This is a genomic window from Gordonia sp. UBA7860 (assembly GCF_002500165.1).
Lineage (GTDB): Bacteria > Actinomycetota > Actinomycetes > Mycobacteriales > Mycobacteriaceae > Gordonia > Gordonia sputi.
Genome location: NZ_DLSO01000167.1, coordinates 1 through 41,675, shown reverse-complemented (window position 1 = coordinate 41,675; position 41,675 = coordinate 1). Strand labels below are relative to the sequence as shown.

The 41,675-nt window shown below is 66.3% G+C and carries 34 protein-coding genes and 1 pseudogene; 8 read left to right on the top strand and 27 right to left on the bottom strand.

The window, feature by feature from the left end; genetic code table 11:
- Positions 1-90 precede the first annotated feature (90 nt).
- The 19 genes from pyk to hisD form a co-directional block, all read right to left on the bottom strand.
- Positions 91-1,524, bottom strand: coding sequence for a pyruvate kinase (gene pyk / locus B3T59_RS20545; protein ID WP_039856938.1), 1,434 nt, complete (start codon positions 1,522-1,524; stop codon positions 91-93).
- A 100-nt stretch (positions 1,525-1,624) separates the two neighbouring features.
- A complete protein-coding gene (locus tag B3T59_RS20540; protein ID WP_287005006.1) occupies positions 1,625-3,130 on the bottom strand; it encodes a glutamate synthase subunit beta in 1,506 nt (501 codons plus the stop codon).
- Positions 3,123-7,694: a glutamate synthase large subunit gene (gene gltB / locus B3T59_RS20535; protein ID WP_287005005.1), complete on the bottom strand. Its 4,572-nt coding sequence runs from the start codon at positions 7,692-7,694 to the stop codon at positions 3,123-3,125. Before gltB ends, B3T59_RS20540 begins: the two co-directional genes overlap by 8 nt.
- A gap of 411 nt (positions 7,695-8,105) precedes the next feature.
- Positions 8,106-10,415 carry a prolipoprotein diacylglyceryl transferase gene (lgt, locus tag B3T59_RS20530; protein WP_287005008.1) on the bottom strand — a complete coding sequence of 770 codons (2,310 nt, stop codon included), beginning with the start codon at positions 10,413-10,415 and terminating at the stop codon, positions 8,106-8,108.
- Between the two features lie 73 nt (positions 10,416-10,488).
- Positions 10,489-11,313: a tryptophan synthase subunit alpha gene (gene trpA / locus B3T59_RS20525; protein WP_287005004.1), complete on the bottom strand. Its 825-nt coding sequence runs from the start codon at positions 11,311-11,313 to the stop codon at positions 10,489-10,491.
- On the bottom strand, positions 11,310-12,665 hold the full coding sequence (trpB, locus tag B3T59_RS20520) for a tryptophan synthase subunit beta (RefSeq protein WP_287005003.1): 1,356 nt from the start codon (positions 12,663-12,665) through the stop codon (positions 11,310-11,312). The genes trpA and trpB overlap by 4 nt, the downstream gene beginning before the upstream one ends.
- 63 nt (positions 12,666-12,728) lie before the next feature.
- Entirely contained in the window at positions 12,729-13,547 is an 819-nt protein-coding gene (gene trpC, locus B3T59_RS20515; protein WP_251722539.1) for an indole-3-glycerol phosphate synthase TrpC, read from the bottom strand.
- Positions 13,548-13,626: 79 nt separating this feature from the next.
- The gene (locus B3T59_RS20510) at positions 13,627-14,523 is read right to left on the bottom strand and encodes a TIGR02234 family membrane protein (RefSeq protein WP_287005002.1); all 897 of its coding nucleotides are present in this window, start codon (positions 14,521-14,523) and stop codon (positions 13,627-13,629) included.
- A complete protein-coding gene (locus B3T59_RS20505; RefSeq protein ID WP_287005001.1) occupies positions 14,520-16,190 on the bottom strand; it encodes an anthranilate synthase component I in 1,671 nt (556 codons plus the stop codon). Before B3T59_RS20505 ends, B3T59_RS20510 begins: the two co-directional genes overlap by 4 nt.
- Positions 16,187-16,366, bottom strand: coding sequence for a tautomerase family protein (locus B3T59_RS20500; protein WP_287005000.1), 180 nt, complete (start codon positions 16,364-16,366; stop codon positions 16,187-16,189). Before B3T59_RS20500 ends, B3T59_RS20505 begins: the two co-directional genes overlap by 4 nt.
- A gap of 124 nt (positions 16,367-16,490) precedes the next feature.
- Positions 16,491-16,916 carry a phosphoribosyl-AMP cyclohydrolase gene (gene hisI / locus B3T59_RS20495; protein ID WP_005208459.1) on the bottom strand — a complete coding sequence of 142 codons (426 nt, stop codon included), beginning with the start codon at positions 16,914-16,916 and terminating at the stop codon, positions 16,491-16,493.
- Positions 16,917-16,920: 4 nt separating this feature from the next.
- Complete coding sequence (gene hisF, locus B3T59_RS20490; RefSeq protein ID WP_005208458.1) at positions 16,921-17,721, bottom strand: imidazole glycerol phosphate synthase subunit HisF; 801 nt, start codon at positions 17,719-17,721, stop codon at positions 16,921-16,923.
- Positions 17,718-18,620 carry an inositol monophosphatase family protein gene (locus B3T59_RS20485; protein WP_005208457.1) on the bottom strand — a complete coding sequence of 301 codons (903 nt, stop codon included), beginning with the start codon at positions 18,618-18,620 and terminating at the stop codon, positions 17,718-17,720. Before B3T59_RS20485 ends, hisF begins: the two co-directional genes overlap by 4 nt.
- Positions 18,617-19,360, bottom strand: coding sequence for a bifunctional 1-(5-phosphoribosyl)-5-((5-phosphoribosylamino)methylideneamino)imidazole-4-carboxamide isomerase/phosphoribosylanthranilate isomerase PriA (priA, locus tag B3T59_RS20480; protein ID WP_064863646.1), 744 nt, complete (start codon positions 19,358-19,360; stop codon positions 18,617-18,619). The genes B3T59_RS20485 and priA overlap by 4 nt, the downstream gene beginning before the upstream one ends.
- A gap of 102 nt (positions 19,361-19,462) precedes the next feature.
- Positions 19,463-19,729 carry a hypothetical protein gene (locus tag B3T59_RS20475; protein WP_064863647.1) on the bottom strand — a complete coding sequence of 89 codons (267 nt, stop codon included), beginning with the start codon at positions 19,727-19,729 and terminating at the stop codon, positions 19,463-19,465.
- Positions 19,726-20,367, bottom strand: a complete 642-nt coding sequence (gene hisH, locus B3T59_RS20470) for an imidazole glycerol phosphate synthase subunit HisH (RefSeq protein WP_287004999.1) — start codon at positions 20,365-20,367, stop codon at positions 19,726-19,728. Before hisH ends, B3T59_RS20475 begins: the two co-directional genes overlap by 4 nt.
- Positions 20,364-20,987: an imidazoleglycerol-phosphate dehydratase HisB gene (gene hisB, locus B3T59_RS20465; protein ID WP_064863649.1), complete on the bottom strand. Its 624-nt coding sequence runs from the start codon at positions 20,985-20,987 to the stop codon at positions 20,364-20,366. The genes hisH and hisB overlap by 4 nt, the downstream gene beginning before the upstream one ends.
- A complete protein-coding gene (locus B3T59_RS20460; protein WP_287004998.1) occupies positions 20,984-22,144 on the bottom strand; it encodes a histidinol-phosphate transaminase in 1,161 nt (386 codons plus the stop codon). Before B3T59_RS20460 ends, hisB begins: the two co-directional genes overlap by 4 nt.
- Positions 22,141-23,478 (bottom strand): histidinol dehydrogenase, encoded by a 1,338-nt coding sequence (hisD, locus tag B3T59_RS20455; protein ID WP_005208451.1) that lies wholly within the window; start codon positions 23,476-23,478, stop codon positions 22,141-22,143. Before hisD ends, B3T59_RS20460 begins: the two co-directional genes overlap by 4 nt.
- Before the next feature lie 223 nt (positions 23,479-23,701).
- On the opposite strand from hisD, the gene B3T59_RS20450 reads away from it, so the two are divergent.
- From B3T59_RS20450 to B3T59_RS20440, 3 genes are all read left to right on the top strand, one after another.
- Entirely contained in the window at positions 23,702-25,645 is a 1,944-nt protein-coding gene (locus B3T59_RS20450; RefSeq protein ID WP_287004997.1) for an HNH endonuclease signature motif containing protein, read from the top strand.
- 316 nt (positions 25,646-25,961) lie between these two features.
- Complete coding sequence (locus B3T59_RS20445; protein WP_049698562.1) at positions 25,962-26,459, top strand: MarR family winged helix-turn-helix transcriptional regulator; 498 nt, start codon at positions 25,962-25,964, stop codon at positions 26,457-26,459.
- Positions 26,460-26,718: 259 nt separating this feature from the next.
- Entirely contained in the window at positions 26,719-28,506 is a 1,788-nt protein-coding gene (locus tag B3T59_RS20440; RefSeq protein ID WP_376782672.1) for an MDR family MFS transporter, read from the top strand.
- Between the two features lie 148 nt (positions 28,507-28,654).
- On the opposite strand, the gene nadC is transcribed toward B3T59_RS20440, so the two are convergent.
- On the bottom strand, positions 28,655-29,551 hold the full coding sequence (nadC, locus tag B3T59_RS20435) for a carboxylating nicotinate-nucleotide diphosphorylase (protein WP_049698563.1): 897 nt from the start codon (positions 29,549-29,551) through the stop codon (positions 28,655-28,657).
- 4 nt (positions 29,552-29,555) lie between these two features.
- Positions 29,556-30,614: a quinolinate synthase NadA gene (nadA, locus tag B3T59_RS20430; protein ID WP_287004996.1), complete on the bottom strand. Its 1,059-nt coding sequence runs from the start codon at positions 30,612-30,614 to the stop codon at positions 29,556-29,558.
- A gap of 225 nt (positions 30,615-30,839) precedes the next feature.
- On the opposite strand from nadA, the gene B3T59_RS20425 reads away from it, so the two are divergent.
- Together B3T59_RS20425 and B3T59_RS20420 are read left to right on the top strand one after the other, a co-directional pair.
- The gene (locus B3T59_RS20425; protein ID WP_287004995.1) at positions 30,840-31,364 is read left to right on the top strand and encodes a response regulator transcription factor; all 525 of its coding nucleotides are present in this window, start codon (positions 30,840-30,842) and stop codon (positions 31,362-31,364) included.
- A 73-nt stretch (positions 31,365-31,437) separates the two neighbouring features.
- Complete coding sequence (locus B3T59_RS20420) at positions 31,438-32,220, top strand: NUDIX hydrolase (RefSeq protein ID WP_287004994.1); 783 nt, start codon at positions 31,438-31,440, stop codon at positions 32,218-32,220.
- On the opposite strand, the gene B3T59_RS20415 is transcribed toward B3T59_RS20420, so the two are convergent.
- From B3T59_RS20415 to B3T59_RS20390, 6 genes are all read right to left on the bottom strand, one after another.
- Positions 32,204-32,824, bottom strand: coding sequence for a DUF2567 domain-containing protein (locus B3T59_RS20415; protein ID WP_287004993.1), 621 nt, complete (start codon positions 32,822-32,824; stop codon positions 32,204-32,206). The genes B3T59_RS20420 and B3T59_RS20415 overlap by 17 nt on opposite strands.
- Positions 32,821-33,096 (bottom strand): hypothetical protein, encoded by a 276-nt coding sequence (locus B3T59_RS20410; protein WP_287004992.1) that lies wholly within the window; start codon positions 33,094-33,096, stop codon positions 32,821-32,823. Before B3T59_RS20410 ends, B3T59_RS20415 begins: the two co-directional genes overlap by 4 nt.
- A gap of 120 nt (positions 33,097-33,216) precedes the next feature.
- A complete protein-coding gene (gene bioB / locus B3T59_RS20405; protein ID WP_287004991.1) occupies positions 33,217-34,275 on the bottom strand; it encodes a biotin synthase BioB in 1,059 nt (352 codons plus the stop codon).
- Positions 34,272-35,036, bottom strand: a complete 765-nt coding sequence (gene bioD / locus B3T59_RS20400; protein WP_287004990.1) for a dethiobiotin synthase — start codon at positions 35,034-35,036, stop codon at positions 34,272-34,274. The genes bioB and bioD overlap by 4 nt, the downstream gene beginning before the upstream one ends.
- Complete coding sequence (locus B3T59_RS20395) at positions 35,033-36,250, bottom strand: 8-amino-7-oxononanoate synthase (protein ID WP_287004989.1); 1,218 nt, start codon at positions 36,248-36,250, stop codon at positions 35,033-35,035. Before B3T59_RS20395 ends, bioD begins: the two co-directional genes overlap by 4 nt.
- The gene (locus B3T59_RS20390; RefSeq protein ID WP_287004988.1) at positions 36,247-37,548 is read right to left on the bottom strand and encodes an adenosylmethionine--8-amino-7-oxononanoate transaminase; all 1,302 of its coding nucleotides are present in this window, start codon (positions 37,546-37,548) and stop codon (positions 36,247-36,249) included. The genes B3T59_RS20395 and B3T59_RS20390 overlap by 4 nt, the downstream gene beginning before the upstream one ends.
- A 134-nt stretch (positions 37,549-37,682) precedes the next feature.
- On the opposite strand from B3T59_RS20390, the gene B3T59_RS20385 reads away from it, so the two are divergent.
- The 3 genes and pseudogenes from B3T59_RS20385 to B3T59_RS20375 all read left to right on the top strand — a co-directional run.
- The gene (locus tag B3T59_RS20385) at positions 37,683-38,246 is read left to right on the top strand and encodes a TetR family transcriptional regulator (protein WP_287004987.1); all 564 of its coding nucleotides are present in this window, start codon (positions 37,683-37,685) and stop codon (positions 38,244-38,246) included.
- Positions 38,247-38,446: 200 nt separating this feature from the next.
- Positions 38,447-40,648 carry an acyltransferase family protein gene (locus B3T59_RS20380; protein WP_287004986.1) on the top strand — a complete coding sequence of 734 codons (2,202 nt, stop codon included), beginning with the start codon at positions 38,447-38,449 and terminating at the stop codon, positions 40,646-40,648.
- 157 nt (positions 40,649-40,805) lie between these two features.
- Positions 40,806-41,675 (top strand): annotated as a pseudogene (locus B3T59_RS20375) (glycogen debranching enzyme GlgX); the annotation flags it as partial.

The window sequence follows — 41,675 nt, the reverse complement described above, 5'->3', positions numbered from 1 at the left end:
TCTGCACGACGAAGAGCGAGGAGCGAAGCGACGATGCGATGAGGAGGAAGAACGGGGCAAAAGGCGCAGCCACGAGACGCGCAAATAAACTCAGTGGTCCTGCTCGCCGATGCGGTGCACGTGAATCATGTTCGTCGAGCCGACGGTGCCGGGGGGCGCGCCGGCGACAATGACGACCACGTCGCCGTCGCGAAGCCTGCCGATGCGGAGGAGTTGCAAGTCGACCTGGTCGATCATGTTGTCGGTGGTGTCGACGCGGTCGACGATGAACGTCTCGGTGCCCCAGCTCAGGGCGAGTTGGCTGCGCACGGCCTGGGTGGGCGTGAACGCCAACAGCGGGAGCCGTGAGTGCAGGCGCGCGAGTCGTCGAACCGTGTCACCGGACTGGGTGAACGCGACGAGGGCTTTGACTTCGAGGCGTTCGCCGATGTCGCGCGCGGCGTAGGAGATGATGCCGCGCTTGGTGCGTGGGACGTGCGACAGCGGCGGGACGTCGCGGGAGCTTCCCTCGACGGCCTTGCAGATCCGGTTCATGGTGCGCACCGCCTCGATGGGCCATTTGCCGACCGATGTCTCGCCGGACAGCATCACGGCGTCGGCGCCGTCGAGCACGGCGTTCGCGACGTCGGATGCCTCGGCCCGTGTGGGGCGCGAGTTCTCGATCATGGAGTCGAGCATCTGCGTTGCCACGATCACCGGCTTGGCGTTCTCGCGGGCCATCTGGATGGCACGCTTCTGCACGAGCGGCACTTCCTCAAGCGGGAGTTCGACGCCGAGGTCGCCGCGGGCGACCATGATCGCGTCGAAGGCGAGGACAATGGCCTCGAGGTTGTCGATGGCCTCGGGCTTCTCGAGCTTGGCGATGACGGGTACGCGGCGGCCGACACGATCCATGACCTCGTGGACGAGCTCGATGTCGGCGGGGCTGCGCACGAAAGACAGTGCCACGAGGTCGACCCCGAGGCCGAGCGCGAATTCGAGGTCGGCGATGTCTTTCTCGCTCATCGCGGGCACCGAGACGTTCATGCCGGGCAGTGAGAGGCCCTTATTGTTCGAGACCGGGCCGCCTTCGGTGACGGTGCAGACCACGTCGTTGCCTTCGACGTCGGTGACCACAAGGCCGACCTTGCCGTCGTCGACGAGCAGCCGGTCGCCGGGGACGGCGTCGTCGGCGAGTCGCTTGTAGGTGGTCGACACTCGGTCGTGCGTTCCGACGATGTCGTCGGTGGTGATGCGCACGGTGTCGCCGGTGTTCCACATGACTTCGCCGTTGAGCGCGCCGTCGTCTTCGAATTTGCCCAGTCGAATCTTGGGACCCTGGAGATCGGCGAGGATGCCTACCGCCTTCTCGGCGTTGTCGCCGGCCTTTCGCACTCTTTCGTAGACCACCTTGTGGTCATCATGCGTGCCGTGGCTGAAATTGAGTCGCGCGACGTCCATTCCGGCGTCGACGAGTTCCTTCAGCCTCTCTTCGCTATTGGTAGCTGGACCCAGGGTGCAGACGATCTTGGTTCGGCGTTCCACTGTGCTCACCTTAGTCCGCTCGTTTCGGCATAGCCATCGTTACACCTGAGTTGTCATCGGACGTCTACGCGACGTTGCTTCGCGCAGTGGTGCGCGGTGGTCAGCGAACCGACAGCGGGAGTTGGGCTGGTTTTACCGGTGACGGCAAATCCGAGGCACCCATGAGGAATTCGTCGACGGCGCGTGCTGTCGAACGTCCCTCGGCGATCGCCCACACCACCAACGACGCTCCGCGATGGGCGTCGCCACACACGAACACGCCGGGCGCGTCGGTCTGCCAGTCGCTTCCGCACGAGATGTTGCCGCGGCGGTTGGGCTCGATCTCCAGATCGGTGAGAAGCGCCGTGTCGCGTACGCCTTCGAATCCGATCGCGAAAAGTGCCAATTCGCAAGGGATCTCGAACTCGTCGCTGACCGGGGTGATCACCCGTCGGCCGTCGGGCTCGCGTACGACCTTCACTTCGGCGAGCACCATCGTCGTCACGTTGCCGTCGGCGTCGCCGACGAATCGTTGCACCGCTACCTGGTATTTGCGTTCGCCGCCCTCCGCGTGCGCACTCGACGTCCGCATGACAAGCGGCCAGGTCGGCCATGGTGAACGGTTGTCGTCACGGTCGCTGGGTAGTTCGGCGTTGTAGTCGAGTTGGACCACCGACGCCGCGCCCTGGCGATGCGCGGTTCCGAGGCAGTCGGCTCCGGTGTCGCCGCCGCCGATGATGACGACGTGTTTCCCGGCCGCGCTGATCGGCGACGGCCCGTCGCCCTCGCACTCTTTGTTGGCTGGAACGAGGTGTTCCATCGCGAGGTGCACTCCGTTGAGCTCACGTCCCGGGACCGGGTTGTCGCGCGCCTTCATCGCACCGATCGCGAGCACGACGGCGTCGTGCCTGCTGCGCAGTTCGTCAACTGTGAGATCAATGCCGACATCGCAGTTGACGACGAATTGTGTTCCCTCAGCGCGCATCTGAGCAACACGCCGCTCAATGTCGGACTTCTGCAGCTTGTACTCGGGGATCCCGTAGCGCAGGAGACCACCGACGCGGTCGTCTTTCTCGTAGACCGTGACGTCGTGGCCTGCGCGGGTCAGCTGTTGCGCAGCCGCCAATCCGCCGGGACCGGAGCCCACAACGGCAACCGACTTGCCCGACTTCGCATCCGGCGCCTCGGGACCGATGATGCCCTCTGCCCACGACTCGTAGGCGATCGTCTTCTCGATACGTTTGATTGTCACGCTGCCGCCGGTCGTCGACTCGGAGATCGACAGCACACACGCCGCCTCGCACGGTGCGGGACAGACCATTCCGGTGAACTCGGGGAAGTTGTTGGTCGCGTGCAGACGTGCGCTTGCCGCATCCCACCGACCACGACGCACGAGGTCGTTCCACTCGGGAATCAGATTTCCCAACGGGCATCCGGCAGTTCCGGAGTGGCAGAACGGGATTCCGCAATCCATACACCGACGGGCCTGCTCGGAGACCTCGTTGAGCGACGCGACAGGGTCGAATCCGTGCGCGTATACGTCTTCCCAGTCCTGCACGCGCTCGGCGACCGGACGATACTTTGCTTCCTTCTTCCCGATTTCCAGGAATCCGCGTGGGTCAGCCACGTGCCGCCTCCATGATCGCTGAATCAACGTCTCGCCCTTCGGCTTCGGCCATCCTGGCCGCGTCGAGGACGCGCTTGTAATCGGTGGGCATCACCTTGGTGAAGGCCAGGCATCGCCGTGGCCAGTCGGCGAGCATCGACGCGCCGATCGCCGATCCGGTCAGCTCGGTGTGCTTGGTGATGTGTTCGTGTAGCCAGCGCAGGTCGTCGGGGTCGGGTCGGAGGAGCTCGACCATCGCGCCGTTGACCTTGGTCTCGTCGAGGTCGTAGACGTACGCGATACCGCCGGACATTCCCGCGGCCATGTTGCGGCCGGTGGGTCCGAGGATCACGACGCGACCGCCGGTCATGTACTCGCAGGCGTGGTCGCCGACGCCCTCGACCACCGCGGTGGCACCCGAGTTGCGCACGGAGAACCGCTCGCCGACCTTGCCGCGGAGGTAGACCTCGCCCGACGTCGCTCCGTAGAGGATGGTGTTACCTGCGATGACCTGGTCTTCTGCGATGAACCAGGCATCCTCGTGCGGAGCAACCACGATCTTGCCGCCACACAGACCCTTGCCGACGTAGTCGTTGGTGTCACCGGTGAGCTTGATGGTGATGCCTGGCGGCAGGAACGCGCCGAGCGACTGCCCTGCCGACCCGGTGAGTTCGACGGTGATGGTGTCCTCGGCGAGTCCTTCGGCGCCATAGCGTCGGGTCACTTCCGAACCGAGCAGCGTCCCGACGGTGCGGTTGACGTTGCGGACCGGAAGTTCAAGCGTCACCGGATGCGCATCTTCGAGCGCGCCTTCGGCGAGTTGGATGAGCGTCTGGTCGAGCGCCTTGTCGAGGCCGTGATCCTGACCGCGCACGCGGCGGGTCGGTCCCTTGTCCTCGATGCGACGGAAGATCGGACTGAGATCGAGTCCCTTGCTCTTCCAGTGGGCGACGGCGGTGTCGGTGTGCAACCGCTGCGACTGTCCGATCGCGTCGTCGAGCGTCCGGTATCCCAACTGCGCCAAGTACTTTCGCACATCCTCCGCGATAAATCGGAAGAAGTTGACGATGTGCTCGGCCTGGCCGGTGAACCGCGAACGCAACACCGGGTTCTGCGTCGCCACACCGACCGGGCAGGTGTCGAGGTGACAGACACGCATCATGATGCACCCGGACACGATGAGCGGTGCGGTCGAGAAGCCGTACTCCTCGGCACCGAGCAGCGCGGCCATGATGACATCGCGGCCCGTGCGGAGGGCACCGTCGCACTGCACGGTGATGCGATCGCGCAACCCGTTCAGCATCAACGTCTGTTGGGCGTCGGCGAGGCCGATCTCCCAGGGTGTGCCCGCGTGCTTGAGCGAGGTGAGCGGCGACGCTCCCGTTCCGCCGTCGTATCCGGAGATGAGCACGACGTCGGCGTGGGCCTTGGAGACGCCTGTCGCGACGGTGCCAACACCGACAGCGCTCACCAGCTTCACGTGGATCCGCGCCTGCGAGTTGGCGTTCTTCAGATCGTGGATCAGTTGCGCGAGATCTTCGATGGAGTAGATGTCGTGGTGCGGCGGCGGCGAGATGAGCGCGACGCCCGGCGTCGAATGTCGTGTCTTCGCGATCCACGGGTACACCTTGTACGCGGGGAGCTGACCGCCCTCACCGGGCTTGGCACCCTGCGCCATCTTGATCTGGATATCGGTGGCGTTGGTGAGGTAGTCGCTCGTCACACCGAACCGGCCCGACGCGACCTGTTTGACGGCGCTGCGTCGTTCCGGATCGTAGAGACGGTCGGTGTCCTCGCCGCCCTCGCCGGAGTTGGACCGACCACCGATGCGGTTCATGGCGATCGCGATGGTCTCGTGTGCCTCGGCGGAGATCGAGCCGTAGCTCATCGCGCCCGTGTTGAAGCGGGTCATGATCGACTCGATCGGCTCCACCTCGTCGAGCGGCACGGGGTCGCGACCCGAGAAGTCCAGTTCGAAGAGTCCACGCAGCGTGCCACCCTTGCGCGACTGATCGTCGACCTTGTCCGAGTACGCCTGAAACACGTCGTCGCGTCCGGTCTTGGTGGCGTGCTGGAGCAGAAACACCGTCTCCGGGGTGAACATGTGCAACTCGCCCTCGCGGCGATATTGGTACTCACCGCCGACCTCGAGTCGTCGATAGACCTGCTCGGTCGGGTTGTGCGGGAACGCCCGGTGATGCCGGATGCGGACTTCCTCGGCGAGTTCGTCAAGCCCGACGCCCTCGATCCGCGAGACCGTTCTGGTGAAGTACTCCTTGACGACCGCAGACGAGAGACCGACGGCCTCGAACGCCTGCGACGCCGTGTACGAGCTGATGGTCGATATACCCATCTTGCTCATCACCTTCAGGACGCCCTTGCCGAGCGCCTCGATGTAGTTGCGCTTGGCCTTCGACGGCCTGACACCGGTCAGCTCGCCCTCGGCGATCAGGTCCTCGATCGATTCGAGTGCCAGATACGGGTTGACCGCCGCAGCGCCGAACCCGATGAGCAGTGCGATGTGGTGCACTTCGCGGGCGTCGCCCGACTCGACGATGAGCGCGATCTTCGTGCGCTCTTTGGTGCGGACGAGATGGTGGTGCACCGCAGACGCGGCCAGGAGTGAGGGAATCGGCGCGTGCTCGCGGTCAGAGTGCCTGTCCGACACGACGAGCGTGCTGTGCCCCTCCGCGATCGCCTGGCTGGCGCGGCGTCGAAGATCTTCGAGCGCATCGGCGAGGCCTTCGCCGCCACGGGCCACCTCGTAGAGGCCGTGGAGAACTTTCGCGGAGAGTCCCGGGTTGTCGCCGTCGTCGTTGATGTGGACGAGCTTGGCGAGATCGTCGTTGTCGATGACCGGCCAGTGCAGCATGATCTGCCTGCACGACGCCGCGGTCGGTGCGAGCAGATTCTGCTCGGGTCCCATCACGCGTGCCATCGAGGTGACGATTTCCTCGCGGATCGCATCGAGCGGCGGGTTGGTGACCTGCGCGAACAGTTCGACGAAGTAGTCGTAGAGCAACCGCGACCGCTGCGACATCACGGCGACCGGCGTGTCGGTGCCCATCGAGCCGAGAGGTTCGTAACCCGACGCCGCCATCGGGGTCAGCAGGACCCGCAGGTCCTCTTCGGTGTAACCGAAGGACACCTGACGTCGGACGACCGTGTCGTGGTTGGGCTTGTAGACCGGGCGCGGCGGGAGTGTGGCGATGTCGAGAAGCCCTGCGTGCAGCCATTCGTCGTAGGGCTCCGAACGCATGAGTTCGCCCTTGATCTCTTCGTCGGGGATGATCCGTCCCTGCGCGGTGTCGACGAGGAACATCCGACCCGGTTCGAGGCGTCCCTTGGATACCACGTCATCGACCGGAACGTCGAGGACACCCGACTCCGAGGCGAGGATGACCCGTCCGTCACGCGTCTGCCACCAGCGTCCGGGGCGCAGCCCGTTGCGGTCGAGGACTGCGCCGACGACGGTTCCGTCCGTGAACGTGACACATGCGGGACCGTCCCACGCCTCCATCAGAGAGGCGTTGAACTGCAGGAAGGCGCGACGCTTGGGGTCCATCGACGGAACGTTCTCCCACGCCTCCGGCACCATCAGCATCACCGCGTGCGGCACACTGCGGCCACCGAGGTGGAGGAGTTCGAGGACCTCGTCGAGTGACGCCGAATCGGAGGCCTCTGGTGTGCAGATCGGGAACGCACGCTTGAGGTCGCCGGGAATGAGGTCGGTCTCGAGAAGAGCCTCGCGGGCCCGCATGCGGTTGCGGTTGCCGCGCACGGTGTTGATCTCACCGTTGTGCGCGACGAACCGGAACGGGTGCGCGAGCGGCCACGACGGGAAGGTGTTGGTGGAGAAGCGCGAGTGGACGATGGCGATGGCACTGAGACAACGGTCGTCGCGCAGGTCGGGGTAGTAGAGCGGCAACTGCATCGTCGTGAGCATGCCCTTGTAGACCATGGTGCGACTCGACAGCGACGCGACGTACAGCCCTGTGCCTGCGGCCTCGAACTCGGGCGTGATGCGCTCGGCCTGCTTGCGGAACGGATAGATGTAGCGGTCGAGGTCGACGCCGCCGAGTCGTGGTTGTCCGGGTTCCGGTTCGACCGTGACGAACAACTGCGCCATGAAGGGCATACAGCCGACTGCGGTCTCGCCGATGTCGGCGCCGTCGACGTCGACGGGGAGGTCACGCCACCCGAGGATGGTGATGCCCTCTGCCTCGGCGAGCGCTGAGACGCGGTCCATCGCATCGCGCCGGGCCGCCTGGTCCATCGGCAGGAAGCAGGTGCCGGCAGCGTAAGTGTTCGCGCCAGTCTCCGACTGCGCCGGGAGCGCGAAATCGACTGTCCCACGGAACAATTCGTCGGGCAGCTGGATGAGGATGCCTGCGCCGTCGCCGCTATTCGGCTCAGCGCCTGCCGCACCGCGGTGTTCGAGGTTCTCGAGCGCGAGCAGACCATCGGCGACAATCGAATGCGACCGTCGACCGTGGATGTCGGCAACCATCGCGACACCACACGAGTCCACTTCTGTCTCTGGGTCGTACAGGCCCTGTTTGGCCGGGAGCGCAGAAAACAACATCACGAGCCTCCACTCGATTCGCGTGAATCAAATGCTGAAGTCCTCAGGGACAGCGCTGGCCCGTGGAGCAGGTGTCAGGACACGACGCCGTTGGGGACGCGTGTTCCCGGGTGAGATCTCACTCTATCCGACCACCGCCCGCCGCGTGGTCTGCAACGCCGCGCGGGGGTTGGGGTTCGGGAGGTCGGGGCGTCGGGTGGGGGGGCGGCGGGTCGTCGGGTGAGGGGTCGTCGGGTGGCGCGGGTCGTCTGGCGGGGGGCGCGGTGTCGGGCTGGCGCCGAATCTAGGGGAAAGAATCCTTCCCCCACTCCCCGACCTCTCCCCCAGACACTTCGCGGGGACACGCACAAAAGCCGAGGAAAGAAAACTTCCGCCACTTCCTGCAGCCCACTGAGACCCGAGTGCGTCGAGCTACTGCGCGTCGCCAGGCTTCCACGGCTTGGCGTCGGCCGACTCTCCGGTGCCCGGGATGATCTTGGCGTCGATCTCTTCGTTCTCGTCGACGACGGCGTCGGGTCCGCCCGCGTTCGTCATCTGACCGTCGGCCAGAACCTCTTCGGCCTCGTCCACGCCTTCTGCAGTCGCGGCACCGTCGTCATCGGCGGAGGCCTCGGCGTCTTCGGCAATGCCCTCGGCGACCTCTTCGGCGTCGATGTCGGCCGTGTCGCCAGGGGTCGTATCTGACTCTGAATCGGACTCATCGAGAAGCTCCGACTCGGTGATCACGCCGTCTGGTCGAGCCGGATCGTTCTCGGGGTTCCACGGTTTCGCGTCAGCGGATTCGCCGGTCCCCGGGATGATCTTGGACACGATCTCCTCGTTCTCGTCGAGGACGGGATCGGGGCCACCTGCGTTGATCTCCTGCCCGTCGGCAAGTTCGGCCTCATCTTCGTCGACGCCCGACGGGCTGGTGTCGCCCTCGTCGTCGGCGTTGTCCTCGATGTCCTCGGACAGACCCTCCGCGATCTCGTCGGCTGTCACGGCTTCGTCTTCAGCGCTGCTCATCGGAATCCCTTCGTCGGTCGGATCATCCGCCGCATCGGACCCTGCAGGTTCGGCGGCACCGGACTCTGCGTCCCCGGCCTGTGTCACACCGGACTTTGTGGCATCAGTCTCGGTGGCATCAGACTCGGTGGCGGCGGACTCGGTGGGGGCGGAGTCACCTCCATCTTCCACGGCTTCGTCGCGCGCGGGGGTGTGCTCATCAGGATCAGCGTCCGAGTCGGGCTCAGTGTCCGAGTCGCCTTCCGTCTCCGGGTCGCCTTCTGCGTCCGGGTCGGGTGCGGCGTCCGAGTCAGTCGCGGCGCGCGAGTCGGTCTCGGTGTCGCCGGCGTCGGACTCGACGTCATCGCCGACATCAGTGGCTTCGGCCTCCCCATCAGCGTCGACCGGTTCTGAGTCGACGCCATCCTGCTCGACGTCGGCGTCGGCGCCGGCCTTCTCGGCATCGGCATCAGCCTCATCGACGTCAGCATCGTCGACTTCTTCGACGTCAGCCTCCCCGACCCCCACGCTGGCCTCGTCTGCGTCCGGCTCTGTCACCGAGCCGTCCGACGGCTCGTCGTCTGCAGTCGCGGCAGCGACACCGCCGACGGCAACCGCGCCCGCCGCGACGCCAGCGGCCGCGATCGCCTTCGACGACGAGTCATCCGACTCCTCGCGATCCGCTACGCCGTTGTCGACCCTGTCCTTCTCGGTCTGGTTCTTCTCGGTTTCGTCGTTCTCGGACTCTTCGTCGTCGGACTCATCGTCGTCGTCGTCGAAGAAGTGCTCGCCGTCGTCCTCGTCGTCGATGTCGTCGTCGATGTCGTCGTCGAAGTAGGCGCCCGTGTGGCCGAGTTCTTCGAGTTCGGCGGCCCGTTCAGGCCAGTAGACCTCGAGCCCTTGCTCCCGTCCCCGTGGCGCGACGATGAAGTAGATCGCACCGCAGACGATGCCGAGTGCAGCGGTGAATACGTTGATGCGAACACCGGCGATGTGGGTGAAGGCGGGGTCCGAGCGCATGAGCTCGACCCCAAATCGTCCGATGCAGTAGCCGACGACGTACAGCGCGAACAGTCGGCCGTGGCCGATGCGGAAGTAGCGGTCGACAAGCACGAGAATCACGACGACCAACAGGTTCCACAGGAGCTCATACAGGAACGTCGGATGCACAACCGCGACGACGTGCCCGTTCGACACTCCCGTGATCAAGCCCGGGTCGGCCTGTCCCGACGAGTCGACGCGCTCGTAGATCTCCAGACCCCAGGGAACGTCGGTCGGTCGGCCGTAGAGCTCCTGGTTGAAGTAGTTGCCGAGGCGCCCGATGGCCTGGGCCAGCAGAATCGCGGGCGCGATGGCGTCGGCGAACGGCGGCAACTTGATGCCCATGCGCCTGGTGCCGATCCACGCACCGAGGCCGCCGAACAACACGGCACCCCAGATACCGAGACCACCGTCCCAGATCTTGAAGGCGTCGATCGGAGTCTTTCCGCCGTCGCCGAAGTAGATCTGCCAGTCGGTGAGCACGTGGTAGACGCGACCACCGATCAAACCGAACGGGACCGCCCAGATCGCGACGTCGAGAACTTCGCCCGAACGCCCACCGCGGGCAATCCACCGGCGGTTTCCCCACCAGACGGCGACGATGATGCCGACGATGATGCACAACGCGTAGGCCCGGAGCGGAAACGAACCGATGTACCACACGCCCTGCGGCGGGCTGGGGATATAGGCGAGCATCGTCGTCGTCGGCGCTGTCACGCTGCCACCCTAACGGACGCTGCCACCCCGACGAACGAAGCCACCGCGGCGGTCAGAGGTCTGCTCGCGGTTCCCGCACACCTGCGGCCAGTTCCGTGACCAGGTCGGCCAGATGGTCTTGACCTGCCTTGGCCGCCGTGACCAGTGCCGAACCGACGATCACGCCATCGGCGTAGCTCGCGATCTGCGACGCCTGCTCCCGATTTCGGACACCGAGCCCGACGCCGAGCGGGATGTCGGAGTACTCGTGGACTCGTTCACACAGTTCGGGCGCGGCGTCGGAGACCGCGTCACGCGCCCCCGTGACACCCATCGTCGAGGCCACGTAGACGAACCCGCGCGACGCGTCGACGGTCAGCGCAATGCGCTCGGTCGTCGACGACGGTGCGACGAGGTAGATGCGGTCGAGGTCGAACTCGTCGGACGCCGCGTGCCAGGCGGCACCCTCTTCTGGGATCAGGTTGGGCGTGATCATGCCCGCGCCGCCCGCAGCCGCCAGGTCACGCGCGAACTTGTCGACGCCGTACTGCAGCACCGGGTTCCAGTAGCTCATGACGACCGCGTTCCCGCCCGCAGCGGTGATCGCCTCGACAGCACGGAACACGTCGCGGACCCGCACGCCGTTCGTCAGTGCGAGGTCGGCAGCCTCCTGGATCGTCGGTCCGTCCATGACCGGATCCGAATACGGCACACCGACTTCGATGATGTCGCAGCCCGCGCGGACCATCGTCTCGAACGACTCGATCGACTTCTCGACGGTCGGGTAGCCAACGGGGAGATATCCGATCAGCGCGGCACGCCCCTCGGCGCGGCACTTCTCGAAGACCGGACCCAATTTCGACGCTCCCGCGTGCACGGGCGCTTTGGCATGTGTCATTGCGCGTCCCCCGCTGTGCTCGTTGCCGTGGTGCCAGCAGCCGCGGTACCGGTCGTCACGCCGACCTCGTTCTCCGACGGCGGCGGGTCGAAGAGGTGGAACCAGCGCGCAGCGGTGTCGACGTCCTTGTCGCCGCGACCGGAAAGGCTGACCAGAACAATCGCGCCCTCCCCCAATTCCTCACCGAGCTTCAATGCTCCGGCGAGTGCGTGTGCCGACTCGATGGCGGGGATGATGCCCTCTCGACGACTGAGCAGAGCGAGCGCGTCCATCGCCTCGGTGTCGGTGATGGGGCGGTACTCGGCTCGGCCGGTGTCTTTGAGCTGTGCGTGCTCGGGCCCGACGCCCGGGTAGTCCAGGCCCGCCGAGATCGAGTGCGACTCGATGGTCTGGCCGTCTTCGTCTTGAAGCAGGTACGAGTAAGCGCCCTGGAATGCGCCGGGCGTGCCGCCGGTGAACGTCGCGGCATGTCGACCGGTCTCGACGCCGTCACCCGCGGCCTCGAAGCCGACGAGGCGCACCTCGGAGTCGTCGAGGAAGGGGTGGAAGATGCCGATGGCGTTGGACCCGCCACCAACGCAGGCGGTGACGGCGTCGGGAAGGCGACCCGCCTGGTCCAGGATCTGCGCGCGGGCTTCGAGTCCGACGATGCGCTGCAGGTCGCGCACCATCATCGGGAACGGATGCGGACCGGCCGCGGTGCCGAAGCAGTAGTAGGTGTTGTGCGCGTTGGTCACCCAGTCGCGCAGCGCCTCGTTGATCGCGTCCTTCAGGGTCGCCGAACCGTTGTCGACGGCGACGACCTCGGCGCCGAGCAGTCGCATCCGCGCGACGTTGAGTGCCTGTCGGTCGGTGTCGACGCGGCCCATGTAGACGATGCACTCCATACCGAACAGTGCGCAGCCGGTGGCGGTGGCGACACCGTGCTGACCGGCACCAGTCTCGGCGATGATGCGGGTCTTACCCATGCGCTTGGCGAGCAACAACTGCCCGAGCACGTTGTTGATCTTGTGCGACCCGGTGTGGTTGAGGTCTTCGCGTTTCAGGAAAATCCGTGCGCCACCGGCGAATTCGCTCAGGCGCGTGGCTTCGTAGAGCGGCGAGGGACGTCCGACGTAGTCGCGCTGCAGCCGATCGAGCTCGCCGAGGAACTCGTCGTCTGTGCGCATCTTCTCGTAGGCAGCGGTCACGTCGTCGATGACCGCCATCAGCGCCTCGGGAACGTGACGTCCGCCGTACACGCCGAAGTGTCCGCCCGCGTCGGGTTCCGACGACGTACGCGTGCTGACTCCGACACTCGCAGTGGGGAACTCGGCCTGGAGTTGATCGTCGGATCGGGATTCGGTGGTCACGGAACTCTCACAGACATCTCGTCGTCCGTGACACGCAAGTCGACGCTAGATCGAAAGCGAGTGTCAGCGAACGGGTTTCGGACAGGAAGGATGGGTACCGGCGGTCACGAGTTCGGAGACCGCTGTGCGCGGGTCTCCGCTGGTGACCAGGCCCTCGCCGACGAGCACCGCGTCGGCACCCGCACCGGCGAATGCCAGCAGATCTGCAGTGCCACGCACGCCCGACTCGGCGACCCGAATGGTCTCGGTGGGCAGCCCCGGAGCGATCCGCGCGAACGTATCGCGGTCGACCTCAAGGGTTTTCAGGTTGCGATTGTTGACACCGATGACCGACGCACCGGCTTCGAGTGCACGGCTGGCCTCGTCCTCGGTGTGTACCTCGACGAGCGCGGTCATGCCGAGACTCTCGGTGCGGTCGAGCAGCGAGGCGAGCACATTCTGCTCGAGTGCCGCGACGATCAGCAGGATGACGTCCGCACCGTGGGCGCGGGCCTCGTGGATCTGATACGGCCCGACGATGAAATCCTTGCGCAGCACGGGGATGTCGACACGGGCGCGGACAGCGTCGAGATCGGCGAGCGACCCACGGAACCGACGCTCCTCGGTGAGGACACTGATGATGCGTGCACCGCCCGCTTCGTACGCAGCGGCGAGGTCTGCTGGATCAGGGATGTCGGCGAGCTCGCCCTTGGAGGGACTCGCTCGCTTCACCTCGGCAATGACGCCGATTCCGGTCTTGCGCAACGCAGCCATCGCATCGCGAGGAGCCGGCGCGGCAACGGACGCCTTTTTGACGGCCGCATAGTCGACGATCGCCTCACGTGCGGCGACATCGGCTTTCACTCCCTCGAGAATCGAATCGAGGACGGTGGGCGTGCTCACGACAGCTGGCTCCCTTTCTGTTCGTGCTCTCAGGGTAGACGGCCGCCTTCGAAGCGCCGGGAGCGGGTTGTGGTTTTCGTCATCGTTGATCTGTCGGGTCGATCCCGGTGTCGAGAGCGTCCCAGAGCATGCGCTCGTTGGGGGCATCGGGCGCGTCGGTTTGATCGCCCGTCGAGCCGCCTGACTCCGCCGAATCGTCTGCCGCAGCGCCCTTCTGCACTGGGGACGACCCCTCCGACGAGGCAGCGTTCGCGGACCGGGCATCCTTGCCTGCCTGGGCATTCTTGTCGGACTGGGCTGATTCGGCTGCCCGGCGACGCTTGTGTTCTGCGAAGATCTCGCGCTCGATGTCTTCGCGTCGCGCGGCGGGGGTCTTGTACTTCGACGACATGCCCGCACCGGACGCGACACGCATGAGCAGAACCCCGGCTGCGACGGCACACAGCGACCCGATGAGGACAACCACGGCGACCCAGTTGTGAGTGGTCACCAACTGCACGACGTATCGATCGTTGAGACCTGCGGCAGTGGCGGCATACGTGTCGTTCGTTCCGCCCATGACGAGCGAGATCGCCGGGAAGGCGGCGAGCACACCCGCCGCCGCAACCAAGAGCGCCAGGATGCGCAAACCCCACCCACGCAGCGACATCGCCGCGAGGATCGCCGCAAGCAACACCAGCGCGAGTGGCGTGAGCCACGGGCTCCAGTCGCTGCCCTTGACGTCGAAGGTCCGCGCCGGAGACAAGCCGTCGGCCGCGAGCACCGTTGCCCACGTCAGGCGCGATGCGATCCAAAATGCGAGCCCCGCCGCGGCCAGAAGAATCGATCCGAGGAGCTTTGTTCGACGCTGCGCCCGCGCCGCCTGCTTCTCGCGGTCGGCGGCACTTACCGCACGGCCGTCGACGTCAGCGGCGTCGTTCGCAGGGCCGTCGACACCAGCGGTGCCGGGATTTCGTTCGGGTTCAGCTGCGGTCATCGGTCACTCTCCACGCCGGCACTCTCCCGGTCGACACTCGCCGCGCCGTCACCTTCCACGCCGTCACCTTCCACGCCGACGCGACGCATCGTCGTGGCCGCCGCGATCGCGTTGAGAACAGCGGTGGCCTTGTTGCGGGCCTCGTTGTACTCGTAGTCGGCTTCACTGTCGGCCACCACGCCGCCGCCCGACTGCACGTACGCGATGCCCGTGCGCATCAGTGCGGTGCGGATCGCGATGGCGGTGTCGGCGTTGCCCGCGAAATCGAGGTAGCCGACGATTCCGCCATACAGGCCACGTCGTGTCTTCTCGTTGGCCTCGATCAGTTCCATTGCCCGCACCTTGGGTGCACCGGTCAGCGTTCCCGCGGGGAAGCACGCGGTGACAGCGTCGAGCGCATGCTTGTCGTCGCGCAGCGTCCCCGACACCGTCGACACGAGGTGCATCACGTGGCTGTACCGCTCGATGTGGCGGTAGTCGCTGACCTTGACGGTGCCCGGGGCGCACACGCGGCCGAGGTCGTTGCGGCCGAGGTCGACGAGCATCAGGTGCTCGGCGTTCTCCTTCTCGTCCTCGCTGAGTTCCTTGCTGAGGAGTTGATCTTCCTCCTCGGTGGCCCCGCGCCAGCGTGTGCCGGCGATCGGGTGCGTCGTGGCAACCCGGTCGGTCACCGCCACCAGCGCCTCTGGGCTCGATCCGACGATCGTGAAGGGCTTTCGGGGTGCACCGCTGTCGTCGGTGCCCACGCCCGGCATACGCAGCAGGTACATGTACGGACTCGGGTTGGAGGCCCGCAGGATGCGGTAGACGTCGAGCGGGTCGGCGTCCGTGTCGATCTCGAAGCGCATCGACGGCACCACCTGGAACGCCTCGCCCGCCTCGATCTCGCGGACCAGGCCGGTGACGATCTCGCCGTACTCCTCGCGGGTGCGCTGCACGCGGAAATCGGGTGCAGGCCTGTCGAAGCGCGACACGGTCGACGGTGCGGGTGCGGCCAACGCCTGCGTCATCGCATCGAGTCGGGCAACGGCGTCGGCGTACGCCTCCTCGGCACGTTCGGCACTGCCGTCCCAATTCACCGCATTCGCGATGAGGGTGATGCTCCCCTCGTGATGGTCGACGGCGGCAAGATCGGTCGCCAACAGCATCATCAGATCGGGAAGGCCGAGGTCGTCGACGGTTGTCTCCGGTAGACGCTCGAGTCTGCGCACCATGTCGTACGCCATGAAGCCGACGAATCCGCCGGTCAGCGGCGGCATGTCGGGGACAGGATCCGTGGCGAGCAAGCGCAGCGACTCGGCGAGCACGGTGAGTGGATCGCCGTCGACGGGAGCGCCTGCGGGAACAGTCCCCCACCACGCGGCCTTGCCGTCGACAACGGTCAGTGCCGACGGCGCGCCGACGCCGACGAACGACCACCGCGACCACGATCGGCCGTTCTCCGCGGATTCGAGCAGGAAGGTGCCCTCCCGCTCACCCGCCAGTTTTCGGTACGCCGACAGCGGCGTCTCCGAATCGGCGAGCACCTTACGCGTCACGGGCACGACGCGATGGTCGGACGCGAGATCGAGGAACTGCTCGAGCGTCGTCGTATCAGCGTTCGTATTCGACGCCGAGCTGCTCCGCGACTCGTCGGTCGCGGCCGCGAGTGTGTGTTCGCCGCTCATCCGAGGGGCTCGCCGCCGACGCCCCACTGTGAGCGGGGCACCTCGGTGATGGTGACCCATACCGAATCCGGGTTCTTGCCGGTGGCCTTCGCGTACGCCTCGGTTACCGCCGCGATGGTCTCGCGCTTGACCCGGTCGGATAGACCTTGGGTCTGCGAGATCTGGATCAGTGGCATGACTGCGTCACCGCCTTCCGTCGGCTGGTCCGCGTCGGGTTCGAGGCCGCAGCGTCGTGCGACCTTCGAGCTCGTGGAGTGCGGAGCTGTGGGGAGAGCTTCTCCCCGACGATTGTCCCAGGCATCAACTCGACGCCGCGCCCGCCCCGTCGATTTTCTGGTCCTCGCTGCGCTCGTCGACGTGCTGGTCGTCGGTCTGGTCATCGTCGACGTCGAAGGCCAGCGACGGGGTGTCGAAACAGCTGTGGTTACCGGTGTGGCAGGCGGCCCCGACCTGGTCGACGATCAGCAGGATCGTGTCGCCGTCGCAATCGAGACGAGCGTCGTGCACGTACTGTGTGTGTCCGCTGGTATCGCCCTTGACCCAGTACTCCTGGCGTGAGCGTGAGTAGTAGGTGGCACGACGAGTCGCGAGTGTCCGCTCGAGCGCCGTGTCGTCCATCCACGCGACCATCAACACCTGCCCGGTGGAGCGTTCCTGGGCAACGGCGGCGAAGAGTCCGTCTGCGTTGCGTTTGAGCTGTGCGGTCAGTTCCGGCGCGAGTGCCATGCGATCAGACCTGCCCTTCCGTGTCGCGTTCGGTACGTACGACGATGCCTTCTGCTGCCATCGCACCCTTGACCTCCGGGATCGTGAGCTCACCGAAGTGGAACACCGATGCGGCGAGCACGGCGTCGGCGCCCGCCAGCACCGCTGGCGCGAAGTCGACAGCCTTGCCTGCTCCACCACTGGCGATTACGGGGACGTCGACCACCGCGCGGACCGCGGCCAGCATCCGCAGATCGAAGCCCTGCTTGGTGCCGTCGGCGTCCATCGAGTTCAACAGGATCTCGCCGACGCCGAGCTCCTGACCGCGCTGCGCCCACTCGACGGCGTCGATTCCGGTGCCTTTGCGTCCGCCGTGTGTGGTGACCTCCCACCCCGACGGCGTCGGCTCTGCGTCGTCGGGAACCGTTCGGGCGTCGACCGAGAGCACGATGCACTGCGATCCGTACCGTCGACTCATCTCGGCGAGCACCTCGGGGCGCGAGATCGCCGCGGTGTTGACGCTCACCTTGTCGGCGCCTGCACGCAGCATCGCGTCGACGTCGTCGACCGTGCGGATGCCACCTCCGACGGTCAGCGGGATGAAGATCGCGTCGGCGGTGCGGTGCACCACGTCGATCATCGTGGCGCGTCCCGAACTCGACGCGGTGACGTCGAGGAAGGTCAACTCGTCGGCGCCCTCGGCGTCGTATCGCGCGGCGAGTTCGACGGGGTCGCCCGCGTCGCGGAGATTCTGGAAGTTGACGCCCTTGACGACCCGACCGTCGTCCACATCGAGGCACGGGATCACGCGGGTTGCGAGGGTCATCGAGAAGTCCTGTCGTCTGCGCCGGGGCGCTCGGGGCTGCCGTGCTGCGCTGTGCGGGGGTCGGTAGTGGTGCTGGTGATGTCGCTGCCGGACCACACGCCGACGTCGTCGATCACGGCCATCAGCTCGCGGTGCACGTCGGGCATCGCGGTCACCAGCGACGGTGACGACGCCGTCCACGGGTTGCCCGCGAGGTCTGTGGCGAGCCCGCCTGCGGCACGCACCAGGGCCGCGCCGGCGGCGTTGTCCCAGGCATGTGCACCGAAAGCTATTGCGGCACCGAAGATTCCGGAGGCTACGTACGCCATGTCGACGCCGGTGCTGCCCGTCATGCGCAGTCGGGCCGCTCGCACGCTCAGCGCTTCGAGTAGTTGCGCTCGACGAGCCCCGGGGTAGCGACCGCCGTGACTGACGTTGAACGGTCCGAACGCGACGGCCGTCTGGGCGAGCGTCGTCGGAAGATGCGCGGCCATCGGGACGCCGTTGCGGTACAGCGGACCTCCGACGTGACCGGCGTAGCGCAGTCCGGTCAGCGGCAGCCATGTGAGACCGAGTACCGCCTCACCGTCGACGAGCAGTCCGAGCAGGATGCCTGTGAGCGGCATGCCCGTCGAATAGTTGTACGTTCCGTCGACCGGGTCGAGGACCCACACGGCACCGTCGGTCACCGGTGGTCCACCGAATTCTTCGCCGTGCACGTTGATTCCGGTCCGGTCGGTGAGTTCTCGTCGGATGCGTTGTTCGAGGTCGAGGTCGACCTGGGTCGCAAAGTCGGTCAGACCCTTCACAACGGCACTGGGCGCGCCGAGCCCGGCGACGAACTCGCCGGACACACCGTCGAGAATGCTGCCCGCCACCTCGAGGAGTGCGGGCAGATCCAGGCCGGAACCGGTGGTCACAGGTTACCGACCGCCGCCAGAGCGTCAGGCAGGGTGAATCGCCCCGCGTACAGAGCCTTGCCGACGATCGCGCCCTCGACACCCTGGTCGGCCAGGCCTGCGATGGCGATGAGGTCGCCGAGCGCCGACACACCACCCGACGCGACGACGGGCGCGTCGGTTGCCTTGGTGACTTCGGAGAGCAGATCGAGGTTCGGCCCGCCGAGCGTGCCGTCCTTGCTGACATCGGTGACGACGTAGCGCGCGCAGCCGTCGCCGTCGAGTCGCGCGAGTACCTCCCACAGATCACCGCCGTCGGTGACCCATCCCCGACCACGCAGTCGATACGAATCACCGTCTGCGACGACGTCGAGTCCCACGGCGATACGGTCGCCGTAGGTGGCGATCGCGCGCCTGCACCACTCGGGGTTCTCGAGCGCAGCGGTACCGAGGTTCACGCGGGTACAGCCCGTCGCCAGTGCGGCTTCGAGGGACTCGTCGTCGCGGATGCCACCGGACAACTCGACCTTCACGTCGAGTTCGCCCACCACACCGGCGAGTAGTTCGCGGTTGTTGCCCCGACCGAACGCGGCGTCGAGGTCGACGAGGTGAATCCACTCGGCACCGTCGCGTTGCCATGCCAGCGCGGCATCGCGGGGCGAGCCGTAAGCGGTTTCGGTGCCCGCCGCACCGCGGACGAGCCGAACGGCCTGTCCATCGGCAACGTCGACGGCTGGTAGGAGTTCGAGGGTCTTCCCCATGACGTGAAGTCTTTCCTGTCTGTTGTTCTCGTACGGGTCTGTTCGTCTCGTACGGGCTGGTGATCTCGGAGTGTTCGGTGGGTGATCGCGGTCGCGCGCCGGTCAGGGGCCGGGGTTTTCCTCGTCGAGGGCGCGAACCCTGCGCTCGTAGTTGCCGATGATCCGTCGCGACATCCAGCCGATCGTCCCGATCATCGCGAGCACCACGAGCAGGGCTGCGAACAAACCTGCCACCGGTGACCAGTGTGCCAGCGCAAGGATGATCGGAATGCCGATCACCAGCACGAGCACTCCGGAACCCAAGACGAATGTCACGAACCGCCCGTAGGAGAAGTGTGGGCGCTCGGGCGCACCGTCGGACGCGCTCATGCGATGCTCCCGACCCAGTTACGCAGCAATTCTGCTCCCGCGTCGCCCGACTTCTCGGGGTGGAACTGTGTGGCGCTCAACGCGCCGTTCTCGACCGCCGCGAGAAAACGGCTGCCGTGTTCGGCCCACGTCAGGGCCGGTGCGGCCAGTGGCGATCCGACGTTGTCCATTTCCCATGTCTGCGCCGCGTACGAGTGCACGAAGTAGAAGCGGGTGCCCGGGTCGATTCCGTTGAACAGCGTCGAGTCCGTCGGAGCCTCGACGGTGTTCCAGCCCATGTGCGGCAGCACGGGAGCGTCGAGCCGCGAGACCGTTCCCGGCCACTCTCCGCAGCCGTCGGCTTCCACACCGAATTCGACGCCGCGCTCGAACAGGATCTGCATGCCGACACAGATGCCGAGCACCGGGCGTCCACCCGCGAGGCGTCGTCCGATGATCCGGTCGCCGTGGACCGCGCGCAACCCGTCCATGCAGGCCGCGAACGCACCGACACCTGGCACGACCAATCCGTCGGCTTCCAGCGCTGCGGTGAAGTCGCTGGTCACGGTGACGTCGGCGCCCGTGCGCTCCAGTGCGCGCTGGGCCGAGCGCAGATTGCCCGAGCCGTAGTCGAGGACGACGATGTTCGTCGTACTCATAGAGCGCCCTTGGTGGATGGCACTCCACTGACTCTCGGGTCGGCCTCGGTCGCCGCACGAAGCGCGCGTGCGACCGCCTTGAACTCGGCCTCGGTGATGTGATGCTGGTCGCGGCCGTAGAGCACACGCACATGCAGCGCGATACGTGCGTTCAGCGCGATGGACTCGAAGACGTGCCGGTTGATCACCGTCGAGTAGGCCACGCCGGGGTATCCGCCGATGACCGCGGTCAACATGTGCTCGGGTTCGCCCGTGTGGACGCAGTACGGTCGGCCCGACACGTCGACGACGGCGTGCGCGAGCGTCTCGTCCATCGGGATGTACGAGTCGCCGAAGCGGCGAATGCCCTTCTTGTCGCCAAGTGCCTGACCAAGTGCCTGACCGAGCACGATCGCGGTGTCTTCGATGGTGTGGTGCCCCTCGACCTCGACGTCGCCCTTCGCCTCAACGGTGAGGTCAAAGCTGCCGTGAGCGCCGAAAGCGGTCAACATGTGGTCGAAGAACGGGATGCCCGTCGAGATCGCCGTCACGCCGGTGCCGTCGAGGTTGAGTTCGACGACGATCGACGACTCCTTGGTCGTCCGCTCGACGCGTGCGATACGCGGTGCCGGGGTGGTCACTGTGACTTCTCCAGATCTGTGGTGGCGAGCTTTCTGCTGACGTCGAGGAACGCATCGTTCTCGTCAGCCAATCCGATCGTGACACGCAAATGCGCGGGAATTCCGACGTCGCGGATCAACACGCCGTTGTCGAGGTATCGCTGCCACGATGCCGGAGCGTCGGCGAAGCGGCCGAACAGCACGAAGTTGGCGTCGGAGTCGACGACGTCGAATCCGGCCTTCTCGAGGTCGGCGACGACGCGTTTGCGCTCGGCGATGATCTTCGCGACTCCGCCAAGCGTCTCGTCGGCATGGCGCAACGCCGCTCGCGCAGCGGCCTGCGTGAGCACCGACAGGTGATACGGCAGCCGTACCAGCTGCAGGGCGTCGACGATTGCCGGCGACGACGCGAGGTACCCGAGCCGACCGCCCGCGAAGGCGAACGCCTTGCTCATCGTGCGGCTGACGACGACCTTCGTCGGGAACTCGTCGATCAACTCGACAGCGCTGCGCTGCTCGGAGAACTCCGCGTACGCCTCGTCGACGATCACGATCCCGGGCGCGACGTCGACGATGGCCCGGAGCCCGTCGTTCGAGATCGACGCTCCCGTCGGGTTGTTGGGAGAGGTCACGAAGACAATGTCGGGGCGTCGTGCGGAGATCTCGCCGACCGCGTAGTCGATGTCGAGAGAGAAGTCGGAGCTGCGCTTGGCCTCGAGCCAGGTGGTGTCGGTGCCGTCCGAGATGATCGGATGCATCGAGTAGCTGGGCACGAAGCCCAACGCCGCACGACCAGGGCCACCGAAAGCCTGCAGGAGCTGCTGCAGGATTTCGTTGGAACCGTTTGCCGCCCAGACATTTTCGACGCCGAGGTGGGTTCCGGTGGCTGCGCTCAGGTAGGCGGCGAGGTCGCTACGCAGCGCGACGGCGTCACGGTCTGGGTAACGGTGCAGTTCTGCCGCTGCGGCGCCGGCCGATTCGGCGACGTCGGCGATCAGTTCCGGCGATGGCGGGTGCGGGTTCTCGTTGGTGTTGAGAACGACAGGCACCTTCAATTGCGGTGCGCCATAAGCGCTTTTACCGCGCAGATTGTCGCGGAGCGGGAGATCGTCGACGGTGATCTGGGCTCCGGGTACTTGAGCGCCGGGAATCTGGGCTCCGGTGGCGGCGGGCGTCACTTGGCGGCCCCGGCAACAGCCCCCGAGAACCTGCGTGTGATCGCATCGCCATGTGCCGGAAGGTCTTCGGCCTGCGCCAAGGTGACCACCTGGTCGGAGACGTCGCGCAGCGCCGCCTCGTCGTAGTCGATGACATGCACGCCACGCAGGAAGGTCTGCACCGACAGTCCCGACGCGAACCGGGCCGAACCCGATGTCGGCAGAACGTGATTCGATCCTGCGCAGTAGTCCCCGAGACTGACCGGCGCGAAGTCGCCGACGAAGATCGCGCCGGCGTTATGCACGCGATCGGCGACCTGCGCGGCGTCGCGCGTCTGGATCTCGAGGTGCTCGGCCGCGTAGGCGTCGACCACGGCAAGACCGGCCTCGACATCGTCGACGAGCACGACGCCCGACTGCTTGCCGCTCAGCGCCGTGGTGACTCGCTCACGGTGTTTGGTCTCGGCGACCTGGCGGTCGAGTTCTGCGTCGACGGCGTCGGCTAGGGCAACGCTGTCGGTCACGAGCACCGACGCCGCGAGAACGTCGTGCTCGGCCTGGCTGATGAGGTCGGCGGCGACGAAGGACGGATTAGCCGAATCGTCGGCGAGGATGGCGATCTCAGTGGGTCCGGCCTCGGCATCGATGCCGACGAGTCCGCGACACAGTCGCTTGGCTGCCGTGACGTAGATGTTGCCGGGACCGGTGATGAGGTCGACCGGATCGAGGACCGCACCGTCGGTATCCGTACCGCCGTAAGTAAGGAGCGCGACGCCCTGCGCACCACCGACGGCCCAGACCTCGTCGACGCCGAGAAGTGCGCATGCCGCGAGGATGGTCGGGTGCGGCCAACCACCGAAGTCCTTCTGCGGAGGTGACGCAACCACGAGCGATCCGACGCCCGCCTCCTGCGCGGGGACGACATTCATGATGACCGACGACGGATAGACGGCATTACCACCGGGAACGTACAGGCCGACACGCCTGACGGGAATCCACTTTTCGCTGACGGCTCCCCCGTCGACGACCTGTGTACGCGACGTCGTACGACGCTGATCGGCGTGAACGAGCCGGGCGCGGGTGATCGACTCACGCAGTGCATCGGCGACAGTCGGATCGAGTTTCGCCAGCGCATCGGCGATTACATCGGCAGGAACCCGAACACTCGACGGACGCACGCCATCGAACTTCTCGCCATACTCGAGTGCTGCCTCGACGCCGCGGTCGGCGATCGCATGCACCACCGGCGTCACCGTATCCAGCACGGCATTGACGTCGGTGCCCCCACGGGGCAACGCGCGACGCAGCTCAGCGAGCGTCGGCGAGCTACCGCGCAGGTCGGTTCGGGCGAGCATGGGTGTCTCCTGATCGGTCGGGTTGATGTGTCCAGGATATGTGGCGGCACCACTGGTTTCCGAATGCGGTCCGTCGGCAGTACGGCAGGAGCGAAGCAGTGCGACCGGGAAGACCCGATCAAGAGGTGTCGAAACTTCTTTCGAGTTTTCCTCGACGGTGCCCGTATTGTCGGGTAGTGTAGAACACATATTCGACACGACGTTGGGGCGGGGGTGGCGGCACGTGAACAGCAAACGCAACAGCAGCGACGGCGGAAACGGCCGTGCGCCTTCGGCTTTGGCCACGGCGGCGGTGGGGTCTGCGGATGCGGTGGTGGCGGATAAACTGTCACGCCTGGCTGCGGTGTTGGATGAGTTGGCGACGGTGGATGTGTCGTTGGTATCCGACGACGTGCTCGTGGAAGCCACTGTTGAGGCCGAACGGCTGGCGTTGCGCACGGCCGGTGCGGTCACGGACCGTTTGATCGTGGAGGCTTCTGACCGGGATCTGCCGCACTCGTTGGGTTTCCGCGACATTCGCAACTTCATGGGGCAGCGTCTGCATATTGGTGATCCGGCCGCCCGGTATCGAGTGATCGCGGCGACCGGATCGTTCGCCACCATCTGCGGTGACCGCCTCCCACCCTCCTGTCCCACCCTGGCCGGCTACGTCGTGGAAGGACGCGTCGCCGGCGCACACGTCCGCGCGGTACTCGAAGTGTTGGAGGCCATCCCTGGTGAGGTGTCGGCGGAGACGAAAGCTGCCGCCGAAGCGCAGATGGCCGGGTATGCGGTTCAGTTCACCCCCGCCGAAATCACCAACCTCGGTTCACGGCTACTCGCCCACCTCGATCCGGATGGAACACTCACCAACCCGAAGGACCGCAAACGACGACGACGGTTATGGGTGAACCGGCAAAACGCACAACTCATGTCGCGGTTGACCGCCGATCTCGATCCGATCGCCCGCGCCCGGCTCGACACCGTGCTGGACTCGTGGGCAAAACCCGGCATGAACAACCCCGACGACCCGGACTCACCCGTGGGTCCGATCACCACCGCCAACGCGGAGCAGGTCGCGGCGGCTGCGCTGCGGGATCAACGCTCACCCGCCCAACGCAATCACGACGCGTTCTCCGCCCTCCTCGGGCAAGTACTCGAATCAGGGATGTTGGGCAACACCCACCGGGGATTACCGATCCAGGTGATCGTCACCACCAGCCTGCACGAGTTGGAAGCACAAGCAGGGATCGCACAAACCACATCCGGAACACTCCTCCCAATCCACGACGTGATCGAGATGGCCGCCACCGCCGGTGCCAGCCAGTATTTGGCGGTGTTCGGTGACCACACCAGCATCCCGTTGTATTTGGGTCGGTCGAAGCGGATCGCGTCGTTGGGACAACGACTCGCCTCCTTCGCTTCGGCGGGTGGGAAGATGTGCTCGGCACCGGGCTGCAACCAGCCCGCCTCACGGGTGCAGATGCATCACGCCGCCAAAGACTGGGCCGACGGTGGACTCACCGACATCGACCAACTCGTCCCGGCGTGCGATGTGCACAACCGCAGAGTCGGCACAAAACCCGGGCAGTTCACCACACGCATGATCACCGAAGGACCTGATACCGGCCGTGTTGCGTGGCGACTCAACGCCAAGCCGGGTATGCCGGAGAATCCCGAACGCATCAACCGCATCGCCGACGTCACAGCCGACTTCCGCGACTACCTCACCGCCGAACACACCAGCAACCAAGCCGCAGCCGCGGCACGCGCCACCGGGTCAGGCACAGACGCGACGGTTACCGAGATCGGTGCGCGAGCATCGGGCAGGGCGGGCGCCGACAACGCCACAGACACGGCCAGCGACCAGATGGTGGTCGCGGACGCAGTGGGTGCCTGGATGGTGGCGCCGTCCTCGGTGCCGGACCCGCCGAGCAGGCAGGTGGCACGTCAGACGCTCACCGGCGTCGAGCTCGCGCTGGCGGATGGGATGCCTTCCACTGATACTCCTCGCCTCAGCAGGCGGGTCGACATCCGATGGAACCTCACCAGGCCGCTCGAGCTCGACCCCGAGCCGCCCACAGACCCGGAAGCGCCAACAGGTCCAGCCCCACCAGACGGCCCCAACCGGCTCGGCGGCGTCGACCCGCCAGACAGCCTCGGCCCACCGCTGGCCGACGCCGCCTGACCGTCGCGCCACCCAGTACAACGCGCCGACCCGGCGAACCGTCGAATCCGGTTGTGCCGCAACCCGTCTACACCCCGCCACCGCACCCGGTGGCGGGGCAGACGTGGTTGCTCGAGGGACAGGCGCGAACCGGAGTGCGCAGACATGCGGCCCCGGCAGACCACGGCGCCAGATCGTGCACGGCTGCCCTCTCCAAGATCCTCCGCACCCTCGCCGGCGCCCCCGATACGCCAAGTCGAATCATGAATCATGTTCAACTGCGCGGTAACCTGTGGCGCATCATCCGACGAACCGCGACGGACAGGATTCACCGCAGATGGGCGACGCTCGCTCCGACCACCCAGTGGACGCCGACGACGTATCCGATGACCCGATTACCGACCTGGAGACAGGTTTTGCTGACCTGATGCGGCAGGGACGGATTCGACTGCGCACCCGTGCTCGTGCGGTTGACCCCCACCTCGACCCGTCGAACTATCCCCTGATCGCGATGCTTGCCAGCGCCGACGGATCTCTGCCGGTATCAACACTCGTCGCGCAGCTCGGACTCGAGAAGTCGACTGTGAGCAGACAGATCGATGCCCTCGTGCGCCTCGGTCTGGCCGAGCGACACGCCGACCCGCATGATGCCCGCGCTCGACTGGTCTCCTTGACTCCTACCGGCCGCGCACGCGTAGATCACGTAGCCGATGCGGCGGTCGCAGACTGGCGGGCACGGTTGTCCGAATGGGACCCCGAGGACATCCGGACACTCACCCGGCTGCTCAATCGCCTCCTTGTCGACGACGCGGAGTTCGAACCCGACCTGACCTGATCGGCGGCGTGCCCCGGCGCCGACATCGCGGCGCTGACTCAACAGCGAGACGCCCCGTCGAGAAACTCCGCCCGAGCCGGGAATACTCAAGATAGTTGCGCGTTACAACTATCAATGGTTATAGTTGCTTCACTCAACTAGTTGGTTGCGTGACGTGTCTGCAGCCAGCAATCGGCCGGCCATTGTCGCCGCGCCCCCGACATCCCTCTCCCGCTCGGCAGACCGTGCGGGATCAGCCACTACCTCAGGAGGTTCTCCCATGTCTCTAACCGCCACGCGGGAGGTTGCTTCCGCAGCGGGCGCACCGATGACCCATCGACAGAAGCTCGAAGCACTCGTCGGTTTGCTCCTCGGGATGTTCGTCGCGTTTCTCTCGTCGACGATCGTGTCCAACGCGCTCCCCGTCATCATCACTGACCTGCATGGAACGCAGGGCCAGTACACCTGGGTCGTCACGGCGACGCTCCTCGCATCCACGGCGACTACACCCATCTGGGGCAAGCTTTCCGACCTGGTGAGCAAGAAGATCCTGGTCCAGGCGTCGTTGGCGTTGTTCACCCTCGGCTCGGTGCTCGCCGGACTCTCACAGTCGGTCGGCATGCTGATCGGTTTCCGTGTCATCCAAGGCCTCGGACTCGGTGGCCTGCAGGCGCTGGTCGTCATCGTGATCGCATCCATGTTCAGCCCCCGCGAACGCGGCCGCTATCAGGGTCCGATCGCAGCCGTGATGTCGCTCGCGACGGTCGCCGGCCCGCTGATCGGTGGCGTGATCGTCGACACCAGCTGGCTCGGTTGGCGCTGGACGTTCTACGTCTGTGTTCCGCTAGCGGTGATCGCTTTGCTGGTCATCCAGCGCACGCTGAATCTCCCGACGGTCCGCAAGGACGTTCGCATCGACTACCTTGGCGCGTTCCTTATCGCGGCAGGCGTGAGCACACTGCTCATCTGGGTCACCCTCGCCGGTGACAGCTTCGCCTGGCTCTCGGGAATGACGTTCGGTCTCGTCGCACTCGGAATCGTCCTCATCGCAGGTGCATTGTTCGTCGAATCACGCGCCAAGGACCCGATCATCCCGCTGCGGTTGTTCCGTGACCGCACGACGACTCTCGCCACACTGGCGAGCGTTGCAGTCGGTGTCGCACTGTTCGGTGGTGCCGTGTTCCTCGGTCAGTACTTCCAGATCGCCCGCGGCTACTCCCCCACGGCGGCAGGTCTGCTCACCCTTCCGATGATCATCGGCTCGATGCTCGCCGCAACGGTCTCGGGCGCCCTGATCACACGGTTCGGTCGGTGGAAGCGCTTCCTCGTCGCAGGTGCTGCCCTGATGACAGCAGGCTTCTTCCTCCTGTCGACCATCGACGCCCATACCGACATGGTCGTCATCGGAGCGTTCCTGTTCATCCTCGGACTCGGCATGGGAATGACCATGCAGAACCTCGTGATGGCTGTGCAGAACAACGTCGGACCCGATGACCTCGGTTCAGCGACGTCGACGGTGACGTTCTTCCGCTCGCTCGGAGGCGCGGCAGGCGTGTCGGTTCTCGGTGCGGTGCTGGCCACCCACGTCACCGACCTGATCACCAAGGGTCTGGTTGCAGCGGGTGTCAATCCGGCACAGACCGGCGGGTCGGGTGCAGGGCTCTCGAACCTCAAGGATCTGCCGGGACCGATCGCCGAGATCGTCCGCGGTTCCTACGGTGACGCAATCGCGCGCGTCTTCTTCATCGCCGGTGTGATGGCTGCGATCAGCTTCGTCGCGATCGTGTTCATCAAGGAGGTCGCACTCAAGACGCAGAGCTTCGACGAACAGCGGATGGCCGCTGTTCGTGAGGAAGTCATCGACGTCACCCCCGCCGCGTCGTTCGACGTCGCTCCGGTCACCGTGGACAGCGGACGGACCAGCGACAGCCACGCTCGCGGCGTGGACGTGGACGACATCGACGAGGAGTTCGCGAAACTCGTCGACGGTCCGGAAGCCACTGCGCGCTCAACGGCCGCCGCCGGAGAAGCCGACGCTCAGCCCGGACGTCACGCGCGCACGGAGTAACCGTCGAAACGATGTACGCGCACAAGCGCGCACTGATTCCAGACACACTGTGGCCCACAGCCTTTTCGCTGTGGGCCACAGTGCATCTCAAAACCGTTGCATCTCAGGACTGGTGCATCTCAGGACTGTTGTCTGCACGCCGCAGCGCTCAGAGAGGAATGTCGAGTCCGAGGTCGAGCGCGGTTACCGAATGCGTCAGCGCGCCGACGGCGAGGTAGTCGACGCCCGTGCGGGCGTAGTCGGCAGCCTGGTCCAGACTCAACCCGCCGGAGGACTCGAGCTTTGTCTCCGGCGACCTGTTGTTGCGGCGGGAGACGGCCATCTGGGTTGCCCAGAGTTCGAAGTTGTCGAGCAACACGAGTTGGGGTGCGAGGTCGAGCACCTCGTCGAGTTGGTCGAGCGAGTCGACCTCGACCTCGACCGGCAGGTCGGGTGCCGCCGCACGCACAGCGCGGAGCGCCGCGCTCACCGATCCCGCGGCGGCAACGTGATTGTCTTTGATCAGCGCGGCGTCACCGAGCCCCATGCGGTGATTGACGCCGCCACCTGCGCGCACCGCATACTTCTGCAGATAGCGCATGCCCGGCAACGTCTTTCGTGAGTCGCGAATCTTCGCCGACGTTCCGTCGACGGCGTCGACCCACTGAGCTGTCGCGGTGGCGATCCCGGAGAGATGGCACGCGAGGTTGAGTGCCGTGCGCTCCGCGGTCAGCAAAGCGGCGGTCGGCGCATGCACCGCCAACACCACGTCTCCCGGTGCGACTCTCGTTCCGTCGGCAACCGCAGCGGTCACCTCGTACGCACCGGCACCGACGACCTCGTCGAGGACGGCAAGTACGACGGGAAGCCCGGCGACCACGCCGAGCGCACGGCTGACGATCTGCGCGTCGACTGTCGCGCCGGCAGGCACCGTCGACGCGGTCGTGATGTCGGGGCCGTAGCGGAGATCCTCGTCGAGCGCCGTCCGAATCAACGCCCGCACCTCGTCGGTGATCGCCAGGTCGAGTTCTCCGGCTGCCTCGCGCTGGCCGATGAACGCGCTCATCGACTCATTCACCCGAACCCGGATTGCCGATCGCGATCATCCGCTCGACGCTCTTGCGTGCGCGCTCGGCGACATCGTCAGCGACGAACACCTCGTCCTTACCCTCACGCAACGCACGCAACAGCGCGGCCGGCGTGATCATCTTCATGTACGGGCACGACGCGCGATCGTTGACCGCCTGGAAGTCGATACCCGGCGCAGCCTTACGTAGCTGGTGCAGCATGCCGATCTCCGTGGCGACGAGAACCTGCTTGGCACCTGTCTGCCGAGCAGCGTCGATCATTCCGCCGGTGGAAAGGATCTTCACGCGGTCGTCGGGCACTGCTCCCTCGCCCGCCAGATAGAGCGCCGACGTCGCGCACCCGCACTCGGGGTGGATGAAGAGGTCGGCATCGGGGTGCGAGTTGGCCTTGGCGGTCAGCTCGTCACCGTTGATACCGGCGTGGACATGGCATTCGCCTGCCCAGATGTGGATGTTGTCGCGGCCGGTCTCCCGCTTGACGTGCGCGCCGAGGAACTGGTCGGGCAGGAAGAGGACGTCGCGATCGGGATCGATCGACGCGACCACATCCACCGCGTTCGACGACGTACAGCAGATGTCGGTGAGGCCCTTCACCTCGGCGGTCGTGTTGACGTAGGAGACCACGACAGCATCGGGGTACTCGGCCTTCCACGCGCGCAGATCGTCGGCGGTGATCGAGTCGGCGAGCGAACATCCCGCCCTGGCGTCGGGGATCAGGACGCGCTTGTCGGGGCTGAGGATCTTCGCGGTCTCGGCCATGAAGTGGACGCCGCAGAACACGATTTCGTCGGAGTCGACCTCCGCCGCGATCCGGGAGAGCGCGAGCGAGTCGCCGACGTGATCTGCAACATCTTGAATCGCCGGTAACTCATAGTTGTGCGCGAGTATGGTCGCATTGCGCGCACGTGCTAGTCGCCGAACCTCTTCTGCCCACGCCGCGGTCGGTTCCACTCCGGTGAATCCTGTGGGACCGTCTGTCCACACCGCGTCAATCAGACCAGGTTCGGTGACTGCTACCGAACGGTCGCTGGTGATACTCATGGGTCGCTCCTTCAGCCTGCGACCGGAGAACGCGGTTCGTGCTCCGAGACAGGTTTTCGACTGTCGGTCGAAAACACCTAGATCGTAGCACCATGCCCGGTGGGTACCGTCGGTCTCCGATTCGAGTAGCGCACTACGCGTTTCTGTGGTCGCCTGCGGCAATAGCGTCGAAGAGGTCAGCGACAACACCGCCACTGCTCGACAAGAATCACAGGAGATACCCCGATGACCTCCACGATTGGCCCCCGCGCCGGCCAAGGCACCCCTTCGACAACCCCCAACCCGATGGCCATCGCGCCCTCGATCCCCACGCGCAGATCATCGTTCTCCACTCCACTCGAAGCGGTCCGACGTCGCCAGGAAGCACTCGAAAGGCTGGCCGCGCGTCGAATCGTGACTCCGCCGCCCATGGCGCCTTCGACCGCTGGACGCTCAGCCGACGTCGCCCATCTACGCCCTGTGGTGTCGGCCTCGGTGAGCCCCGGCGGGCAGTCCATCCCCCACGACGCCGAATTGAGCCACCCGCGCGTACCCCTGACCACTCGGGAAATCGAGGTGCTTCGGACGTGGCTCCTCACCGACTCCAAGTCAGTGGCGGCGTCGCGGTTGATGATCTCGGTGGGCACCGTCAACACGCACCTGGCACGCATTCGTACGAAGTACGCAGACGCCGGCCGTCCGGCACGCACCAAGGCGTCGCTGGTTGCTCGCGCGATCCAGGATGGCCTGATCAGCCTCGACGAACTCTGAGCGGAGCGCCTCGCGGGTTCGTGCGCGGAGCGCCTCGCGGTTGCCTCACGGAGCGAGCCCTAGAATCGACCGCATGCCTGCGCCGATTCCCGCCAGTTCCGATGGCGCCGCCTCCCCGGAATCGGTCGCACAGGAAGCCGTCACACACGACGCGGGGCGCCCGACGTCCGAGTCGGCGGGAACTGCGGGCGTCGAGGTCCTGAGTGCGGTTTTCCAGGTACGACGCCCGACGCCGGACGTCGAGCCGCAACTGTGCGTACTTCTGTGGCGGCAGCACGACGATGAGCCGTTCGCGCTTCCGGGCGGCGAGGTCGCGGGAGACGAGAGCCTCTCGGAAACCGCCCGCCGTCAGCTCGCCGACACAATGGATATCCGCAAGGTCGCCCATCTCGAACAGCTTTCGGTGTTCTCGGCACCTCATCGCACACCGGGTCGGCGGACGATCGCCTCGACGTACCTTGGCCTGGTTCCCACGGATGCGCCTGCACGCCTGCCCGACACCGCGGCATGGGAGCCGGTGGATTCCCTTGGCGTACTGGCTCACGACCACGCCGACATCATCGCCGCGGCGCGTCGACGTCTCGCAGGGAAACTCTCGTATACGAATATCGCGTTCGCGTTGGCGCCGTCCCGGTTCCCGATGTCGGAGCTGTCCGAAATCTATTGTGCCGCACTGGGTTACCCCGTCGACACAACCAACCTGCTGCGGATCCTCAGCCGGCGCGGCGTTGTCGTGGCCACCGGGACCGTCGGAAAAACGGGCCGCTCAGGTGGGCGGCCGCCCGCGCTCTACGCCTTCGCCGACAACGAGTTACGCGTCACCGACGAGTTCGCGACGCTCAAACCCCCACCGTGAGCGACTGATCTGCGTCGTCGACGACGCCGTCGCCCACACCGAGGTCGGCGTCGCTGGTGGCGAGCGCACACACCAGATAGACGAGACTCACGGTCAACGGCGCACAGATCAGGAGAATCCACGGCGCCGAGAACCCGTTGCGCGTGGCGCCGTCGAGCACGAGGTCGGGAACCACACGGAAGGTCTGCCCCATCCCGACGTCGTGCGGGTCCGGGAAGTGCAGATGCGCGACCCAGGTGCCGATAGATCCCGCGATCACAGTGCCGATCACTGCGGTCACGAACGTCACGCCATAACCGACGAGGCCTCGCCAATACCGCGCGGCGAACCATGCGAGCGCCGCCGCGACCGCACCGTAGGCGAGCATCCAGAACGCGAAAACCGCGACACCGGCGAATTCCTCACCAAGCTGTTCCGACGGCACAGCTGCGCCCTGTGCAGTCACAGTCCCGGTCATCGCCGGGGTCGTGACCGCCCACGCCACACCAAATACGGCGCCGAGTAGCAGCACGACAGCGCCGACGACGACCAGCGGTGCAGGCGAGTGCTTGCGCCGAACCGACACCGGGTTGACGGGCGTGCCCGGATAGACCTGCGCCATCATCGTCGACCGAGTTGCGACGAATCGACGACACCGTGGCGCGAACAACGCGCATCCCACCCGTCGGGACGCACCTGCACCACCATCCGCCTGCCGCACTGACCACAGAACCGAGGCGGCTCCAAGCCGAGACGTGCCGCCTGCGGCACGGCGTCGGCCGACTGCAGGTCGAGTTCGATGCCGGTGTACACGCCGTACCGGCACGGCTCGTCGAGCGGACCGGGGATGTCGATGGGGCTTTTGGCACCCGGATCGACGGTGGGCGTCGGAGTCATCGGCGTCCTCTCAGCTCGTAGGTCATCGAATTCGAGTATGCACGCCGAGCTGAAACGGCCCGCTCGCACGCTCCCGGCGCCGAGTTGAAGCGGCCCGCTCGCACGCTCCCGGCGCCGGCCTCAGATGCTGTCGTTAAGAGCCTTGATCGGCATCGAGAGGTCGTCGAGGAGGTCGAGGTCGTCCTCGGCGGGCCTGCCCAGCGTGGTCAGGTAGTTACCGACGATGACCGCGTTGATGCCACCCAGGATGCCCTGCTTGGCGCCGAGGTCGCCCAGCGTGATCTCGCGGCCACCCGCGAAGCGCAGGATCGTGCGCGGAAGAGCGAGGCGGAACGCCGCCACAGCCTTGAGCGCCTCAGCCGCAGGCAGCACGTCGAGATCACCGAACGGCGTCCCCGGGCGCGGATTGAGGAAGTTGAGCGGAACCTCGTCGGGCTCGAGCGAGGCCAGATCAGCCGCGAACTCGGCCCGCTGTTCGAGACTCTCCCCCATTCCGAGAATGCCGCCACAGCACACCTCCATGCCCGCGTCGCGAACCATGCGCAGCGTGTCCCAGCGCTCCTCCCACGTGTGGGTGGTGACCACGTTGGGGAAGTGGCTGCGGGCCGTCTCGAGGTTGTGGTTGTAGCGGTGAACACCCATGTCCCGCAACTGATCCACCTGCTCCTGCGTCAGCATGCCGAGGCTGCAGGCGATCTGGATGTCGACCTCATTGCGAATGGCTTCGATTCCCGCGGCCACCTGCGACAGCAGTCGCTTGTCCGGACCGCGTACGGCCGCGACGATGCAGAACTCCGTCGCGCCGGTCTTCGCCGTCTGCTTGGCGGCCTCCACCAGCGACGGGATGTCTATCCACGCACTGCGCACCGGCGATGCGAAAAGCCCTGACTGCGAACAGAAATGGCAGTCCTCCGGGCAGCCGCCGGTCTTGAGCGAAATGATGCCCTCGACCTCGACCTTCGGTCCGCACCACCGCATCCGGACGTCGTGGGCGACCTGCAGCAGTTCGGTGAGGCGCTCGTCGGGAAGCCGCAGTACCTCGAGCACCTGGTCGCGGTCGAGCGGCTCGCCGCGTTCGAGCACCTGAGCGCGCGCGACGTCGAGGATGTCGGTCGACGACGCGCCCGACGCCTGCACGGTCGCGGCGTCGAGCGTCGGATCTACGGGTGCCTGTGTCATGCGTGAACTCCTTCGATGGGCTGAACGGCCGCGATGTTGTAGGGCGCGGAACGGGAACTGAGGTCTGCGACGAAGTCGGGATCGAACCAGGTGGGCGCCGCGGCCCGGAACTGATCGGGTTCGAGCTCCCCGACTCCTGCGGGTATGACGCCGACGACGGGGACCCCCGTCAGCCGGGGCAGGTCGACGCGATTGCATCGCATGGCGAGGTCTGGATCGCGCGGCCACGAGCCGATGACAAGGCCTGCGGGACGAATTCCCCTCGCCCGCAACGCTTCGACGGTCAGTTCGGCGTGATTGAGCGCACCGAGGCCCGCTTGGACGACGACGACGGCTTCGGCTCCTACCGCGTGCGCGACGTCGAGCGCGGTGAGGTCGGGCGCGAGGCGCACCAGTACCCCGCCGGCTCCCTCGACGAGGGTCAATCGATGAGTCGAAACGAGCTCGGTGACGGCCTCGACGATGGTCGAGAGGTCCAGTGGGGCAAGTCCCGCGCGCATCGCCGCGGTCTCCGGCGCCAGCGGCTCGGGGTAGCGCGCACACTCGACCACATCGACGACACCTGCGAGGTGGGCAACGGTCGCGAGATCGCCGGGTTCACCTGGCTCGACTCCGGTCTGCGCGGGTTTGCACACCGCCACGCCGACGCCGACGCCACTCGCCGACCCTCCCGCAGCGCACGCGAGCGCAGCGGTGACGATCGTCTTACCGACGTCGGTCGAGGTGCCGGTGACCAGGAGGGCACGTCCCGGGCGGGTCACCGTGCACCCCCGCCTTCGGCCAGTGCCTCGCCGATGACCTCGGCGGCGCGGTCGACGGTCGTGTCGTCGAGATCGGCTCTGACGGTCAGTCGCAGTCTCGACGTCCCCGGCGGGACCGATGGCGGCCGGAAACACCCGACCAACACTCCGCTGTCCCGACACCGCGCTGCGGCGTCGACTGCGGGCTGCGGGTCGCCGACGATGCGCGAGATCACCGCGGCGGCCGGGACCGGCGCACCGAGGCTGCGCGCCATGCGTGTCGCGTTGTGCCGCAATCGGTCTGGTAGCTCGGGCTGAGCACGCAGGACACCGAGCGCCGCACGCGCCGCACCGACCGCTGCCGGGTTGAGTCCGGTGTCGAAGATGAAGGTGCGCGCGACGTCGATGAGGTGCTCACGGACAGCAGAAGTCGCGAGCACCACGCCCCCCTGGGCGCCGAGCGACTTGGAGCACACGGTCGTGACGACGAGGTCACGCGCACCGGAGAGTCCTACTTCTGCGATCAGTCCCCGACCCCCTGGCCCGCGCACTCCGAGTGCATGCGCTTCGTCGACGAGCAGCGCCGCAGAGTGCTCACGCGCAACGTGATAGAGCTGCGCGACCGGCGCAGGCTCGCCGTCGACCGAGTAGACGGAATCGGTGACGACCAGTGCCCGCTCCTCTGTGCGCTCACGAAGTGCCGCTGCGACGGCAGCGACATCGCCGCGGTCGACGACGACGACTCGCGCACGCGACAGTCGGCATCCGTCGATGAGTGACGCGTGGGTTCCGGTGTCGGACACGATGAGGTCGCCGCGGCCGACGAGCGCGGTGATGGTTCCGACGTTGGCGAGGTAGCCGGACGAAAAGCACAGTGCCGCATCGAAACCCATGAAGTCGGCGATGTCGTCCTCGAAGTCGACGTGCAACCGCGTGGTACCCGCGACGAGGCGCGACGCCGTAGCCCCCGCCCCGAATTCATCGAGCGCCGCATGCGCACCTGCGAGCACTGCGGGGTGCGTCGAGAGTCCGAGGTAGTCGTTGGACGCCAGGTTGAGCATCGACGCTCCGGCCTCGCGAACGAACGGAACACGGTGCAGCCCAGCCGAATCGCGCGCCGCGGCGGCGTCGGTGAGCCAGTCGAGAGCCGACGCGTCGTCGACCGTCGTGCCGGCCGCCCGCAGCGTGTCGACCTCGCCGAACTCAGAGCCCAGTGTGGCGTGATCCGGTGTCATCGGGCACCTCCCGCGCCGATCAACTGTGCACACGACGCCGTTGTGGCCGCGGCGATTCCGGAGCAGATCGCCTCGACGTCGGAGTCGGTGCAGACGAACGGCGGCATCGTGTAGATCAGGTTGCGGAAGGGCCGCAACCAGACTCCGGCGTCGACGGCGGCATCCGTGGCCGCGGCGATGTCGACCTCGTCGTCGAGTTCGACGACGCCGATGGCCCCGAACGTGCGGACATCACGAACCCCGGCCACGTCGCTCAGTGGCGCGAGTCCTCGCGCGAGCAGGTCGGAGATGTCGGCGACGCGGCGTCGCCACGGGCCGTCGAGCAGCAGTTCGGTGGACGCGACCGCGATCGCACAGGCGAGCGGATTGGCCATGAACGTGGGACCGTGCGCCAATCCACCGGCCTCACCCGCACTGATCGTCTCGGCGATCGCTGTGGTGCACAGCGTCGCGGCCAACGTCAGGTAGCCGCCGGTCAGCGCCTTGCCGACGCACATGATGTCGGGCGAGACGCGCGCGTGGTCGGCGGCGAACAGCTCGCCGGTGCGGCCGAATCCGGTGGCGATCTCGTCGAAGATCAGCAGCACATCGTGCTCGTCGCAGATTCGACGCAGTTCCCCGAGATAGGCAGGGTCGTGGAAGCGCATACCTCCGGCGCCCTGGACGACAGGTTCGACGATGATCGCGGCGAGTTCGTCGCGGTGTGCAACGACAGCGGCCTCTAGGGCGTCGACATAGTCGGCATCGAACTCCGCGGGCGGGGCGGGCACGAACACCTGGTCGGCCAGAACCCGGCGCCACATCGCGTGCATCCCACCCTCGGGATCGCAGACGCTCATCGGGGTGAAGGTGTCGCCGTGGTACCCACCGCGCCAGGTCAGCAGTCGCGTGCGGCCAGGCATGCCACGACTGCGCCAATACTGCAGCGCCATCTTCACCGCGACCTCGACCGACACCGAACCCGAATCGCAGAAGAACACCTTCTGCAGGGGTCCTGGTGTGATGTCGACGAGCAACTGCGCGAGCCGCGCGGCGGGCTCGTGGGTCAATCCGCCGAACATCACGTGACTCATCGACTCCAGTTGATCGCGCGCCGCGGCGTCGAGGACCGGGTGGCGATAACCGTGGATGGCGGCCCACCAGGAGCTCATTCCGTCGATGACCGCACCGCCGTCGGCGAGTGTGAGTCGCACGCCGTCGGCGCCGCGGACGACGCGCGGCTGCGTCGGCGACGGCATGGCGCCGTAGGGATGCCAGATGTGTGCTGCGTCGACGCGGCTGATGTCGGCTGCATCCATGTGGTGCGTCCCTCCTCGCCGGCTTAGAGTGGTCCTGGACACTGTTCAGGACCGAACTCCTGGACACTGTACAGGCTCCTCCTGAACGCTGTACAGGTTGCGTTACGGCCAGACCGCCTGGATACCCTGACGCGGTGAGCAACAACCGCGCCGACGTCCTGCGCGCCGCGCGCGGCATCCTGACCGACTACAGCCTCGCCGACCTCTCGATGCGCAGGCTGGCAACTGAAGTCGGTGTCCGCCCCAACGCGTTGTACTGGCACTTTCCCAACAAGCAGTCGCTGCTCGCCGCGCTCGCCGACGACATCCTCGGCGACATCGACCCGTCGAATCCCGATCAGCCGTGGGACGCCAGACTCGCCGACATCGCGATCGGGATGCGGACGGCGCTGCTCTCGGTTCCCGACAGCGCGGAGGTGGTCTCGTCGGCGTGGGCCTCTGGACTCGCGACAAGAACGGTGTCCGACGACCTCACCGACGTCGCGCTCTCCGGGGGACTCACCCCGCGCGACGCACATGGAGTCGCCACTGCGATATGCCAGCTCATCATCGGGCTGACGATCGAAGAACAGACGCGGGCCCAGATGGAACGGCTCGGGGTCACCGGCCCGTCGGGTCGCGACTTCGCAGCAGAATTCGACGACGCGCTCGGCGTACTACTCGACGGCGCTCGACACCGGGCGCGTGCGACTCACTGAGGCGACGTAGTCGCGACACCCCTCTGCGTCGCCGCGACACCCCTCTGCTCAGTGTGTCGGACCCGCTGGAATGGGTTTTTCACAGTTGCGGCGGGTAGCCTCCTACGCGGAGTACGGCGGTTGTCGTCCACCGCGAGTGTGTGTGGATAGGTCGCCACCGACTCGTCCCAGCCCCCGACACGGAAGCAAGCACGACAGACGTGGCAGCCCCAACCCAAGTGGTGACGACCCCTAACCGGAACGAGCCCGTCCCACCGCTCCCCGCGTATCGCACCGATCTCGACGGCCTCCGCGGGATCGCGATCATGCTGGTTGCCTGCTTCCACATCTGGTTCGGCAGGGTGTCCGGCGGCGTCGATGTCTTCCTCGCATTGTCGGGTTACTTCTTCATCGGATCGCTGCTGCGTCACGCGATCAACAGCCAGGCGTCGCACGTCACGTTCATCGAGGCGCTCAATCCGTGGCCGCGCCTCAAACGACTGCTGCGTCGGCTGCTCCCCGCGCTGTTCACGGTCCTCATCGCGGTCGCGATCCTGACCGTCGTCGTGCTTCCGCAGACCCGCTGGCTCAACATCGGGCGCGAGCTGCGTGCGTCGGCGCTGTACTACCAGAATTGGTATCTGGCGCTGAACTCGCAGGACTATCTCGCGGCGAGTTCCGCCAACAGTCCGCTGCAGCACATCTGGTCGATGTCGGTGCAGGGACAGTTCTTCGTCGGCGTGTTGTTCGCGGCGGTCATCGCGGCCGGAACGATCAAGTTGCTGTCGGCGATCATCCGACCGATCGCTGAGCCGAAGACGATCCGTCTTCTCGTCGGCCTCGCGCTGTTGGCGGTCGCCGCTGTCTCGTTCTATTGGGCGCACATGCGGATGGGCGTCAATCAACAGTGGAATTACTACGACACCCTCTCACGCCTGTGGGAACCGCTCGCCGGCGGTCTGCTCGCCATCTGGTTGCCGCGCTGGCACGTTCCCCGTTGGCTCCGCAACGGTGCGGCGATCGTCGCTCTCGGCCTGATCATCACGTGTGGGTGGTGGATCGACGGCGTCGACTCGTACCCGGGTCCGTGGGCACTGGTGCCGGTCGGTTCGACGCTCGTCATCATCTGGGCGGGAGCCACCGCACTCGAGCGTCCTCGGTCCAGGCATGAAGCGATCGATCAGTCGCAACCGGCGGTCAACCGTGCGCTGTCCAGCCGGGTACCGGTATGGCTCGGCACGATCGCGTACTCGCTGTACCTCTGGCATTGGCCACTGCTGATCTTCTATCTGACCTGGCGCGGCAAAGACCACGCCAACGTCATCGAGGGCATCGGGCTCCTCGCGGTGTCCATCGGTTTGGCCTGGCTGACCAAGCGGTACGTCGAGGATCCGCTGCGGGGCGGCGACCGCGCGAAGCTGGCCCGCGGCGACCGACAGGGACGTTCGCGTTGGCTTAGCTACACGTCGGTGGTGACGACCGTGCTGGTCGTCTTGTCGATCGGCGTCGCGGTCGGGGTCAATGCATGGGACCGCCACGTCGCGAACACCGCCGTCAACACAGCGAATCTCGACCCGCACTCCTACCCCGGCGCCCGCGCTCTGCTCAACGGCTGGCCGGTGCCCGCGCTCGATCCCCAACCGACACCGCTGGCAGTACTCGGCGACTTTCCCGCGACATCGACGCAGGGCTTCATGAGTTCGTTCGAGGACCCGGAGATCCATGTCGGCGTCTACGGTGACCCGACCGCGACGAGAACGATCGCCCTCGCAGGTGGCTCGCATGCCGAGTTCTGGATCACCGCACTCGACGAACTGGGCAAGCGCAACCACTTCAAGGTCACGACCTACCTGAAGATGGGGTGCCCACTGTCCACCGAGCTGGTGCCCAAACAGCGGGGTGTGCCGTATCCGCAATGCCACGACTGGGTGCAGCGCGTGATGGCGAAGGTGATCGCCGACAAACCCGACGCGGTGTTCACCAACTCGACCCGTCCGCGCGACTACAAGCCGGGCGACTGGATGCCCGACGACTACAAGCCGATCTTCACGCAGTTCATGGATGCGGGCATCCCCGTTCTCGGCATGCGCGACACACCGTGGCCGATGGGACCGACGGGCGCTCTCGACACCCCGACGTGCCTGTCCGACGGCGGCACCGCATCCGAGTGCGGCTCCGATCGGGCGCGGGTGCTCTCCCCGACCGATCCCGCAGCGCCGTTCGCCGACGGCAAGCCACTGTTCCATCCGCTCGACGTGTCGAACGGCATCTGCACCCCGACGGAATGCCCGGCAGTCGTGGGCAACATCATCGTCTACAAGGATTGGCATCATCTGAGCGCGACGTACGTGCGCAGTCTGACCGACGAGCTCGAACGCCAGATGACACAGGCCCTGCCCTGGACCGGTCCCAACCACCGCTGACGCGCCTGCCGCCGTCGGCTCAGCGACCTCCTCGCGGAGTAGGCCGATGCAGACCGACCGTGGGGTGTCGTCTAACCCACACGGGTGCGGCTTTTCCCCGAGATGAAGACGGCGCGTATCGCGACTAGGGTCATGGCATGACTGCGAAAAGGTGGGCATGACCGTACCGCCGACCGACGACACGGCACCTCACGAGCCGGCACCCGGCACCGATGCCCAGAGCGTCGGACAGACAGCCGACGCGACGACGGCCACTCCCCCGCGTACATCAGAGTCGACGCCGGGATCGCTGCCGCCGGACAGCCCCGAACAGGCTGACGCGCTCGTCGCTCCCGAGCCCGAGCCCATCCCGGTCTGGCCGGGTACGCCATATCCGCTCGGCGCAACGTATGACGGTGTGGGAACCAACTTTTCGCTGTTCTCCGAGGTCGCCGAGGCTGTCGACCTGTGTCTGATCGACAGGGACGGACACGAGCGTCGCATTCGTCTCGACGAGGTCGACGGCTACTGCTGGCATTGCTATCTGCCGAACATCGGCCCAGGCCAGTTCTACGGATATCGCGTCCACGGCCCCTACGATCCGGCGAGCGGGTTGCGCTGCGACCCGTCAAAGCTGCTGCTCGACCCGTACGGCAAGGCATTTCACGGAGATTTCGACGGCGACGAGTCGTTGTTCTCCTATCCGATGGCGTCGTCTGAGTCCGACGACGATGGTGGTGAACCGCCCGTCGTCCCCGCCGAACAGTCGTTGCGCGCCACCGCCGACCCCGACTCCGACGACTACGAGACCTCGTCGGCCACCACTGCCGGCGCGCACAACCCCACCGCGGACACCGGAGACTCGGCGTCCGAAGAATCGGAGACCGAGACCGCCAACGGGGACGCGGGCCCGTCGACAGGCGAGGCCGAGACCCTCGTCGAAGACGCCGACTCCACCGCCGAAGAAGCCGACTCCACCGCCGACGACGCCGAAGTCCTCATCGAAGATGCCGACACGGAGACGATAACGCCCGCCGAGGACGTGTCG

Coding starts and splice junctions, on each gene's coding strand:
- priA (WP_064863646.1), bottom strand. CDS start 19,360: ATGGGGAAGACCCTCGAACTCCTACCAGCCGTCGACGTTGCCGATGGA.
- B3T59_RS20445 (WP_049698562.1), top strand. CDS start 25,962: ATGGGCGACGCTCGCTCCGACCACCCAGTGGACGCCGACGACGTATCC.
- B3T59_RS20425 (WP_287004995.1), top strand. CDS start 30,840: ATGACCTCCACGATTGGCCCCCGCGCCGGCCAAGGCACCCCTTCGACA.
- B3T59_RS20505 (WP_287005001.1), bottom strand. CDS start 16,190: ATGAGCGGCGAACACACACTCGCGGCCGCGACCGACGAGTCGCGGAGC.
- bioB (WP_287004991.1), bottom strand. CDS start 34,275: ATGACACAGGCACCCGTAGATCCGACGCTCGACGCCGCGACCGTGCAG.
- hisI (WP_005208459.1), bottom strand. CDS start 16,916: ATGGCACTCGCGCCGGAACTGACCGCACAGCTCAAACGCAACGCAGAC.
- B3T59_RS20395 (WP_287004989.1), bottom strand. CDS start 36,250: ATGACACCGGATCACGCCACACTGGGCTCTGAGTTCGGCGAGGTCGAC.
- nadC (WP_049698563.1), bottom strand. CDS start 29,551: ATGAGCGCGTTCATCGGCCAGCGCGAGGCAGCCGGAGAACTCGACCTG.
- B3T59_RS20415 (WP_287004993.1), bottom strand. CDS start 32,824: ATGATGGCGCAGGTCTATCCGGGCACGCCCGTCAACCCGGTGTCGGTT.
- B3T59_RS20410 (WP_287004992.1), bottom strand. CDS start 33,096: ATGACTCCGACGCCCACCGTCGATCCGGGTGCCAAAAGCCCCATCGAC.
- trpA (WP_287005004.1), bottom strand. CDS start 11,313: ATGACACATGCCAAAGCGCCCGTGCACGCGGGAGCGTCGAAATTGGGT.
- nadA (WP_287004996.1), bottom strand. CDS start 30,614: ATGAGTATCACCAGCGACCGTTCGGTAGCAGTCACCGAACCTGGTCTG.
- lgt (WP_287005008.1), bottom strand. CDS start 10,415: ATGCTCGCCTATATCCCCAGCCCGCCGCAGGGCGTGTGGTACATCGGT.
- hisF (WP_005208458.1), bottom strand. CDS start 17,721: ATGACCCTCGCAACCCGCGTGATCCCGTGCCTCGATGTGGACGACGGT.
- B3T59_RS20440 (WP_376782672.1), top strand. CDS start 26,719: ATGTCTCTAACCGCCACGCGGGAGGTTGCTTCCGCAGCGGGCGCACCG.
- B3T59_RS20475 (WP_064863647.1), bottom strand. CDS start 19,729: ATGAGCGCGTCCGACGGTGCGCCCGAGCGCCCACACTTCTCCTACGGG.
- B3T59_RS20390 (WP_287004988.1), bottom strand. CDS start 37,548: ATGGATGCAGCCGACATCAGCCGCGTCGACGCAGCACACATCTGGCAT.
- B3T59_RS20510 (WP_287005002.1), bottom strand. CDS start 14,523: ATGACCGCAGCTGAACCCGAACGAAATCCCGGCACCGCTGGTGTCGAC.
- hisD (WP_005208451.1), bottom strand. CDS start 23,478: ATGCTCGCCCGAACCGACCTGCGCGGTAGCTCGCCGACGCTCGCTGAG.
- B3T59_RS20420 (WP_287004994.1), top strand. CDS start 31,438: ATGCCTGCGCCGATTCCCGCCAGTTCCGATGGCGCCGCCTCCCCGGAA.
- B3T59_RS20500 (WP_287005000.1), bottom strand. CDS start 16,366: ATGCCACTGATCCAGATCTCGCAGACCCAAGGTCTATCCGACCGGGTC.
- hisH (WP_287004999.1), bottom strand. CDS start 20,367: ATGAGTACGACGAACATCGTCGTCCTCGACTACGGCTCGGGCAATCTG.
- gltB (WP_287005005.1), bottom strand. CDS start 7,694: ATGTTGTTTTCTGCGCTCCCGGCCAAACAGGGCCTGTACGACCCAGAG.